This window comes from Phormidium sp. CCY1219 (assembly GCF_055795085.1).
The window spans coordinates 1-42,466 of the sequence record NZ_JAYFEQ010000270.1; the positions used below are offsets into that span (position 1 = coordinate 1).

Here is a 42,466-nt window from a genome sequence, read left to right on the forward strand (position 1 = left end):
GCGACGAACGCGATGATGTAGCAGACGGTGGCGGTGAGCAGAGTTGGAATCATCAGCACGCCGAACCAGCCGATGTAAAGGCGGTTTTCGGTGCTAGCGACCCACTCGCAGAACCGGTCCCACAGATTGGCGCTTTCGCGCTGCTGTAAAGTGGTCGTCATAGTTCTTATGATTGCTATTTGGTTTTCAAGGTTATGATGTTTCCTATATTAACGACATTGTTAAGGTTTGTAAAGGGTTTTCAGCCACAGGAATCTTAATCAGTCTGATAAGTAATAGTTATGAAAGCTGGGGGACGGGCTGCGAGTGCGGGGAAAAGTGGCTCTAAACAACGGCGGGGACGAGCAGAAAGCCCGTCCCCACCGTGGAAGCGATTGCCCTCGGATAACACCGAGACATTATTTATTGTTGGCTTGGGCGTCGCGCACGGCGGCGATGAAAAACAACACAGCGCCAGGAATACTCAGAGCCAGAATAATGGTATCGATCGTGGTACCGAGATCCGGATTTCCAGAAGCGAGTTCAAAAATCGAACCCACGGCTGCGATCGCGGCGATGCAAGAAGCGGCCAGAAAAAGTCCACTTTTCGGAGTAACTGCCATATTAATGCAAGAGGGGTGAAGTGATCGTCGAAACATTACCAACAGGGAGCGTGAAGTTTCCTACCCAATCAGAGCCAGAAGAACTTCACCCGAGAATATCGGCATCAAAGCTAAGCAAAGGGTTGAACCGCTTTAGAGGAGAATCCATGTTTGGCCAACTCCTGAGTCAGCATCAGTTGATTTTCCACGCGATCGACAAACAACACGCCGGTGAGGTGATCCATTTCATGTTGAATGCAACGGGACAACAGACCTTTGACATTTAACTTGCTCGGACGACCGCGATCGTCTTTATAAGAAACTTCGATCGCTTCTGGGCGTTTCACATCTAAATAAACCCCCGGAATGCTGAGACATCCTTCTTGATAGAGGGTATCGTCGCCCCTGAATTTTTTAATCGTCGGATTGATCAACACCACCGGCGGAGTGGCGGGGTTTTCCGGGTCGCAGTCTACCACGATGATTTGTTTTTGCACCGCCACTTGGGGTGCTGCCAAACCAATGCCATCAGCGCTGTACATGGTTTGCAGCATTTCCTTGACCAATTGGCGTACATTGTCATCCACGCGAGAGACCCGCTTTGCATTTTGACGCAAAGCGCGATCGCCGAGATAGCAAATCTCGCGCGGAGGCTGTTCTAACTTTGTCTTTTCGACGAGAATGGAAGAGGTCATAGGTATTTGGATTGCGGTTCCAGGCTACAGTTCAAAATAATTGCTATCTTTTTCGATCTTACTCGATCGCTCGATTGCCGTCAGCTCTCCCCATCGGCTCAGGGATGGGGATATCCGAAAACTCGGGGCGATCGCGAAAGCTAAATCAGCTTTCGCGATCGCCCCTACCGAGAAATCCCGGCAAACCTACGAGGCATTATTGATCAGTTGTATCGTAGCCGCCGGAATGGCTGTGGGATCCTCGTAACCCGTCCCCGGGAGGAGGTTAAACACGATAAATTCCGTCAGCGCCTCATTCGGCAACCCTGCCGCAATGCCATCATCCACCGGATTAATCGTAATCGGCACCGACTCTTGAGCCACCGGAATGGTGACGCTGCCTTGATTGGTGACCGGATCGAAGCCCGGGAGGCTGCTGGTGTCGTAGTCCTCCCCTGGCGTTGCGGCATTCGCCACCGTGGTATCGATCTCGTAATTAACCGTGATAGGGTTGGCACTTCCGCCAAAGCGAGAGATATTTAAAGCGCCCGTAATATCGTCACCCACTTCCGACGCCAGAGGATCGGCAACCCCGAATAAGAGCTGTGAGGTTTCGTCATCCAAAAAGGTGACAGTAGCTTGTTGGTTATTCTGCTCGGAAGCCAGAGCATACTCTCCCCCAGGGGCAGAAGCTAAACGAAACCGCGCAATTTCATTGGGTTCGCGCACCGCATCATCTTGCGGCGTCACGCTCAAGGTTTTGGTGGCCGTGCCATCGGCACCCACATCGCTGGGATTAAACGTGACGCTGGTACCGCTGACGGTGAAATCGTCACCTTGAGTGGCTGAACCGCCCAAATTCAAGTCTACGGTAATGGGTGCCGTAATGCCCCCGGTGAGGGTAACTGTCAAGGTGGAAGTATTGGCAGGGTCATTTTCTGCCAGTCGGGCATTGCTCGCCGCGATCGAAACCGTAGGCACATCATCATCGACAATCGTCACCGTGGCCGAATTATCTGGTGCCGGACCGACGTTGTAATCCGTGGGATTGGTGGGGGGTTGCACGGTGAGTTCCACGGTTTCGGGTCCTTCTGCATCGGTATCATTAAGCGCCGCCGGAATTTCCACGGGAAGATTAACCGTCGTCTGACCGGCTGGAATGACGACACTGGTGCCGATATTGCTGTAGTCCGTGCCTTCTGTTGCCGTACCCCCGGCGGCAATATTGACCGTTATCCCTCCGGCAGGAGCTGCGAGGTCGCTGGACACCACAAATTGACCCGTATTGGTGGGGTCTCCTTCGTCGGCTTCATCGTCGGCGGCACTGACGGTAATCGTCGGCACATCATCATCCAAAATACTGACTGTGGCACTATTCGGCGTGCCCAGGGTTGCAGTGCCGGAGGGAGTGCCCAAGGATAACTGAATGTTTTCCGTGCCTTCGATCGCGGTATCGTCAACCCCCGTAATGGTGTAGGTCTTGGGTGAGACATCGCGATCGGCGAAGACAATCTGAGCGGGTAAATCGTCGGTGTAGTCGGTATTGCGGGTGGCGTTGGGAGTGCCGGCTCCGATATTTAACGGAACCGTGACCTGTCCGGAACTGCCGCCGACTCGTTGCACTTCTACGGTGACGGTGCCGCCGTTTTCGTCGAGGCTGTATTGGGCTTGGTTAAACTGAATTATCCCGGCGTTATCGATATCGACGATGTTCAGGGTGGCGCTAGTGGTGCCCCCGAGAGTGGCTCCGTTGGTGGGATTGGAAAGCGTCAACTCCACGGTTTCGGTGGGGTTGGCGTCAACGACACCATCATCGATGACGGTTAGGGGCACGCTCGCCGAATTTTGCCCATCGGGGATGTTGACCGTGAGGGGGAAATTGGTATTTTCAAAGTCATCCCCTGCCGTAGCGGTTCCCCCAGTAATGCTGACGGTGACGCTGACATCTCCTTGAGTACCATTGACGCGACTGATGGTAATCTGTGGGGTGCCGTTCTCGTTGACGGTGTAAGTGGCGGTACTAAATTGCAAGGTTCCCGGTTGTTGCGGTGGTTGCGGTGGTTGCGGTGGTTGCGGTGGTTGCGGTTGTTGCGGTGGCGTGGGGATTGGTCCGAGGGTGGGGGGTGGTAAGGGGGTGCCGTCTTCTGCCGGGGGTTCCGGGGCCGGTGGGGGTTCGGGGGGAAGGAAGTCTTCTCGGGTAATGTTGCTGACGTTGATATTCTGCAAGACGGTAATTGCGCCGGTTAAGGAGTCGAGAATGACGGTGTTATTGGCGTTTTCGCCGACGCCTTGCCGGATGATGAGTTGCTCGAAGGTGGTTCCTTGGGTAAATTCGAGGAAGTCTACGCCATCGGTAAAGTCGGTGACGAAGTTGGTGGCGGTTTGCAAAAAGTCTCCGGTTCCGGGGGCGAGGGCAAAGCGATCGGATCCTTCTCCGCCGGTGAGGGTATTGAGACCTAAATCGCCGAAGAGGAAGTCATCGCCTAAATCGCCGAAGAGGATGTCGTTGCCTTGACCGCCTCGGACGGTATCGTTGTTTTGTCCGCCATATACGGTGTCGTCGCCTTGGTTGCCGTTGGTGAAGTCGTTGCCTTGGTTGGCAAAAATCAAATCGTTGCCTTCGCCGCCGTTTACGCGATCGTCGCCTATGTCGCCGTAGAGGAGGTCGTTGCCGAGGTCGCCGAAGATGTCGTCGCTGTCTTTACCGCCGTAGATCGTATCGATTCCCTGACCACCAAATATCAGGTCAACGCCAGTGTTGCCGAAGAGCAGGTCGTTGCCTTGATTGCCGAAGATTTGGTCGTTGCCTTGTGCGCCGAATGCGGTGTCGTCTCCTTCGCCTGCGATCAGGACGTCACTACCGCCGAGGTTGAGTCCGATGAGAAAGGGGTCGGCGGTGGGGTCGCTTGGGTTTTCTCCGCGCAGGAGGTCGTTGCCTATCCCTCCATCGATGCGATCGCTGCCTTGGTTGCCATCGAGTAAATCGTTGCCGGCTTCGCCGAATATCTCGTCGTTGCCATCTCCACCCGATGCCGCATCGTCTCCTTCGCCGCCAAATATCCGATCGTCTCCAGTGTCGCCGGCAAGCAGGTCGTTGCCTGTGCCGCCGATCGCTACATCGTTGCCTTCAGCGCCATTAATGGTGTCGCTGCCGGCTTCGCCATCGAGGCGATCGCTGCCTTGGTTGCCGTCGATGTCGTCGTTTCCCCCTCCGCCTAAGATAACATCGTTGCCGAACCCTTCCAGAAGCGGCGTGCCATCGTTGCTAAAGTCGCCACACAGGCGATCGTTTCCTTCTCCTCCGTCTAGGGTGTCGTCTCCTGCACCGCCATAAACTGTATCGTCATCGTCGTTCCCACTCAGGCGATCGTTGTCGGTGTTTCCCAGTAAGGAGTCGTTCCCACTGTTCCCCTGGATGGTATCTTCACTGAGGGCACCAATTATGGTATCGTCTCCGCTTTCTCCTTGAATGATTTCCTGGAGCGATAAATCTAAAAAAATGCCTGGCTCTTGTTGGCTTCTCGCCCCTAGGAGGGTCTCTTCCTCTATCTGCTCTCTGAGATTTTGCCCGCTATTGAAATTGACAAATAAATTAGATCCGCTATTCCCTGCCATGTTTGGAACTCCTAACTTTACAAAACCGTAAATTCAACTTGGGAAGTTTATGTGAGGCTCTCAGCGCGTGCGGATCGATTTAAGAGAGGGTAGATGCCGCTTTTGCGTTTTGTAACCGATGGTCAGCGGCGATCGCTCGCTACCATTGAGATGCACTCGTTCTATCTTGCTTACAGATGAAAACAATCCCTCGGACTGTTTCCCTTGCCTAACATTTGGAACCTCTATCTATTCCAGCTAAACTGTAAACGCTCTTGAACATCAGATTGTCACCCTTGTGTCAACTACACTGAATCTTTATCTGAGTTGGCGATCGACGAAAATCGAATAATTTTGCCGCTCGTTCAACACTCCGGACAACCTTGGGGCATAATTCAAAATGGCCAAATTACTCCCTAACTTCCATTAACCCACTGACCCAACAAAATCTATCCCTACAGCTTGATAACCGTAGCGATGAGCGGGAAGGAAGTTGTTTCCCCAGAGCCGACACTCTAAGGTTCATCAGAGTATCTTGAGGTTGATTATACCCAACTCAGGGAAAAATCTTATCAGGCTGGTTGGGGTTTTCGGCAAATTAGGGCGATCCGAGGGGGCGCTCGCCAGGAAAAAGCATGTCTGCGTCTTTCCACCTGCTTCTCTAAATTTTATCTGTCGCCGGAACCGTTCATCAAAATCATCCTTTTTGAAATTTCTGCAAAAAATAGAGTATTCTGGCCAATTCAGGGGATAAAATCCAAACAATATTATAGATTTTTTGATGATTAAAATATTTTTACCGAAAACAACAAATAGCCAATATTTCGATTTCGTAGATTTACGATTTCCCCGAATAAAGTACCCTGTTTGGATAACAATTGACAGAGAGGATGACCTGACACTGTTTGAAGGCGGATACAGAAGCCTCTATCATCCTATTTTTTTAATGGGATTTGGGAGATAGGTTGCTAGAAAAACAGCTAATTTTTCCCGCTTAACAGGTGGGAAAGTTCTGGCGGCGTCACTTGGAGAAAAGTGGTGAAGTTGGCCGACGAGAAACGGCAATAAAATTGGGTGGACGCTTGTCCACCCAATGGTTTGTGGCAAGGAACAGGAAGTCCGGAGCCAGTACCGTCTAGGGATGAAAATTAAATGCGCGATCGCTTACCGTTGCCAGTGTGCATCTAGCAATGCTTGGGCGCGAGGTTTGAAAATCAGATAGAACAACGCCTCTAGATAACGCAACAAATCCTCGCGATTTTCCTTAGAAGTGTAATTCCAGAAACCGTAGATTTTCGAGAGGGAAAGCAAGCGCGAGGTGTGAATCTTCCAGGTGTAGGTACTGTAAACGCGCTCGATCGCGCGCTGGGAAATTTCCTCCCAATAATGCGGACTTTGGTCGCACTTGGAAACGAAATCCAGGATTTTCTCGGCAGTTTCTTCCACGTTCGTCGGGTTAATGTAAAACCCATTTTTCTTGTCTTGAATGATTTCCAACGGTCCACCAAACTGAGTAGCAAAGGTGGGCAAACCGGAAATCATGGCTTCCAAAATGGTCAAACCGAAGGCTTCAAACAGTGCCGGTTGGACGAAAACGCCGTGGCGATCGGCGATGACGCGGTAGATTTCGCCGGAGTCGGATTTCGGGAGACGCACCCCCAACCAGCGAATTTTCCCGTACAGATCGTAGTGCTCGATGATGTTGTACAGTTTTTGCATTTCGCTGAGTTCTTCGGAATCAGTGGATTCCTCCGCGCGTAATTTACCCGCCACCAAAATCAGGTTGCAGTGTTCTTGCAGCGCTTCGCTTTGACCGAAGCACTCTGCCAAACCGGTGAGGTTCTTGATCCGGTCGAGGCGGGCCATCGAGAAAATGGGGCGCTTGCTCGGATCCTCAAGTTTGCCGAACACTTGGGTGGGGTCTTCCAGGGTAAACAGCAATTCCTCGAGCCGTTCGCGATCGCTGAGGATGCGATCGTCGGTCCGGGTATAGGGGAAGTACACCGCTTCGTTCACTCCCGGGGGCACCACGTTGAACTTAGGTGAGAAGAGTTCGATGCCCTTGACCACATGATACAGATCGGGCATGGTGAAGCAATCGTATGATTCGTACTGTCCGACGCTATCGGGGGTTCCCACAATTTCTTGATAGGTACTACTGATGACGAAGTTTGCCGCATTCATGGCAATCAAATCAGCCGTAAATTGCAGGGAAAAGTGATATTGATTCTCTAAGTCTTGCCAGTACAAGTTACTGAAGAGGTACTTAGATTTTTCCAGGGCATGGGCAATATTGCATTGGGTGACTTTCAGGCGACGTGCCAGGAGGAATGCCACTAAGTTCCCATCAGAGTAGTTCCCGACGACGAGATCGGGTTTGCCTTCAAATTCTGCGAGGAGTTCTTTTTCTGCGTCTAGGGCGTAGGTTTCCAAATAAGGCCAGATTTCAAATCGCGAAATCCAGTTTTGGGTCATGTTGGGATTGAATTCGCGGAAGGGAATGCGCAGAATCCAGCCGTTTTCGGTGCCGCGTATTTTTTCCAGGCGTTGGTTGCAGCGGGTGCCTTCGGCGTTGGGAATCAAACGGGATAAAACGATGGTTTTCGGATAAACGCCCAACACGTCTAATCCGGCGAGTTTGAATTCTTCTTCGAGTTGCTTCTCTAAACTGCGCGCTTGATCGAGGACGTAGACCACTTGCCCCCCGGTGTCGGGACGCCCTAGCACTCCTTCTTGTCCAAACCAACCGTGAACGGAAACGAGAACCACGCGAAAGATCATCGGGATGCGCGAGACGAACGATTCGAGCACGGCATCGTCTGGGGAGTCAATCAGTTCGTCGAGAATTTCGAGGGTTTCGCCCACTCGACCGGCGGTGTTGCCCCAACCGGGTTCAAATCCGAGGTCTTGCAACTGAAAGCGAAAATCGACGTAGGGTTTGTCCTCGGGCAAATCGCCGACAAAGGCGATCGCATCTTTAATTTTATCGGACAATTCCCGCCGATTTTTAATCCGATGGTTAATCAGCAGTTGCTGCCCATTATATTGATGGAGGTTCAAAAATTCATAGAGCAGTTCGAGCCACTTGCGCCCATCTTGGAACAGTTTGCTGGAAAGATAGCGGTTGAGAAACTGAACGCCTTTGCCGATGTTTTTGGGGTCGCGAATGGTGGGAGAATAGTCGTAAAATGGCGCGAAGTCCAGTTCGAGGACATCTCCTTCTGTGGGTCGGTAGCGGTTAACGATCCGATCGCGCACGTCGAGCAAATCTTGAATGCTCATCGGTTCGACGGTTAAATCGTCCCAGATCCGAAACACTTGCTGCGAGGCAATCTTGGATCGCACGATCGCGCAGATGCTTTCGTCTTCCAGGATAATCTCCTGGGTGTAGTCAATCAGTTTGCCAAGATACGATGACTTATAAAAATATCCCGCCTTTTCATGTTGGCTACAGTAATCGGCAAACGCGCGTACAATATCATTTCGCAGAAAATACCGCTGGTCTGAGCCGCGTAATTCGCTGATAAACTGGCGCAGATCGATTTTTTCATCGCATTTTAGGACGGACTTAATCAGGTCGGACATTCCAACTCCTTTGCTGCACAACAAGACGATAAGAGTTCACACAAATTAAAGGGCAATCTGTGCATAGATTGCCTCTTCCTCTGGGGGAAGATTGCACGCGATCGCTACCCACTTCGTTTACAAACCTTGATAAAATTGTCCGTATTTCTGCCCAAACTAGCGGATAAACGGCTCAATTAGTCTCAGATTTCCCGTTACTCCTTCGGTTAGCTCCCTGGCACTACTCTTCCAACCCGATCGGTTAATATTTCGTTCGAACCACTGGCTCAGGGCAAATCAATTTGCTCCACTAGATATCGACCGGGATTGCCGGATTGGCATTCACGCCTGCTTCTTCTCACCGGGCGTGCTTTCGGTTGCCCCGGGTCTCGCGGACGCAAAATTCCTCCTGTTCAACTACTCTACCAATTAATTGGGTGGATTACATCTTTTTCCCTGCCAATCGAGCATATTTTTTCTCTTGGATCCCTCGATTGTTTCTCCGTTGCGCGAAAATGGGGTACCGAAAGCTGATGCCGACGCCGAAGCGATCGCGGATCGCTCAAACCCCCACCATGATGCAGCGGTTGTCAGTCTGTATTGTCCGCATCTGTGGCATTTCGCCGCCCCTCAATCCCGACGATCCTCCCTCGCCTCCTGTGGGTTTCCTTCCTCGCCGCCTTCGGCGTAGGTGTCGGCGCGCTCATCAGGCAGTGTGTTTTCGAAGGGCGCAAGTGTTCCACCGATTCCCCTTCCCGGGAATTCCTTGGGTTTTCCCTGCCTTTCCCTCGGCGGTTTTGATGACGAGGCATGTTTTGCCTGGGGTCTGCTCGAAAATATCCGCACTAGCAAAGGTCGATCCGAAATCGCAAGGGGTTGCAAAGGCGATCGCCCTCCATCGGCAATCTCAATCCAGGGTAGTGGCTTTTCCGGGCTTTGTCTTCCCACAGAGGGATAAATTTCGGCAGCTTTTACCCCCCGCACCTAACCCGATGTCTGGAAACGATCGCACAACCCATTCCTTAGTTTTCCAAATCCCGGCGTCTTTCTTTGGGCCTATTTCTTCAGAGATAATCTCCCCACCGTTCCAATATCTTTCTTCAGATTGATGTCTGTTCTGTAACCAATTCCTTAAAATTAAAAGCAAGCAAAACAATTCAGGAACTTAAATAGGTTTATGAAACTCACCAATAAATTTTCCAAGGTTATTAGTGCTGGAGTTCTCGGCGCTAGTTTGGCGTTCTTGCCTTTCAACCTGCCGGCATCGGCTCAGGTAGATGATGTTTATGAAACCCCGCGAGAAGAAGTTGCCGAACTAGAATATGAAGACAACGATAACTGGGGTGCTTGGGGGTTACTCGGATTATTCGGTTTGCTCGGTTTAGCGGGTCTCGGCGGTAAAAAACGCCATGAGGAACATACCGTTTATGCCGATCCAGCTCGAGAGCGAGAAGGAGTTGGCACGCGCTCCACTTATCGCTAATTCCTCTAGGGTGAGCATTGCTCACCCTACCTGGGGGTCGGGGCATTTGAGAATGGCGAAAGAATGTCACCTCGGTTGTCGGTTATGAATCCGACTCGCGATCGCGCATTAAGCGATGAAATTGCTCCGAGTGACGCAGGCTATCAAAGCCGGCATCAGCTAAGGCGCGATGGCGATATTCTTCGGCATTTATACGCAAGGCTTGGCGCAAATTGTCCATCACCCGATCGCCTTGTCCGAGTGCGGCATAACAGCAGGCGATCGCATACCACGCTTCTGCAGATTGCGGATTAATAGAGATAGAGCGCTCATAACAGGCAATCGCTTCTTCATACCGTCCTAAATTCTGGAGCAAGTCGCCGCGATCGCACCAGATCCACTCATCATTCGGTGCCAATTCTAAGGCTTTTTCCCAGGAGGCGATCGCTTCTTCAGTTTGTCCCAAACAAGCCATTGCGTGACCGCGATAAATCCAAGAATCCGGAGAATTGGGCTGAAGCTTCAACGCCTTATTAAAACTGGCGATCGCCCGCTCGTATTCCCCAATTGTCTCTAACAAAAACCCCCGATTAAACAATGCAATCGGGTCATTTTCTTCTAATTCTAATGCTTTTTCCCAACTGGCCAATGCCTCTTGATAGCGCTCTAAATCGAACAGGGCATTCCCGCGATTCGTCCAGGCTTCGTGATTGTCGGGATTAATTTCTAACGCTTTATCGTAAGAGGCGATCGCTTCGGAGGCGCGATTCAAGGAAGCCAGAGAAATCCCGCGATTAAACCAAGCAAACTCATTATTTGGCGAGAGTTCCAAGGCGCGATCGTAACTTGCCACCGAAGCTTCGTATTGCCTTGATTTTCCCAAAGCATTGCCTCGCGCCACCCAGAGCATACTCAAATTCGGTTGGCTTTTTATCGCCTCATCGTAGCAGACGATCGCCTCTTCATAACGCCCCAAATCAAACAATAAATTGCCGCGATCGTGCCACGCGGCAAAATAATCTGGTTTTAACTCTAGGGCGCGATCGAAGCTGGCCATTGCTTCATCATACGCGCCTCGTGCCACGAGCATGACGCCTTGGTTCGTCAAGGCGATATACTCCTCGGGTTCGTCTTCCACGGGTGGATAATTGGGATGAGTCATGGGGGGACTTGCCGCGATCGCAGTGTTGACGTTATCTTAACAAGCGGATGCAAGGAGACTCCTGATGGTTGGATATCCCCCTCCCGGTGGGGCATTCCCCAAAAGCAGCAGGGGAGTGGTGCGGCTTTGGGGAGACAATCGGGCAAATTTTCACCCCAGGGGCGATCGCTCAATCATAAAATAAAATTCAATTAATCCTTACATCAACGACCGAAATCGCTCGTCGGCGCGCAACCCTTCAAACTCCGGATTTTGTGCCACGATCGCCCGGTATTCATCCGGATGAATATAAATCGCTTCTTGCAAACAGGCGATCGCCCCCTCAGTTTCCCCCTGTCGGGCATAACAGCGCCCTTGTTCGTACCAAATTTCCGGATCTTGGTGGTGAATTGTCAGGGCTTTCTGAAAACTCCTCATCGCTTCATCATACCGCTGCAACTGAGTCAAAGCTATGCCCAGGGAACACCACACCCAACTGGTTAAGCGTTCGTATTCCTCTCCCCAGTGTTGCCAATCCGGCGTACACTCCAAGGCGCGATCGTAGCTGGCGATCGCTTCATCATAACGCCCCAGGTGACGCAGGGCATTGCCCCGTTGATACCACACCCAATAACTCTCGGGCCTCAACAAACTGGCTTGTTCGTAACTCGCAGCGGCTTTGGCATGGGCATCGCAATCCTGCAGGGCGATCCCGCGATCGTACCAGACGAAATAATCCTCGGGGTCGAGTTCCAAGGATCGATCGTAACTGGCGATCGCCCCTAGGGAATCTCCCAGCAAATCGAGCACTTTTCCCCGGCGATACCAGGCCCGCGCCGCGTCGGGTTTCAATTCCACGGCGCGATCGTAGCAGATGGCAGCTTCTTCATACCGGGCGGCAAAGTTTAAGGCGTCGGCGCGACGATACCAGGCCCAGAAATCATCGGGTCGAATGGCGATCGCCGTTTCATAGCTTTGCGCCGCTTCCAAGTAGCGACTGGCATCCCCCAGGGTGTTGCCCCTTTCGTACCAGGCCCAGTAATCCTCGGGGCGAATCTCTAAGGCGCGATCGTAACTGGCGATCGCTTCGTCGTAACATTGCCTTTTGAGCAAACTGCCGCCCCTTTCGTACCAGGCCCAATAGTCTTTTGGCCTACTTTGCAAGGCTTTGTCATAACTGGCAACTGCTTCTTCATATCGCCCCAATTCATCCAAAACGTTGCCAATCTGATACCAGGTCCAATAATCTTGCGGTTGATACTCTAACGCTCTGTCATAGCTGGCAAGGGCGTCTTCGTAACGACGCATATCTCGCATGGCGCTGCCGAGTTGGTACCATTCCCAGTAGCTATCCGGTCGGCATTCTAGGGGTCTTTCGTAAATCGACATCACTTGATTCATAGCTTATCTGTGGTGGTTGGAAAATCGCTTCGCTCCCTCCTAAAAATTAGGATACTGCGAGAAAACCTCACTTGGATCGGTAAAATTACTTTGATTGTCATCAAAAGATGTGAAACAAAGGGCAGAAAAAACAGTAGAATGAGCGACCAACCCAACTTACAATCCAGAACCGAACGCGACTCGATGGGAGAACGGGAAATCCCCGCCGATGCGTACTATGGCATTCAAACCCTGCGGGCAATGGAAAATTTTCCCATCAGCGGGATTAAACCCCTGCCAACCTATGTGGATGCCTGTGTGCTGATTAAAAAAGCAACGGCGATCGCCAATGCGGAACTCGGCTGCATCCCGCAAGACATTGGGGATGCGATCGTTCGCGCGGCGGATGAAATCCTCGAGGGTTCCTTACGCGACCAATTTGTGGTGGATGTTTATCAAGCTGGGGCGGGCACCTCCCATCACATGAACGTGAATGAAGTCCTGGCGAATCGCGCCCTGGAACTACTCGGAGACAAAAAAGGCAATTACCAGCGCGTCAGTCCCAACGATGCGGTAAACTACGGTCAATCCACTAATGATGTGATTCCTACAGCCATTCGGATCGGCAGTTTGCTGGCACTGCAGCGTCACCTTTATCCGGCGATGGCTGATGCGATCGCGATTTGCGATCGTAAAGCTAGTGAATTCCACGATGTGGTTAAATCTGGCAGAACCCACATGCAAGATGCAGTGCCGGTGCGTCTGGGGGAATCTTTCCGCGCTTGGGCGCAAATCCTTACCGAACATGTCATCCGCGTGGAAGCGGCGGCGAAAGAACTGACGATTCTCGGCATCGGCGGGAGTGCTACGGGGACGGGGTTAAATACTCACCCTCAGTATCGCGATCGCGTGGTGAATGTCCTCTCGGGCTTGATTCGCATTCCGTTACGACCGGCTTTACATTTGATGGCGGCGATGCAAAGCATGGGTCCGTTTGTGAATATGTCCGGCGCATTACGCAATTTGGCCCAAGATTGCGTGAAAATTTCCCACGATTTGCGTTTGATGGACTCCGGTCCGAATACGGGCCTGAAGGAAATTCAGTTACCGCCGGTTCAACCTGGATCCTCGATTATGCCCGGAAAGTACAATCCGGTGATGGCGGAGATGACTTCGATGGTCTGTTTCCAGGTGATGGGCTATGATAGCGCGATCGCTTTGGCCGCACAAGCGGGTCAGTTGGAACTGAATGTGATGATGCCCCTGATTGCTTACAATCTCATCCACAGCATTGAAATCCTGGGCAATACCATTCAAGCCCTCAGCGATCGCTGTCTCCCGGATATTACCGCCAAGCGCGATCGCTGCGAAGCATACGCCGAAAGCAGTTTGGCTCTCGTCACCGCCCTCAACCCGCACATCGGCTATCTCGACGCCGCCGCCGTTGCGAAGGAATCTCTCGAAACCGGCAAGTCCCTGCGCCAAATCGTCCTCGATCGCGGTCTGATGAATGAAGAAGAACTCTCCCGGGTTCTCGATTTGCAGAAAATGAGCGCTCGTCCAGGCACGATTTGAAAATTGAAAATTGACAATTGAGAATTGAGAATTGAGAATTTATCTTTTCTTAATTCTTAATTCTTAATTCTTAATTCTGTGAGGCGTTAGAGTGAAGGGAGCGGGTTCCGTCATCTCGGAATCCCACCTATCGTCGATAATATTAGGAGTGCAATTATGGCCCGAGGTTCATTTGCCTCAATGCAGGCTCAAAGTTCTACCGAAGTGACCTTTTATTACGAAAGCGGTCACAGCGATTCGTTTAAAATTCCCTTGCCAGCACAGCAATTCCAGCAGCAACTTCCCGAAATGTTACAGCAACCTTGGTTAATCTTTCATTTGATAGATGAAACCGTGTCGGTATGTACCGCTAAAGTGGTAAAAGTGGAAATCAAGCCCCCGGTTCCCGGCTATCAAGGGAAAGGGGTGTTTGCCAATGTTGAGCGGGTGACAACCATGCAGCGCGGCGCTGCTGGACGATTACCGGTCAATGGTTAAGGGAGTTTCCCTCCGCAAAGATTCACGGAATCGTTATTCTCTCCTGTAGGGGTATGGCATACCGCCATGCCCCTACAATTGCAAGGTACAATAACAAACTACTACTGGATTGTAAACTGTTTGGATTGGAAACTTCACTGCTATGTCTACGGTTAGTTTAATTCGTGCCGATGCTTACGAACTGCGATCGCTGCGGCACTCTTTAGAAACGCTTCTCGAGCCATTAGGGGGCATTTCGGCTTTCGTCAAACCGGGCGATCGGGTGCTGCTCAAACCCAATTTGCTCACCGGTTCGCGTCCGACCAAAGAATGCGTTACCCGCCCGGAAATCGTCTACTGCATTGCTCAAATGGTGCAAGAAGTGGGCGGAAAGCCTTTTCTGGGAGATAGTCCGGCATTTGGTAGCGCTAAAGGCGTTGCTTTCGCTAATGGTTATCAAGAATTGGTGGAAGAATTGAATCTGCCCATTGTGGAATTTCACGGCAACCGTTATGAAACGGTGGGAGATAATTTTAATCATTTGTTGCTTTCAAAAGAGGCAATCGAAGCGGATGTTTTGATTAATTTACCGAAGGTAAAATCTCACGTTCAGTTAACTATGACCCTGGGGGTGAAAAATCTGTTTGGTTGCGTACCGGGAAAAATGAAAGCCTGGTGGCATATGGAAGCGGGGAAAGATGCAAATCGGTTTGGTGAAATGCTGGTGGAAACCGCGCGATCGCTGAACCCGAATTTGACGATTGTGGATGGCATTATCGGTCACGAAGGCAACGGACCGAGTGGCGGCGAACCCCGAAATTTGGGCATTTTGGCCGCTTCTGCTGATGTGTTTGCCTGCGATCGCGCCTTGTTAGAATTGCTCGGGGTAGAACCACATTTGGTGCCCACTGCTGCAGCTTCGATGCGCTTGGGTGTATGTCCGGAATTGTCAGAAATTACCTTTCCTCACGCCCGCCCAGTGGATTTAAAAGTGGCGGATTGGAAATTACCCGAGGCTTTGGTTCCCATTGATTTTGGCATGCCTCGGGTCCTGAAATCTACTTTCCGGCATTTGTACATTCGCTTTATTAAAGAACCGATGAAAGCTTATGCAAAACGGTAAGTAGCGATCGGGTGGGTTGGTTCGCCAACCCACACTGACTCACAGCACCCCTGGAAATGATTTTAACTCCCGGCTGAGAATACTGCCCATCGGTGGGGTAAGGCGGGGCACAAATCGGTTCGCCGGCGGTTTCGCGAACATCCAGTGGCAAGATGCGATTGAAAAATTGAGAATTATTTGCAATAATTAGAAAAAGTCCCACCTTTGTCTGAGAAAACGATTGGATTTAGCAAACGGAATGCATGACTTAACGCGGTTTGGACTGAGTGACACGATCGCCTGTAGTGCGACGTTACGGCGATTGGGCAAGGATAAAACCAATATGGAAGAAGTTGCCCATGCGATCGTGGATTATCTCTATCAAAATTTAGTAGATACCGCCACTGGGGAAAAATGCTGTACCTTAGTGCGCTTTTTCAAAACCCATCCCTATCAAAAATTACCAGAGGAATTGCGCCAGTTTGTTCGGGCAAAGTTGACGGGGGAACCTTGTACGCCAATGATGAAATGTTTGACCCTCCTGGCGACGGTGGGCGAAAGACCCGCATGGAACCACCGACAGCTTTCGCAAAATTATAAAGCCATTCCCCTGCCCAATCAAGCGATCGCCGCTAAATCTCCCATGTTTTCCCAGCTTATCGCTCAGTTTGGCTTGCAGTTTGATACTGTAATCGAACCGGATCCGGAATTATTCATGCAACTGGAACAGAAAAATTATAATGTGTTTTATGTGGGAGAAGCGGTGGGCAGTCCTTACATTCCGGCGCAACGGGATTTTGTGATTCCGTTTGGCATTAAATCCGTGTTGGGATTTGGCGGGTTATTGCCCTCTTCCTGTGACCTGTTTGCGATTATTCTCTTCTCCAAACACCACATTCCTCGCGAAACTGCCAATTTATTTAAACCCCTTGCCCTCAGTGCGAAATTATCCCTGCTGCCTTTTGTGGGAGAAACGATTTTTCATCCTCCCACTGTCAGCTCTGTACTGCCCACCTGACAATTTGCACTCCCATCAACTGTGCCAAGGATTTTGACAATCGTAGGAGACTCTGCGTGAAAAATAACAGCAAAAATCAAGAAATCGAACGGCTAAAATCCCAGGTGGCGACGTTGGAACAATTGCTGGAAGTGTTTGAAGATACGGCACTAGAACAGGCGCAGAAATTGGAACGAACCCTGGAGGATTTAAAGCGGACGCAAGCTCAGTTAATTCAGAGCGAAAAAATGTCCAGTTTGGGACAATTAGTGGCGGGGGTGGCTCACGAAATTAATAACCCCATCAGTTTTATTTCGGGAAATATTCTCTACGCTAGAGAATATATGGAAGACTTGCTTTATCTGCTGCAGTTATATCAGCAGCATTATCCCGAACCGGTAGGGGAGATTCAAGCGGTGTCGGAAGAGATGAATGTGGATTTTATCCAGAAAGATTTGCTGCATTTGCTCTCTTCCATGCAAGGGGGAAGCGATCGCATTCGGAAAATTGTCTTGTCTCTGCGAAATTTTTCGCGGTTGGATGAGGCGCAGATGAAAGCGGTGGATATTCACGAGGGATTGGAAAATACCCTGTTGATTTTGCGCGATCGCCTGGAAAAAGGGCAGATTAACATTATTAAAGAATTCGGGAATGTACCGCCAGTAGCGTGTTTTGCGGGGGAATTAAATCAGGTTTTTCTCTATATCCTGACCAATGCGATCGATGCCCTAGAAGAAATCCACCGCCAAGGGGAAAGTGCAAGGAAATATGCAGCAATTCGGATTCGCACGGAATTGCGCGATCGCCAGTGGGTGACGATCGCGATCGGCGATAATGGCGTGGGTATCCCGGAAGAGGTTCAGAAACGAATATTTGACCCTTTTTTTACCACCAAACCCGTGGGAAAAGGCACCGGCATGGGATTGGCGATCGCCTATCAAGTGGTGGTGGAAAAACATCACGGTCAATTACACTGCGTTTCTGCACCGGGTGAGGGGACGGAGTTTCGGATTTCGATTCCCATTCCACCGGATAATTCCGAGTGTGAATCCGGTTTGACTCCTTAAAGTGGGGCGGAAAAAACATCGAAATTGCCTCGAAATTTCGCCAATTATTCTGGTTTTCCAATCAGCATAAATCCGGCCCAATGTCGGGGTTCGGGATAAGCTTGCATGGTATCGAGCATTGCCATTCGCAGGGATTTTGCTTTGTCTCCGTTTTGTTGGTAGTGGTGATAAAATTGCCTCATAAATTTGACGTTAGAACCGGGATGAGGCAACCATAAAGACATCACTAAACTGGGTACGCCAGCAGCAATAAAGCCACGGGATAATGCCACGATTCCATCCCCCCAAATGTGACTGCGACTGATATCGCAACCGCTCAAAACCAACAGTTTCGCGTTTAATTTCAATTTGAGGATTTCGCCGAGGGTGAGTAAGCCATTATTTTTGCCACTGGGGGCCAAGGCGATCGCGCATTGCAAAACTTCTGTATCGTCGAGAAAGGTGTGAGTGGCAAGATGAATGATGTCGGCGGTGGGCAGTTTTTCGAGTACGGCGGCTTTGGTGGCGCGATCGCCGGTTAAAGGCACCGTCTGCAGCAATTCGCCAATCGCTTTAGCTTCGGTTTCGGTCCGGGGAAGCTGTAGCAGTTGCACCGGGGGTTCGCCAAATTCTAGGCAAATTTGCGGCATTTTCGGATTGGCAACAATTAAGGAGTCGCGAGTTGCTTTATGCCCGTTTTCGCCCTGTTGTTTCTGCGGTTTTTGCTGTTTACGCAGCTTGTTCGTCCACTCTAATACTTGAATCGCTGGGGCGATCGAGAGGGTGTGTTTTTCGATCAGATACTTTCCCTGGCAATCGATTAAGGCGGCAAAAGGAACTAAAAATAAAAAGTCTTGGGGAATAATAATGACGCGATGGTGTTGTTCTTTGGGCAATAAATCCGCGATCGGTTCGATGAGCAATTGATAGAGAAACTGCAGTTGCTCGCGATAGCTCATCGAATGCGCTTCACTTTCTCCGACATTAATTAACTCGCGCACGCTGCGAACAATGGCGGAAATGGAGGTGTTTTTTTTGTGCCACAAATGTTGCAAGTCTACCTGCTGAAACGTGACTTTTCCGGCGGGCGTTACTACCCAAACGTACAAATCTGTAGCATAGGCGTAGAGATAGTTAAACCCCAGCCGAAACCGCGACATCTGATAGAATTGATTGTAGTCGTACAGCAGGGAATAACTCACCAAGGTCGCATTTTCAGCTTTGGCAATTTGTTTGATTTCATAAATACTCGGCGGATCGACCCAGGGGGGTAAGTTCACTTCTGGCGCTAAATGGGTCGCCAATAGATGCTGAAACGCTTTAGCACGCCCCTGTTCTGCCACTTCCAATGCGGTTTCGGTTCGGTGCTGAATCACCAAAACTCGTTGAAAGCCTCGATAAATATCCGGTTGCCCCTCATGCAAGAAAACATTCATTCTTTTTGCCCCTAATTCAGTATCGCTCGGTTCCCCTGAAGTTGCCGCTACCCATGCATAATGGCGCAAGTTCAATCTAGAAGAATGGCGATCGCATCTATTCTACTGGATTTCTCTTCCACAATAGAGAGGAGTTTCACCCTTCCCTCGCCTGATTTTTTACCCCGTTTTTTTTGGCGTACCCTCCTTGCCGCGATCGCGCCGATGACTCGAGTCAGTTTTGTCGCATCCCCCGAAAAGCTAGCGGTTTTTACATTTTATAACTTTTTCATTATATCAGATTTGCCGCTGCTTTTCGGGCAATTGACGCAACTTTACAAAGCGGATTCACAATCGCGACCTCCTTGGTTTTCATTGCTTGTCAAACCTCAAATTCCTTCCTCTGCTGGCTGTTTCTTAACTCAATCCCACCGCCGCGCCCTATCCCTTTAAGGCACAACTTATCTCACGAAAAACCTGGCCGCCCACAAGTATAAAACCCTCGTCCAACCCCAACCGTCAGCCCCCAGCAACCCCCCAGGGAAAAAACACTCGTCCAGGAGGCGATTTTCTCCGAAAATCCTCTACAATAAAATCAATCCATTTTGTTGCATCTCAACCCCCCTTCCAACCATGACCTTCGTTACCGCCATCGGATTGCTCGCCGGAACCTTCACCACTATTGCCTTCGTGCCCCAAGTCCTGAAAACTTGGAAATCCAAATCCACCAAAGATGTCTCCTTAGGCACATTTTTGTTATTCTGTACTGGCGTATTTCTCTGGCTGGTTTATGGCCTTTTTAACCGCGATATCCCCATCATTGCAGCGAACTTAGTGACCTTTGTTTTAGCCGCAACCATTTTATGGTTTAAGGTGAAATACAAATGAGGGGGTATGTGTCATTTGTCATTTGTCGTTGGTCGTTTGTCCAGTGACCAATGACCAATTCTTCTGCTGTTTTATTGTAATTTTTCCCATGACTGATTCTATGTTTCGCGAAGAACGCTTGCTGTTTTCCCCCGCAATTCCCGATAGCGATGCGATTGGGTTGGTGTACGCTTTTCCCAATGAATATAGCGTGGGGATTACCAGTCTTGGCTATCAAATTGTTTGGGCAACCCTTGCTTCCCGGGGGGATTTGCAAGTCAGCCGTTTGTTTACCGACGTACAGGAACCCTTACCGATCGATTTAGAATTGTGGGGATTTTCTATATCATGGGAACTGGATTATGTCAATATTTTGGGACTGTTGGAATCGATGGATATTCCCGTGCGATCGCAAAATCGTCGGGCGGGGCATCCGTTAATTTTTGGCGGGGGGCCAGTGCTGACCGCAAATCCCGAACCCTTTGCCGACTTTTTCGATATTATTTTACTCGGCGATGGGGAAAATTTGCTCGATGAATTTATCGAGGCTTACAAACAAGTCCGCCACGCCACGCGAACCGAGAAACTCCGCCATCTGGCCCAGGTGCCGGGGGTGTATGTTCCCAGTTTATATCACGTTAGCTACCAAAGTGCGGATGGGGAAATCCAATCCATCGAACCGATTGATGCCGAAATTCCCGCCACGGTGGCGAAACAAACCTATCGCGGCAATACCCTATCTGCTTCCCCGGTGGTGACGGAAAACGCCGCTTGGCCGAATATTTTCATGGTAGAAGTGGTGCGAAGCTGTCCGGAAATGTGCCGTTTTTGTTTGGCCAGTTATCTTACGTTACCGTTTAGAACGGCGAGTATGGAAGCCTCGTTAATTCCGGCGATCGCCAAAGGATTAACGGTGACCAATCGCATCGGATTGCTGGGCGCTTCGGTGACGCAACATCCGGAATTTAGCGAGTTATTAGACTATTTGACGCAATCAAAATTTGATGATTTGCGCTTGAGCATTGCTTCAGTGCGAACCAATACCGTGACCGAACAACTGGCAAGAACTCTGGCAAATCGGGGGACGAAATCCCTCACCATCGCCGTGGAAAGCGGTTCGGAAAAAGTTCGCCAAATCGTTAACAAAAAATTGGCAACCGATGACATTATGCAAGCCGCCGTGAATGCCAAAGCGGGTGGATTATCCGGCTTAAAACTCTACGGGATGGCGGGAGTTCCCGGAGAAACCGCAGATGATTTACAAGCGACAGTGGAAATGATGCGATCGCTGAAAAAAGCCGCCCCCGGTTTGCGCCTCACCCTGGGATGCAGTACCTTCGTCCCCAAGGCCCACACCCCATTTCAGTGGTTTGGTGTCAACCCACAAGCGGACAAACGCCTGAAAAAACTCAAGAAAGAATTGGGGAAAAGCGGCATTGATTTTCGCCCGGAAAGTTATAACTGGTCCGTGATTCAAGCCCTGATTTCTCGGGGCGATCGCCGCTTGTCCCATCTGCTCGAATTAGTGCGTCATTATGGTGAAACCCTCGGCAGTTATCGCCGCGCTTTCAAGCAACTGCGCGGACAACTTCCCGACCTAGATTTCTATGTCTATAATAATTGGTCGCCAGAGCAAATTCTTCCCTGGCAACACATCCAAGGTCCCTTACCCGTTTCTACCCTTAAAAAACATCTCGCTGAGGCCACCAGTTATTTTAATTCCGCCGAGAAAATAAGTTAAAATACTACCTAAATTGCCCATCGGGACAAAAAACATTAAGGAATGTTAAAAACCAGATGCCATTCCAAATTTTCGGTGTTAGAACAGTGGGGTAGAACTCTCGATGGGTTTAACCCTTCTTGATTCCCATGACCCGAAACAAAAATTCCTGGAAAATCGCCCTCATGGGCGCTGGTGCCTCCTTATTGTTTGCTCCGGCTGTGGGTGCAGTTGTGGAGACAAACTCGGCGCGGCAACCCTCCCCTGAAACCCACCGCCAAATGCCCCTAGAACTGGCGCAACAACAGTATTGCCCCGATCGCGCCGGCGGAATGCCGATGGTAGACTTCTTCGAAACTGACAACTTTTGGATCTATATCTGTGAAGGCGATGGCCTCTATTATCATGGGGTCGAAAAAGGCCCAAATGGTGGCTATATCACCATCCCCGCTTATGTGGAAGAAGGCACCGGCTATGTGGCAGAAAATGGCATATACACCTACATTGTTAACGGGGCCAGCCTCAGCATTTATGAAGGGAATACCCTGCTGCAAGAAGATTGGGTGTATTAAGCACTAAGCGAATTCTGGTTATGCTGAAATAAAATAGCGGCGATCGCGCAATTTTACCGCTGCATCTACTTTGGCGATCGCCGCTTATTTTTGCAACCTTTATGCGGGGGATTGAAATCGCACCTCGCCAAACGAAGTCCGCCGACGCGGACTAATTTTTTTACAGCTATTATTTTATCGAATAAGTTATCATATCCCCCAGTAAATCTCATCTGCTCCATTCATGCAAAATACCGCCGAATATTGCTGCGCCTACTGCGGCGAACCCAATGTTACCTTTATTGACCTCAGCGCCGGAACTCAGCAATCCTATGTCGAAGATTGCCAAGTCTGCTGTCAGCCTAATCTGTTATTTATTTACCTAGACGAAGATACCCTAGACATCCAAATCCACAGCGAACCCGAAAGTTAATTTAAGTGGGTTTTCTCCATCCAGACGACAATTACTCAGAGCAAACCGATGCAAATTCTTCCGGTGCAATTCATTCACCAAACATGATTTAATCGATAAAGACCCGCAAACGAGATGAAAATCAATTTCGCCCATGCTGCACTTTAAATACACCAGTCTCATCGATGCCCCAGTGGAAGTGGTCTGGAACTTTCACGAAAGAGAGGATATTTTGCAATTGCTCACCCCACCCTGGCAACCGGTGCGCGCGATCCGTCGCGAAGGCGGGTTAGACGTGGGTGCCATTTCCGAATTTCAGATTTTTTTAGGACCGTTCCCGGTGAAATGGGTGGCGCGTCACACCGCCTGCGAAAAAAACCGCTTATTTATCGACGTACAAGACAGCGGACCGATGGAACAGTGGACGCATCGCCATGAATTTATCCCCGAAAATGGCAAAACCCGCCTGATCGATGCGATCGACTATGCCATTCCCGGGGGGTGGATGGTGGAAACCCTCATCGGGTGGTTTGTAGACGCACGCCTGCGAGATATGTTTCGCTATCGCCACGAAGTGACGCAACGAGAATGCGCCCGTTTGTAACGGTTAAAATTTATATTTTTGCCGCTTTATTTGCCTTTATCGGAATAGCGATCGCAAATTCCGTTCCTTGTCCCAAAGTGGAGAAACACTCTAAAGTACCGCCATGTTTCTCCACAATAATCTGATAGCTAATCGATAACCCCAGTCCGGTTCCTTTCCCCACCGCTTTGGTGGTAAAGAAGGGGTCAAACAAGCGATTTTTGACCGTTTCCGTCATTCCCGGTCCATTGTCTGCAATCCGAATTTCTACCGAATGCTCGTCGATGACTTCGGTTTTAATGAGAATTGTTTTTTGTCCTTGGTCATTGGTCATTTGTCCTTGGTCATTGGTCATTTGTCCTCGGTCGTTTGAACTTGTTAGTGATGAGGAATGACCAGTGACGAATGACTCTACTGCATCGATCGCATTTGCAATGATATTCATAAAGACCTGATTGAGTTGGCCGGCATAACATTCTACCGGGGGCAAATTACCGAAGTTTTTGATAATTTGAATGTCTCCCAGGCGGTGGTGTAAAATGAGTAAAGTATTGTCGATGCCTTCGTGAATATCCACGGGTTTCATCTGCGCTTCGTCGAGGCGGGAGAAATTTCGCAAGGACAACACGATTTGCCGAATTCGTTCCGACCCCATTTTCATGGAAGCGAGGACGCGGGGAAAATCTTCCAGGGTAAATTCTAAGTCCATGTCTTCGATTTCCGCTTGGATTTCCGGAACCGGATCGGGGTAATGCTGTTGATAAAGTTGGAAAATCGATAACAGTTCTTCTAAATAGTTGGTGGCATGAATTAAGTTCCCGTGAATGAAGGTAACGGGATTATTGATTTCATGGGCAACTCCCGCCACCATTTGTCCGAGACTGGACATTTTTTCCGTTTGGATCAGTTGTGCTTGAGTTTGCTGGAGTTGGTGTAGCGCTTCTTGGAGTTGCTGCGCTTGCGATCGCGCGCGATGGGCGGAGGCGCGAGATTCGGCGTAGAGTTCCGCTTGGTCGATCGCGATCGCCAGTCGTTCCGTCACCGACTGCATCAGCGCCACCTCACTTTCATTCCACTGTCGCACTTCGGTACAATTAACGCAACTGAGCGCCCCCACCTCTCCCGATCGCGTTTGCAGGGGAAAACACAGCAGGGATTTCAACCCGATTGTCGCCGCAATTTGCTGTAATTTCAGCTCTTCTAGCGCCTTCACATCATCGATGCGAACGCTTTGCAGTTGCAGGCATTGTTGTGACCACAGTTCGCTGCGATTGAGAATCTCTTCAAACCGGGTAATATCCGTATCTCCCGCTTCTTTTACCGACTCCCAAATCTGCACAGCGGCACCCCTTGACCCCGCTGCATTTCCCTGGGGACGATACCAGCTAAAGTAACACAGATCGATTTGCAACAACTCGCGAATTTCCGCCACCGCCGTTTCCAGAATCCGATCGAGATCCAAAGACTGGCGAATCTGTTCCGTGAGTTGGTTGAGGAGTGCTTCGCGCAGTGCTTTTTCTTGCAATCGTTCCTCCGATCGCCGCAACGCCGCCTCGGCAAGTTTGCGCTTGGTGATATCTTCCACCGTGCCTTCATAGTATAGCACATTTCCCTGGGCATCGCGCACGATGCGAGCATTTTCAGCTACCCAGATAATTCGGCCATCTTTGCGGTAGACTTGCGACTCAAATTCAGAAATCCGATCCGATCGCGCGATCGCCGTCATAAATTCCCCCCGACGATTGGGATCCACATACAGTTCTCGATCGATACTGGCGATCGCGGCGATGAGTTCCTCTGGGGACTCGTACCCGTATATCCGCGCCAGGGCGGGATTCGCGCCGATATACTTGCCCTCTGGGGTACTCTGAAAAATCCCCATAATTGCATTTTCAAAAATGCTGCGATATTTTGCTGACGCTTCCCGTAGCGCCGCTTCTGCTAACTCCCGGGAGGCAATTTCTCCTTGGAGGCGATCCACCACTTGTCGTAATTGCGCGGTTCGTTCCTCCACCCGCGATTCTAACGCTTCTTTCGCCTGTTTGAGCGCCTCTCGATCGCGCTGGCGATCGGTCACATCCTGCACCAAAGACGCCACCCCAATCGTGTTCCCTTCCGGATCGATTAATGGCGTATTATACCACTCGCAAATAATACTCTTTCCGGATTTTGTAAAATTCTCATTCGTACTGCGCTTCCCTCCCTTTTGCTTCAATAAATCTGTCCAAACGCGGTTTACATGCTCTCGGGCACTTTCTGGCACCAATAATCCTGCCGCATGACGTCCGAGCGCTTCGCTTTTGCTATAGCCAAAAATTTTTTCCGCCGCCGGATTCCAGGCGATCGCTTCAAAATTAAAATTCCATTCAATGACTCCCAACGGAGTTTGCTGCACGTGCAGCGCTAATTTTTGTTCCGATTTTCGCAGGGCTTCTTCAGCCGTTTTTCGTTCGGTAATATCGAGCAATATTCCATCCCAAATCATATCCCCATTGCCTTGTTTCTCCGGTTGCGACCACCCTTCAAACCATTTCACCTCCCCCGAAGGCAAAACAAATCGACCCTGCCAATGCCAAGGTTGTAGGGTTGACGCAGACACCGCCACCGATTCCTCGAAGGTATTATAATCATCGGGATGTATCATCTGGGTTAGAATTGCGGCATTGTGTTTGAGATCCTCCGGGTCGAGTTTAAAGAATTGACGACACCTCGGACTGATATAAGGAAAATAGGAAGTGCCATCGGGGCGCAACCCAAATTGATAAATCATTCCCGGCACATTCGCCGCCAATTTTTGCAACCGATCCTCGCTTTGCAGAAGTTTCGCCTCGGTTTGTTTCCGTCGGGTGATATCAAATTGAATGGAAATGTATTTGACAATGATTCCGCCAGGATTCACAATCGGCGTGATTGTCGTGTCCACCCAATACCGCGAGCCATCTTTGCGTTGGTTTTGAATTTCTCCGCGCCACAGCTGTCCTTGACGCAGGATTTCCCACATTTGATGGAAAAACTCCGGGGGGTGACATTCCGAACCCACCACTCGATGAGTTTGGCCCAAAAGTTCCTCCAAATCGTACCCGGAAATTTGCAAAAACTTGTCATTCACCGCCAGCAGTCGTCCTTCGCTGTCAGTTTCGCTGACAATCGCTGCGTTATCTAGGGCTTGCTTCCAATGGGTTAATGTTTCTTGACATTGCTGCAAATCTAGCGGACAGTTCATCATCGGATCCCCCTTTCCGTGTAATTAGCTTTAGTTCCACGATCGCGCGGTTGTACTTCTTACAGCATAGTCTTCCATGTTTGTCCCGGCGAAACCGTGAACTCCCTGATTTCTGTCACCCAACGCAGACAAAAGGCGACGAAAGCCGCGATCGGCGCGACTCAAGTGGATTTTCTATCCCGAATCTCTCAGAACCATCCCCGGACTTCTTTTACATCTAATTTTCATAGCTTTTTATGAGTCTAACTCTTCGAGGGATTAAATGCAGATAATTATTCATCCATTTGCCCCTCGTTCCCAGCATGAGCTGTTCCCCTCTGCCTTGGATATTCAAATCATTTCATTTTGCCCGATTTTATTGCTTGTTTTCAATATTTTGCACAGGTTTATAGAGAAATTTTAATTGGTTAAAATAAAACGGGGTGGGCAATGCCCACCCTACAGTTTAACGGTAAAATTTTGCATAAATCAGCCGCATCCCGAAGGAGCGACGAGAAGCAAATAAATTTTTTATTCTGCAGCACGTTCGCTCATCGAGTCTTCGCGCAGTTCTTCGTGCTGTCGCTTTTGAGCAATTGATTCTCTGGCTTTTTCTTCAGTCCCATTCGCCGGGGGATTTTCTACTTCTTGCGCGGCACGATGGGACATGGATTCTTGTCGCAAATCTGTTTGTTGTCGTTCTTCTGTGTTTAATTTGCGGGCATCTTGCTGGGTAGTCATGGAAAGTTGCTCCGATTGCTGCATTCGTTCTATCTCGAGATTAGCCGATCGCGATTTGCCCAGACATCTAGCAAAAGTTAGAGTTTTGGCTTTGTTGTTGTGACCTTCACTGGCGATCGCACTCAATGAGTTTGGGAATGGAGACGGGAGGGCGGCGATCGCGACGTTGGCTTAAAATGCGGTGGGGGCGGGGGAGGGTCTCCATTCCAGATTTCCGGGAAGGTCTCAGAAACGTAGCAAATCTTTACAAAATCGTTACAATTCTACCCATGCCGAGAGAGATTTTTAGTTTATGCTAGGAACAAAATAATTGGTGTCAATCCTTGGGGTGTACTACAAGCTGTTCGCAAAGCTTAAACCCAACAAATAGACGCACGCAGAAACTATGAGCAAATTGTTTTGGGTTGCCCTCAGAATGAGTGCAGCTCTTGTAGTCGCTACCTTGTGGGGGGAAACGGCTACCCTCGCGGTGCAGGGGAATCGGGATGCAACCGCTGTAGATGCTGTGGCTTCCCCCGGATCTGTCGCCTCCTCCATACAGCCTGCCGATTTTTTAACTCCAGAACTCACAGAGTCGCCCCAGTTCTATGCGGATTTAACTCGCGAAACCGAGGGATGGTTTTCCAGAACCGAAGGCGATCGCTCAGATCCCAAACCAACGGGAGAAGGGGTTTCCCAGTCCACAAGCGCAGAAGGAACCAATCCCTTAGCGGACATTACCTCGGTGTCTCAACTCTCCGACGTCCAGCCAACGGATTGGGCATTTCAAGCATTGCAGTCTTTGGTGGAGCGCTACGGGGCGATCGCCGGCTATCCCGATGGCACCTTCCGAGGCGATCGCGCCCTAACTCGCTATGAATTTGCCGTGGGGCTAAATGCGGCATTAGGGCGCATCGAGCAACTGCTGCAGCGCGATCGCGATCGGATTACCGCAGAAGACTGGCGGGCGATCGAGCGCTTGCAAACCGACTTTGCCACCGAACTGGCGCAAGTGCGACAGCGCCTCGATAATTTAGAAGCGCGCACTGCCTTGATTGCGGGCAATCAATTCTCCACCATCACCAAACTCAACGGCGTCGTCACCTTTAACCTAGCAACTGCAGGCACCCAAGGCGATGTGAGAGTTAACCGCATCGACCCCAACGACGTTTTCAGTGCCGCCGCCCGGGGCGCAAATGGGGAGCCGATCGTCACCAAAGTGAAAGACGACCCCCAAACCACCTTTTCCCAAGTCACCCTCTTGTTTCTCACCACATCCTTTACCGGTGAAGACAGTCTGATCGCCACCTTGGCGGCGGGAAATGGCAACTCCCCCGCCAACAACTATACCTCAGCCGGCTTGTTTAACACCTTTGGCGTTTCCACCTTAGACTTTACCCCCAGCGCCAACCCGAACGAGCTGGTTATCGTGGAAGCCTTTTATAGCTTTCCCGTGACCTCCTCCGTACAACTCGCCGTCGGACCGCAGTTCTTTTGGTCGCGCTATTTCGATACTAACGCCTTTACCTCCTCCATCGGCAAGGGAGCCAGTGGTTTCAACACCTTTGGCAGCCCCCTGGTAAATGACTTGACACGAGGTTCCGGTGCGGTTCTCACTTGGGGGATGAGCGAACAGTTCGATCTGCGCCTGGGTTACGTGGGCGGACTGGATTCCGCCAATCCCACCGTGGGATTATTTGATGGCAACCGTGCCTTTACCGCGCAGTTAACCTATTCTCCCACGCCCAATCTCAATGTGCGATTGCTCTACGATCGCTCCGCGATCGCCCCAGTGGACGGCCAAATTAAAACCCGCCCCCTGCTTGGCGTCGCCGATGATGGCTTCGGTGGTTCCTTGGAAGATGCCACCGCCGATGCCTTTGGCATTAACTTCGATTGGCTCATCGCCCCCAAATTCGGGGTATTCGGACGCTATACCTACGCTACCACTCACTTAACCCCGGAAACCGACAGCATTTCCGGCGGGGATGTCACCGCACAATCCCTGCAACTGGGAGTGGCATTTCCCGACTTGGGAAAACAAGGTGCCTTGGCAACTCTCACCTATGTCGTTCCCTTTGACCTGTTGGACGGTGAGGAATTCCTGGTGTCTGGCGGGGGTGATGGCGGTACCCAATACGAGTTTGAAGCCGCCTATTATTTCCCGCTGAGCGATCGCATTGCCATTATTCCCTCCCTTTACGCGATCGGCAATCCTAACAACTTCGACGCCAACCCCACCATCTACACCGGCACCGTAAACACCCAATTTACCTTCTAGGTCCGATTCGGCCAACCACCAGCATGGGGGCGGTTTTTTTAGCAGCTCAATTGGTGCCAACTGCTAACAGCAAACCCGCCCCCGCCTTATCCCTTTTCTCAGAATTAACGCCATTTGAGTTTCCCACCCGGCACCGGATTACCCGCCAGCGCCTCCGGTTCAATTTTCGGAGGATGGGAATCCAATTCCGCTCTAATTTTATCGCCTCAAACTTGCCGATTTTTAAGCTTTTGTGGTATGCTGTACGTATATACTGAAATCTTTAGCAAAACGAGGGTTGCAAACCACGCCAACCTGTGGCGTTGGTAGGGGGCGGGGCAATCCTGAAAAAATTCAGTAATTGCAAGATTAAGCCGATGGAGTCGGTACAATAATCGCCAACAGCAGGGAGGAAAGGCAAACATGAAACTGACAACTTTAGGAATCACTGCATTGTTAACCGCCACACTGGGATTGAGTACAGCCGCGATCGCCGAAAATCCCACCCCGGTTCAACAGTTGCTCGAAACCCGAGAAGGCCCCGGCTTTAATTTAACCAATACCGACCTCAGCGGTAGGGACTTGGCAAATGCCGATCTGCGGGGAGCCAACTTCAGCGGTGCCAACCTCAGCGGTGCTAACCTCAGCGGTGCCAACCTCCAGGGAGCTAACTTAAGTGGAGCCACTCTCAGCGGTGCCGATTTGAGCGGTGCGGATCTCTCCGTGGCTAACTTAGTGGATGCTAAGGTGAATGAGGCCATTTTCAAAGATGCAAATTTGACGGCGGCTAACCTCGGCGGCGCTCAATTGGTGAATGCCAATTTGCGCGATGCCAATTTGTTTCGCGCCAATCTCAACGCCGCTAACCTCAGAGGTGCGAATTTATTAGGTGCGAATTTTAATGCAGCCAATCTGTTTGGCGCGAATTTGCTGGGGGTTAGAGGGGGGAACTTCACTAATGCGATCGGCTATTCGCGTTAAATTCAAGACAGCGGATTAAATTTTCACCAATGAAATTTAGTTGCGATTTAAACCCTTGGCGATTTGCTAAGGGTTTTTTAAATAAAATGTTACCCTGGGGATGAGAAAGCGAAAGTTGGAGGAATGTAATTGGGGTAGGTTTTTCCGCTGTAGCGAAAAATGTATGGCTATCGCAAAGTGACAGAAAAGAGGCGATCGCGATGTTAGCATTCGCCTTCCCTCGGGAAAGCTAAACAACAAGTTAACCGATGGGGGGGAACATCAATGAAATTCAGCACAGTAGTGGCTTTAGTTTTACCGATCGCGATCGGGTTTGGGAGTCCAGCCACAGCCGAAAATTCGGCAGACCTGCGACGGTTACTCGAAACCAAACAATGTCAGGGGTGCGATCTCCGGGGTGCTAACCTACAAGGTGCTGACTTAAGTGAAGCCAATTTACAAAGTGCCGATTTAAGTGAGGCCATCTTGACCGGGGCGAACCTGTTTCGGGCAAACTTGTCCGATACCAAGCTGGTGAATGCCCATCTGCGCGATGCCAATCTGTTCGAGGCCAATCTATGGAAAGCAAACTTAAGTAATGTGAGGCTAGACAATGCCAACTTGAGCTTTAGCGAGTTGTGCGAAGCTGACTTGACCGGGGCAAATCTCACTGGAGCCAATCTGGGCATGGCAGACTTGCGGGAGGCCAACTTCAGCCAGAGTAACTTAAGCATGGCAAATCTGGCCGGTGCGAATCTCAACGGGGTGCAGTTGGATGAGGCAAATCTGGCCGGTGCGAATCTGAATGGAGCGATCGTGGATGACGGGAGTGCGATCGAGGCAACGGTGATGGAATGGACCGATCCGGCGCGATCGCTGTTGAGATAAAGTCGCGATCGCGCGCGGGCGATTGAAATCGCCCCTGTGCCAGCCGTAGCATAGCCCGGTCGCGCCAGCGCTATAGTCCCCATGACAAAGACTAATTCTTCTTGATTGCTAGTCCTCCAGAGGCGATATAAACAGTTCGGGCAAGCGTAGCCCCCGGCTACGCTTGCCCGCTCAAATCTGCCGGATAGTTACAGTTATATAACATCTGCCGTTCCGCATCTCCCAGGGGAATGCGATAGTGAGACACTCCATCCAGCCAACTTTGGAACGATCGCCCCCCTGCCGCAATAAACCCTTCTAACTGGGGCAAGACCGCAGGGCGATAGAAGCCACACAGGGGTTCCCAACCCGCCTGAGAACGAGCCACCGCAACCCCACAATCCGGGGGATGGGTTGGCAACTCCTGCAGCCAACCCCCTAAAATCTCCCCATCCAAACGCGGTAAATCGCATCCCAACAGCCAAATCCAGTCAATCTCGGTATTCTGACAATCCTGCAACACCTGTTGCAATGCCACTAACGGACCTGCCCCCGGTTGTCGATCGCTCAACCACTCACAGGTAGAGGGCAAAATGTCTGCATAGCGATCGGGCCTAGGCGTCATCACCATCACCTCATCCACCAGACTCGCTGCCACATCATATACCCGTCGTAACAGGGGAACCCCATCCCACAGGAGTAACGATTTATCTTCCCCCATGCGGAGACTTTGACCCCCGGCGAGAATCGCCGCTTTCACGTTAACTGAGTTCATCTTGCAATTCCCGTACTTTCTCCATCAGTTGCCCCTGCAGGAGCATCTCTTCCCCAAGCTTCAACCCTGCCTCCAAACTGGAGCATACCCCACAGCGCCACAGATAAAAGCCCAGATTCCAAATAGCGGCAGGAGTGAGAGGGGTATTTTCCCCCGCTAACGTGCCGCGCAAATCTTCCAGATATGCCGCAACCGATTCCAACGCGACATCTTTGCCACCGAGATCGTACTCCCGGGGGTGAAGGTGTAACCGCTGCCAACTGGGGGATTTACAGCTTGCACCGGGTTTTCCCAATTGTCCGATAATGGCGGGGCGAGTGCGGGGCAAGTCGCAACTCCCTTCTAATCCTTTCACGGTGGTAAAACAGGTTTGCTGCCGCAAACTGAGAGCCGTTTGAAAGAGTCCCTCTGTGGGGGGATGGACGAAACCACAGACCAGATGGGTGTCGCCGGCGTAGGGATTCCACATCAGTTCCATCGTGGCAACCGGGGGACGTTTGCCCAGTTGATCGCGATAGGGAACTAAGGATTCGGCGGCACCGAACCAGTGGGGTTGGTAGTAGAAGCTTAACCCGTGGCGGGCTAAGGTTTCCGCGAGCCGATCGCGCGATAAGACAGTCCAATCTAGCCCTAAACCTCGCCAAACCTCGATGAAGGGCATGCCATATTTCGTCGGCATTCGGTCGCTGCCATGACAGAGGGTGGGAACCCCCTGCACTGCTAACCCGAGGGCAGAGATTGCCGTGACGGGAGCTGTGCGCGATCGCCCATCGTAGGGACAGCCTAACACCGTAACCGGGCGATCGATGGCGGGGAGTTTCTGCGCAAAGCGATCGCAAGCATCCAAAAATCCCGCCAACTCTTCTCCTTGAGGGCGTTGAATGCGATGGGCAATCAAAAAAGCTCCGATCTGCGCGGGGGTTGCTTCTCCACTCAGCATCATCGCCATTGCCGAAGCGGCTTCCTCCCGGCTAAGATTCTTTCCGGTATGAGATCCGCTGCCGACTTTTTGAATAAAGGGGCGAAAGTTGTAGCTCATCGTTATGCCATTGAAAGGGCGATTGTTCGAACCACCTGTGGCTCTGATTCTGGTCTGCTAACTGCTGGGAACTGACTCAACCCCAATGCGGTTTCCAACCCCTGCACCGGGCGGCTGACAGTGGACTGCGTTACCTGACACAAACGGGCCGCTTTCTGAAAACTTCCCATCTGCGCAACGGTTAAAAATGCCTGCAATTGCTCTAATCGCATTCGGCTCTTGGGTCTTTATGTGAACCTTTTTACTCTACAGAAGAAACAACCGCCGAAAAAGTAAGCATTGATACGGCACCACACTCCAGCCGGGGAGAAAGGGCGCAGGGGTATGGACTCACAATAGCCCGAACTCTTGCACGGCGGGATAGAAATTCCGGTTTTCGTGACTGGGGCGACTGAGTTTGAGAAGGGCGAAGCGCTGCAAGGGAGTCAGGGTGGCCCATTGCCGATCGCCGATCGCGATATCGAGCGATCGCGCCTTCTCCCGGACCGTATCCGGAACCGTCTCCCTCAGCCAGGGAGGATTGGAATCCACGGCTAAATCTTTCGGCGTCTCCCCGCTGCGATCGCGCACCAGGCGACGCAACAGATCGCGATAGTGGGCAATTTGCGCTGCAGTTTCGCAGGGGGTCTCCACCAGCATCTCTCGTTGCGCCGTTTCCAACTCATGCCAGTGGTGCAGTTTCAACTTCACGCCACAGGTATCGAGTTTGTAGCGCACCTGCATCGGGATGCAGCGCAACGACTCCACAAAATCGGCTTCAAACTGAAAAAATTTTAGGTCGGTTTGCATGAGTGCTCCGTTAATTCTGTCAATTTTATTACATTTTTTTGCGAAACAGGGAATTTAAGGGCGATCGCCCCTAAAATAAAAGGCACCACAGGTTACTTGCCTACCATTCGCCGTTCACCATGCCCTTATTTCTATGAATGCCGATCGCGATCGATTTAGCCGCCACCGTGATGAGACCAAGCAACCGCCGATTCGGGAGAACATCCATGAAATTATCGTTAGTGTCCTCATCGCCTCATTACTCGTAGGATCCATTCCCATCTTTCAATTAAAAGCCCTGTCCAACTATCCCCAGCGCCACTGGGAGATTCCCAGCGAAGCCACCCTCTGGACTCCCACCCGGAATCCGAGTCCTAAACCGAACATTCGATAGGGGGTGGGGGGGCAATGCCCACCCTACAACTAATCCTGCCCCGGCGGTATTTCAATCCCCCGCTTGGATGAGTTCGTGCAGGGAAATCGGCGGGGGTGCCGAGGAATCCTCAGCAGCGATTTGCAGACCTGACAACTCCACGGTAAGGGGCATTAACCGCACCGCACAGGCTTTTAACTCCGGTTGCAGAGAATCGGGACAGACTTCTGGGTGAGTGAGAGCATTGGCTTCGGCATTGTCTGCCCAGAGGAAGCCCCAGTGCATGGGAACAAACAGCGTTCCTGGGGAAATGGCTTTCGTCACCCGGGCTTTGAACTTTCCTTGTCCCCGACGGGAGAGCAACCGCACCCACATTCCATCTACAATGTCTAATTTTTTGGCATCCCGGGGATGAACCTCAACAAAGGGGTGGGGATGTTTTTTGGTGATTTTAGAAATATGGCCGGTGCGCGTTTGGGTATGCCAATGTTCGTAGACCCGCCCGGTTGTGAGAACAAAGGGATAGTCCGGGTTCGGGGGTTCTGCTAAGCCTCGGGCATGGGCGTGACCGAACCGCGCCCGTCCATCTGGAGTAGGGAAGCGGAAATCTTCATAGAGTCGCTTGCTGTAGCGGGTTTCGGGGTCAAATTCGACCCCTGCCGGTTGGGGCCACTGGATGGGTTCTCGTTGCAGGAGGTCGTAAGTGACCCCACTCATATCACACACTCGGCCTTTTGTCAAGGAGACAAACTCCTGGTGGACTTGGTGAGAATCGCGGAAGGGAAATTGTCGCTCGAATCCCAGTCGTCGTCCGACTTCGGCGAAGATTTCCCAATCCGGGCGGGCCTCACCGGGGGCATCGCGGAACTTGGGACAGAGCGTCACCATGCGTTCCGAGTTGGTCATGGTGCCGGTTTTTTCTCCCCATTGGGCTGCCGGGAGCAAGACATGGGCATATTCGGCGGTTTCCGTAGGGTAGTAGGCATCTTGATACAGGGTAAAGGGCGATCGCCGCAATGCCGCCTTGGTACGTTCGATATCCGGCATACTCACCGCCGGATTGGTTGCCGCCACCCAGAGGAACTGCACCCTATCTGCTTCGAGTCCTAACATCATATCCCACGCCGCCAACCCCGGGGTAGAGTCGATTTGCCCTTCCGGAAGTCCCCAGTGACGTTCTACTGCGGCGCGATGTTCGGGATTGGCGACCACCCGATATCCGGGGAGTAAATGTGCCAGACCCCCGGCTTCCCGACCCCCCATCGCGTTGGGTTGGCCGGTGAGAGAAAACGGACCTGCGCCGGGTTTGCCGATCGCCCCGGTCATTAGATGCAGATTAATCAGCGATCGCACCTTCGCCGTCCCCTCAGAAGACTGATTCAGCCCCATCGACCACATCGACAGCACCCGCTCATTTTCCGCCCAATAGCGCGCCGCCTGTTCCAACTCCTCCAGAGAAATCCCACACTGACGGGCCACCAGTTCCGGGGGATACTTGTCCAGCACTTGGGTATATTTGGCAAAGCCGCGAGTACAATCCTCGATAAACAAAGAATCGATCGCTTGCCAGCGCAATAGCAAGTGCCCAATGCCATGCAGTAACTCGATATCGGTGCCCGGACGAATGGCGAGATGCAAATCCGCCGCTTTGGCGGTGGGAGTTGCTCGCGGATCGACCACCACTAATTTTACCTGGCGGTTTTTCTTGCGATACTCCCGCAGTCGGTTAAAGGCGATCGGGTGACATTCCGCCGCGTTGGTGCCAATCAGGAAGGCGCACTGGGTTTTCTCCAAATCGTCATAACAACAGGGAGGCCCATCGGATCCGAAACTTTGGATATACCCTGCCACCGCTGAAGACATACAGAGGCGGGAGTTAGCATCAAAATTATTCGTGCCCAGACAGCCTTTCATTAGTTTTTGGGCTACATAGTAGTCCTCGGTTTGGAACTGTCCCGACCCATACATACAAATGGTATGGCTGCCATAGGCGGCGCGAACCGCCCGGATGCGGTTGACGATGCGATCGAGTGCCTCATCCCAACTGACGCGGCGGAAAGGCTCATCCAGGGAGTTCCGCATCAGGGGATATTTGAGGCGGTTTTTGTCCAAAGATTCGGCAACGGTTGCGCCTTTAATACAGACACGACCTCGACTCGAGGGATGTTGGCGATCGCCCCGAACTCGCCAAGTTGGGGTGCCCGCCTCATCGCGGTTCGTCGCTTTTCCAGGCAGTGCCGGCGGTTGCACTTCCAATCCGCAACCCACACCGCAATAGGGACAGAGGGTTTTTGTAGGGGCTGTGGTCATCGTCAGTCTCCAGTCAAAAAGTCAAATGTGAGAAAGTGGCACAAGGCGAATTCACTCAGAACCGATTTCATTCACCAAGGTGGGGATATGGGCCGTCTCCTCCATGTCTTCCCCCTCGTGGAAATCGGCAAAAGAGCCTTGGGGTTCTTTCAGGAAGAAAGCACAGAGGAACGCCACCACCATCGAGCAAAGTCCCAAGGTTTGGAAGAAAATCTGATTTCCCATCGCACCTTCGGGCAGCAGGCTGAATAGGGTGAGATACGCCACCGCACCTACATTGCCATACGCGCCCACATTGCCCGCAATCTGTCCGGTAACGCGACGTTTGACCAGGGGAACAATGGCATAGGTTGACCCTTCCCCAGCTTGCACGAAGAAAGAACAAGCCATCGTCAGCAGAATAGCCGCCGGCAGAAACCAAGTATCAGAGACTCGGCTCATAAACAAGTAGCCAATGCTCATGGTTCCCGTTAACACCGTCATCGTCCATTTCCGGCTGCCCAGAGAGTCGGAGATTAAGCCACCACCGGGACGAGACATCAGGTTCATAAAGGCATAACTGGCAGCAATCATCCCCGCCTGTGCTGGGTTTAAGCGAAAGGTGGTTTCAAAGAAAGCGGGTAACATGGACACCACCGCCAACTCAGAGCCAAAGTTAACCACATAGGTGAGTTCTAAAATGGCAACTTGATTGAATTTGTAGCGGTCTTCCGGGGGATAGCGTTTTTCGCCCCGCAGCAGTTTGGCGTTCGTTTGCCAGCAGCCGTAGGTTTGGAAGAGATACAGTCCCACCAAAGCAGTCCACACCAGGAATAATGCGGGGCGATCGAGGAATCCCACTTGATGTAAGCGCCATGCCAGCAGTCCCAGAATGCCCACCAGGGGAACGTTCATCAGCATCAAGAAGAAGAAATCTTTGCGGCTGGTAACTTCTAAACCACTGGCGCGATTCGGGCGGCGATATTCTTTGCCTGGAGGCGTATCTTCCACGTTAAAGAAGTAAATTATACCATAGACAGCCGCCGCTACCCCAGTCAGAGCAATGGCTAACCGCCAGTTGGCTGCGCCTCCGGCGAGGAACGATAAGCCTAGGGCAACGGAGGGCAGGGTAAAAGCTGCCGCCGCCGAACCAAAGTTGCCCCAACCGCCATAAATGCCTTCTGCTAAGCCAATTTCTTTGGGGGGGAACCACTCGGCTACCATGCGAATGCCAATCACAAACCCTGCCCCCACAATGCTGAGCATCAAACGACTCACAACCAGGGTGTTGAAGTCTTGGGCGATCGCAAACAAACCACAGGGAATAGCCGCATAGACTAATAGGATGGAGTAAGTTAAACGCGGTCCGAAGCGATCGAGTAACATGCCAATCAGAATCCGCGCGGGAACCGTAAGCGCCACGTTACAGATGCCCAGGGTGCGGATTTGCTCCACACTTAACCCCAGATCCTCGCGAATGATGGTGGCTAGAGGAGCAAAGTTAAACCAGACCACAAAGGAGAGGAAAAACGCGAACCAAGAGAGATGTAGAATGCGGTAACGACCGCGTAGAGAAAGAAGTTGGGTTAACATAGTTCGACAGACAGGATCTTGATTACGAATTAAAAGGCGATCGCGCAGGGGCAGACGGAGACAATCTCCGCCTCTCGAGTGCATATCGTCTCCGGAGGAATCCTCGCACAAAGGATGACTCCGCGTTGGGCTTCGAGTTTCCTCAGCCTCGGCGCAATTTCAATTGCCCGCTTCGCGTGAGGCATCCACGGGACGCGAGATTAGCAGGGTTTTTCCGTTGCCCCAAATTGTTCGATCAGCAGATCGCGCAGTACGGATTTGAGTTCGTCGCAGGGAATGGCTTTCATCACGCGATCGCCGAGTTTTGCATCTTTCCCCACTTTACCGCCCATATAGATATCCACGGCTTCCACAGTTTTGCCATCTTTGCGAGTTTTGGTTCCCATCAAGCCAATGTCGGCGACTTGAGGTTGACCGCAGGAGTTGGGACAGCCGGTCCAGTGGATGCGGACTTTTTGGCTCAATGCCAGTTCTTCGGTGAGTTCTTGGGCGAGTGCCAAGGCACGCTGTTTGGTTTCCACTAGGGCAAAGTTACAGAATTGCGCGCCGGTACAGGAGACGAGTTCCCGCACGAGGGGCGCTGGGGTGAGGGAAAATTCTCTCAAGAGGGGTTCTTGTTGGAAGGCATCGAGTTTGGCCGTTTCGATGTGAGAGATAATAAGGTTTTGTTCCACAGTGAGGCGAATTTCTCCGTTGCCGTAGACTTGTGCCAGTCGCGCCACTTCAAACATGCGATCGGCTCTCAGGCGACCCACGGGAACGTGAAGTCCGGCATAATGAAGTCCTTGTTGCTTTTGCGGATGGATGCCCACACAATCCCGTTTTTCCCAGGCTATTTCATCTTTCGGGGCGGCTTCCGCAAGGGGAAAGCCCACTTCGGCTTCCACGGCGGCGCGGAATTTTTCCAGTCCCCACTCATCGATCAGCCACATTAATCGCGATTTTTGCCGATTGGCACGAGAGCCATTATCTCGGAAGACGCGCAGAATCGCACAACTGAGGTCGCTGAGTTGCTGGGGTTTCACCCAGGCATTCAAGGGGATGGCGGCGTCGCAGCGTTTGGCGGAGAAGAAACCACCCACGAGCACGTTGAAGCCAAATTCGCCGTTTTTGAAGGCGGGCACGTAGGCGAGGTCGTTGATTTCTGCGTGAACCGAGTTATCTCGACCACCGGCAACGGCAATGTTGAATTTTCGCGGGAGGTTCGTAAATTCGGGATTGCCTTCTCCCTGGTTGGTGATGGCATCCTGAATGGCTTGGCACAAAGGGAGGGTGTCGATAAATTCCCCTGCGTCAATGCCCGCCACCGGGGAACCGGTGATGTTGCGAACGTTGTCCATCCCGGATTGAATGCTGGTTAAGCCGGCTTGGTGGAGTTGTTTGAAGATTTCGGGGAAGTCTTCAAAACGAATGCCGCGCAGTTGCAGGTTTTGCCTGGTGGTGATGTCGGCGCTGCCTTCGTCTCCATAGCGTTGCACGATGCTGGCTAATACTCGCATTTGTTCGGCGCTGAGGATGCCGTTGGCAATCCGCATCCGCAACATGAATTTACCGGGGGTGACGGGTCGGAAAAAAATTCCGAGCCATTTCAGTCGGTGAATTAGGTCGTTTTCATCTAGGGCTTGCCAACCGATTTTGGCAAACTGTTCGAGTTCGTTTTTAACGGCTAAACCGTCTTTCTCGAATTTGTATTTCTCGAATTTGTTGAGTTTTACGGGAGGAGATACAGATTGAATCATGGAATGGGTTTTTTAGACTACTGAGGTTTTTTTGGAGCCAGAAGGACGAAAAATGGTGGTTTGCCTAGGGATACGCTGTTGGTTCTGTTTTTTTGGTAATCATAGGGGTTTGATTGTTTTTGCTAGTTGAAGTCGGAGAAGGGGAGAGAGTACAGAGATGGATGGGTCTGGAAAATGGAGTTTTTTGGTCGAGTTGTCTTCACGTTAAAAGAAGGGAAATTGAAGTTTGGTAATATTCACTACCAAAACTTTTGTTTTTTTTGAATTTTGCATGAGTCTGATGCAATTCCTACATCACATCGGCTGAAATGGGGGCTGAGTGCCTTGGCATCTATGAGGATGGTGGGTCAAGCTAGGGTCAGACGAGTTGCTCGTCTGTTTGGCTGATGTTTGGAATTCCGGATTGCCATGACTTTTGTTTCGTCGTCTTCACCTTCGCGCCGCAATGGATGCGGTCAAGTTGCGTCTGAGAATCGGTCTGAGATGCTAAGTGCGATGTTGGAGGTTTTGGAGTGGGGAGAGTTTGCCGATCGCTGGGAGGCGGCTAAACGGTTGCCGAGTTTTGGGCGATCGGCGTTGGAAGGTATTTTGGAGTTGTTGCGATCGCATCCCGATGATGCTGAGTTAGGTTGGTTTGCGGCTCAGGCGATCGCCCAGTTCGACGATTCGGCGGCGATCGCTACGTTGGTGAATTGGGTCACAACTGCGTCAGTGGATGAGGATGTGCGCGCAATGGCGGCGCGCGGGTTGGCGACTCTGGGGGAACCGGCGATCGCGCCTTTGAGTGAACTGTTACGGGAAAAACCCTGGCAGGTATTGGCGATTCGCACGTTGGCTCAGGTTCGTCACCCAGGGGCGATCGAACCGTTGTTTCCGCTGTGGGATGAGGGGAATCGGGAAGTGCGAGCGGAAATTTTGGCGGTGTTGGCAACTCGTCGCGATCGGCGAGCAATTCCGCTGATTTTGCAAGGGTTGAAGGATCTGGGGGCGCGGGTTCGCCGCGAAGCAACCATCGCCCTGGGGTTGTATGGCGATTTTGCCCCGGAGGTGGATGCGGTGGCGCTGTTGGAGGCGCAACTGCTCGATTTGGATCTGAGTGTGGCGCAACAAGCGGCGATCGCCCTGTCTCGGATTGGCACACCGACAGGGATTTCGGTGCTGGCGCGAATGCTGCGATCGGCCCATACCCCCCCGCCGCTTCAGTTCGATTTGATTCGCGCTTTGGGTTGGATCGAACATCCGGAGGCAATTGAGGGGTTGCTCTCGGCGCTCTCTGTTCCCCATGAGGGCCTCTGTGCGGAGACAATCCGGATTCTCTGCCAAATCCGCGATCCGCTCCTGACACCTCAGGTGGTGCAGGGTTTGGTCAATTGGTGGTATGCCAATCCCCCCCAGCGGGAAAGTCCTCACATCCGTCAGGCGATCGCCCTGGGATTGGGGAATTTCAACCAGCGGGAAAGTCAGGCGATCGTGCGATCGCTCCTGGAGGATCCCGATGAAGCGGTCCGCTGGCACGCTCGCGCTGGCACGAAACAAAGTTAGGCGATCGCATTCCTGAAAAGGGGCGGGGATTTGAAGGAATAAGGAATGTTTTCATCGGCTAACTGTTGCAGCTCTAAATTAAACTGCGATCGGCTTTCAGCAGTCCCCGACTCCTCATCTCAGCAATGAGCAAATCTTGCAGCGCTCCGCCTGCGACCATATCGCCCATCGCCTCTACACCTCCACCCTTTCCCATGAGATTGAACTCTCTATCCACCTCTGTGCAAGGCGGATCAAAAGTATCTCTCAAACTATTTTGGAACAATGGTATAATCTGCTGTGCCCTACTCTCTCAAGCTGGAACCTCCGGATCCGCCGCAAAGCCTTCAACCTAACAGAAGATCCCTAGAATCCTTTCCCAAAAAATCGCCTTTCCCGTGGAAAATCCCCACCCTCCTCGATTCCGGGTAGCTTTAGCTGAATCGGTTCTGAGTTGTCCGATTCGGGGGGTTCTGGCGGTTGTGCTTTCTTCCGTCCCCGCTTTCCAGTGGATTTGGTAGTTTTCGCCTTGGATTTTTTGGCGGTTTTGGCTTTGGGTTGGTTGGCGCGTTCCTCGCGAATGCGATCGAGGAGTACCGAGGCGGGTTCGTCTTTGGGGTCTTGGGGGACTAGGGAAAACGCATCTAATCTACACTCTATTCTTCTCTTCTTCGTCAAACTCCCCTTCACCAAAATCGCGATCGACTAACGCTTTTAAATCGGATTTGCTCCAGGGAGAACCATCGGGTTGCCGGGTGGATTTTAGCAGCGCTTCAATTGCTCCAAGTTCCGAACCCGTCGGTGGTGCTCCCGATGCTAACTCCCGCAACCGCTGCGCCTCGAGGGTCGATTCCGAGGCTAATTTCTCCCATCCGTTCTCAGCTTTCAGCACTCCGCGAGTCATCATCTCGGCAACGAGCAAATCTTGCAGCGCAAGGGTCGCGAGTGTCTCGGCGATCGCTTCCGGGGTTCGACCCATTCCAATGCGATCGAGGTGTCTGCGGAACGGTTGCAAGGCTTGCAAAATCGTTTGGTTGAGCGTTTCCCACAAGCGCAGCCTGTCGGAAAATTTCAGGTAAGGCAAGCGCTCCACAATCTCCTCGAACCCCACTGCACAATTCGGAGCGCTCATCACGTTCCGCACCAGCTTCGTCAGGGGCAAGTCCCCCTCAATATAGGCATTGAGTTCATCTGCCGTCACGCCCAAAAAGTTAAGCAGCGCCTCTCGGTTGCGCTTATA

Annotated in this window: 35 protein-coding genes and 2 pseudogenes; 17 read left to right on the forward strand and 20 right to left on the reverse strand. The window is 51.5% G+C overall.

What is annotated here, in order from left to right:
• From AC0QH1_RS03480 to AC0QH1_RS03500, 5 genes and pseudogenes are all read right to left on the reverse strand, one after another.
• Positions 1 to 161 (reverse strand): annotated as a pseudogene (locus AC0QH1_RS03480) (photosystem II q(b) protein); the annotation flags it as partial.
• Between the two features lie 237 nt (positions 162 to 398).
• On the reverse strand, positions 399 to 602 hold the full coding sequence (locus AC0QH1_RS03485; protein WP_324629457.1) for a hypothetical protein: 204 nt from the start codon (positions 600 to 602) through the stop codon (positions 399 to 401).
• A gap of 110 nt (positions 603 to 712) precedes the next feature.
• On the reverse strand, positions 713 to 1,276 hold the full coding sequence (def, locus tag AC0QH1_RS03490) for a peptide deformylase (protein ID WP_324629458.1): 564 nt from the start codon (positions 1,274 to 1,276) through the stop codon (positions 713 to 715).
• Positions 1,277 to 1,462: 186 nt separating this feature from the next.
• Positions 1,463 to 4,870, reverse strand: a complete 3,408-nt coding sequence (locus tag AC0QH1_RS03495; protein ID WP_324629459.1) for a Calx-beta domain-containing protein — start codon at positions 4,868 to 4,870, stop codon at positions 1,463 to 1,465.
• 1,143 nt (positions 4,871 to 6,013) lie between these two features.
• On the reverse strand, positions 6,014 to 8,434 hold the full coding sequence (locus AC0QH1_RS03500) for a sucrose synthase (RefSeq protein ID WP_324629460.1): 2,421 nt from the start codon (positions 8,432 to 8,434) through the stop codon (positions 6,014 to 6,016).
• A 460-nt stretch (positions 8,435 to 8,894) separates the two neighbouring features.
• Between AC0QH1_RS03500 and AC0QH1_RS03505 the strand changes: the two genes are divergently transcribed.
• A complete protein-coding gene (locus AC0QH1_RS03505; protein ID WP_324629461.1) occupies positions 8,895 to 9,104 on the forward strand; it encodes a hypothetical protein in 210 nt (69 codons plus the stop codon).
• Between the two features lie 486 nt (positions 9,105 to 9,590).
• Positions 9,591 to 9,896 carry a WGxxGxxG family protein gene (locus tag AC0QH1_RS03510; RefSeq protein WP_324629462.1) on the forward strand — a complete coding sequence of 102 codons (306 nt, stop codon included), beginning with the start codon at positions 9,591 to 9,593 and terminating at the stop codon, positions 9,894 to 9,896.
• An 82-nt stretch (positions 9,897 to 9,978) separates the two neighbouring features.
• On the opposite strand, the gene AC0QH1_RS03515 is transcribed toward AC0QH1_RS03510, so the two are convergent.
• Together AC0QH1_RS03515 and AC0QH1_RS03520 are read right to left on the reverse strand one after the other, a co-directional pair.
• Entirely contained in the window at positions 9,979 to 11,037 is a 1,059-nt protein-coding gene (locus AC0QH1_RS03515) for a tetratricopeptide repeat protein (protein ID WP_324629463.1), read from the reverse strand.
• Positions 11,038 to 11,235: 198 nt separating this feature from the next.
• Entirely contained in the window at positions 11,236 to 12,417 is a 1,182-nt protein-coding gene (locus AC0QH1_RS03520) for a tetratricopeptide repeat protein (RefSeq protein WP_324629464.1), read from the reverse strand.
• A 138-nt stretch (positions 12,418 to 12,555) separates the two neighbouring features.
• Between AC0QH1_RS03520 and AC0QH1_RS03525 the strand changes: the two genes are divergently transcribed.
• The 5 genes from AC0QH1_RS03525 to AC0QH1_RS03545 all read left to right on the forward strand — a co-directional run bounded on the left by AC0QH1_RS03525 (position 12,556) and on the right by AC0QH1_RS03545 (position 17,593).
• Positions 12,556 to 13,971, forward strand: coding sequence for an aspartate ammonia-lyase (locus tag AC0QH1_RS03525; RefSeq protein ID WP_324629465.1), 1,416 nt, complete (start codon positions 12,556 to 12,558; stop codon positions 13,969 to 13,971).
• Between the two features lie 156 nt (positions 13,972 to 14,127).
• On the forward strand, positions 14,128 to 14,448 hold the full coding sequence (locus tag AC0QH1_RS03530; protein ID WP_324629466.1) for a hypothetical protein: 321 nt from the start codon (positions 14,128 to 14,130) through the stop codon (positions 14,446 to 14,448).
• A 142-nt stretch (positions 14,449 to 14,590) separates the two neighbouring features.
• Positions 14,591 to 15,550 (forward strand): Npun_F2552 family protein, encoded by a 960-nt coding sequence (locus tag AC0QH1_RS03535; protein ID WP_324629467.1) that lies wholly within the window; start codon positions 14,591 to 14,593, stop codon positions 15,548 to 15,550.
• A 238-nt stretch (positions 15,551 to 15,788) separates the two neighbouring features.
• The gene (locus AC0QH1_RS03540; RefSeq protein ID WP_324629468.1) at positions 15,789 to 16,547 is read left to right on the forward strand and encodes a hypothetical protein; all 759 of its coding nucleotides are present in this window, start codon (positions 15,789 to 15,791) and stop codon (positions 16,545 to 16,547) included.
• Positions 16,548 to 16,603: 56 nt separating this feature from the next.
• Positions 16,604 to 17,593: a sensor histidine kinase gene (locus AC0QH1_RS03545; RefSeq protein ID WP_324629470.1), complete on the forward strand. Its 990-nt coding sequence runs from the start codon at positions 16,604 to 16,606 to the stop codon at positions 17,591 to 17,593.
• A gap of 44 nt (positions 17,594 to 17,637) precedes the next feature.
• Here the strand turns inward: AC0QH1_RS03545 and AC0QH1_RS03550 are convergent, their stop codons facing one another.
• Positions 17,638 to 19,008, reverse strand: coding sequence for a CHAT domain-containing protein (locus AC0QH1_RS03550; RefSeq protein ID WP_324629471.1), 1,371 nt, complete (start codon positions 19,006 to 19,008; stop codon positions 17,638 to 17,640).
• 612 nt (positions 19,009 to 19,620) lie between these two features.
• On the opposite strand from AC0QH1_RS03550, the gene AC0QH1_RS03555 reads away from it, so the two are divergent.
• From AC0QH1_RS03555 to AC0QH1_RS03575, 5 genes are all read left to right on the forward strand, one after another.
• Positions 19,621 to 19,875 (forward strand): SemiSWEET transporter, encoded by a 255-nt coding sequence (locus tag AC0QH1_RS03555; RefSeq protein WP_324629472.1) that lies wholly within the window; start codon positions 19,621 to 19,623, stop codon positions 19,873 to 19,875.
• An 88-nt stretch (positions 19,876 to 19,963) separates the two neighbouring features.
• Positions 19,964 to 21,595, forward strand: a complete 1,632-nt coding sequence (locus AC0QH1_RS03560; protein ID WP_324629473.1) for a B12-binding domain-containing radical SAM protein — start codon at positions 19,964 to 19,966, stop codon at positions 21,593 to 21,595.
• A 128-nt stretch (positions 21,596 to 21,723) separates the two neighbouring features.
• On the forward strand, positions 21,724 to 22,146 hold the full coding sequence (locus AC0QH1_RS03565; RefSeq protein WP_324629474.1) for a hypothetical protein: 423 nt from the start codon (positions 21,724 to 21,726) through the stop codon (positions 22,144 to 22,146).
• Positions 22,147 to 22,369: 223 nt separating this feature from the next.
• Entirely contained in the window at positions 22,370 to 22,558 is a 189-nt protein-coding gene (locus tag AC0QH1_RS03570; RefSeq protein WP_324629476.1) for a CPXCG motif-containing cysteine-rich protein, read from the forward strand.
• Positions 22,559 to 22,691: 133 nt separating this feature from the next.
• Positions 22,692 to 23,141: an SRPBCC family protein gene (locus AC0QH1_RS03575; protein WP_324629478.1), complete on the forward strand. Its 450-nt coding sequence runs from the start codon at positions 22,692 to 22,694 to the stop codon at positions 23,139 to 23,141.
• 10 nt (positions 23,142 to 23,151) lie between these two features.
• Here AC0QH1_RS03575 and AC0QH1_RS03580 read toward each other — a convergent pair whose 3' ends face one another.
• Together AC0QH1_RS03580 and AC0QH1_RS03585 are read right to left on the reverse strand one after the other, a co-directional pair.
• The gene (locus AC0QH1_RS03580; RefSeq protein WP_324629480.1) at positions 23,152 to 26,346 is read right to left on the reverse strand and encodes a PAS domain S-box protein; all 3,195 of its coding nucleotides are present in this window, start codon (positions 26,344 to 26,346) and stop codon (positions 23,152 to 23,154) included.
• A 507-nt stretch (positions 26,347 to 26,853) separates the two neighbouring features.
• Positions 26,854 to 27,189 carry a hypothetical protein gene (locus AC0QH1_RS03585; RefSeq protein WP_324629481.1) on the reverse strand — a complete coding sequence of 112 codons (336 nt, stop codon included), beginning with the start codon at positions 27,187 to 27,189 and terminating at the stop codon, positions 26,854 to 26,856.
• Between the two features lie 289 nt (positions 27,190 to 27,478).
• Between AC0QH1_RS03585 and AC0QH1_RS03590 the strand changes: the two genes are divergently transcribed.
• The 3 genes from AC0QH1_RS03590 to AC0QH1_RS03600 all read left to right on the forward strand — a co-directional run bounded on the left by AC0QH1_RS03590 (position 27,479) and on the right by AC0QH1_RS03600 (position 31,150).
• A complete protein-coding gene (locus AC0QH1_RS03590; protein ID WP_324629483.1) occupies positions 27,479 to 29,323 on the forward strand; it encodes an iron uptake porin in 1,845 nt (614 codons plus the stop codon).
• Positions 29,324 to 29,725: 402 nt separating this feature from the next.
• A complete protein-coding gene (locus AC0QH1_RS03595) occupies positions 29,726 to 30,283 on the forward strand; it encodes a pentapeptide repeat-containing protein (RefSeq protein WP_324629485.1) in 558 nt (185 codons plus the stop codon).
• Between the two features lie 264 nt (positions 30,284 to 30,547).
• Positions 30,548 to 31,150, forward strand: a complete 603-nt coding sequence (locus AC0QH1_RS03600; protein ID WP_324629486.1) for a pentapeptide repeat-containing protein — start codon at positions 30,548 to 30,550, stop codon at positions 31,148 to 31,150.
• A gap of 157 nt (positions 31,151 to 31,307) precedes the next feature.
• Here the strand turns inward: AC0QH1_RS03600 and AC0QH1_RS03605 are convergent, their stop codons facing one another.
• The 4 genes and pseudogenes from AC0QH1_RS03605 to AC0QH1_RS03620 form a co-directional block, all read right to left on the reverse strand.
• Entirely contained in the window at positions 31,308 to 31,904 is a 597-nt protein-coding gene (locus AC0QH1_RS03605; RefSeq protein ID WP_324629487.1) for a molybdenum cofactor guanylyltransferase, read from the reverse strand.
• Positions 31,891 to 32,943 (reverse strand): anthranilate phosphoribosyltransferase family protein, encoded by a 1,053-nt coding sequence (locus AC0QH1_RS03610; RefSeq protein ID WP_324629488.1) that lies wholly within the window; start codon positions 32,941 to 32,943, stop codon positions 31,891 to 31,893. Before AC0QH1_RS03610 ends, AC0QH1_RS03605 begins: the two co-directional genes overlap by 14 nt.
• Positions 32,944 to 33,011: 68 nt before the next feature.
• Positions 33,012 to 33,155: pseudogene (locus AC0QH1_RS03615) on the reverse strand (LysR family transcriptional regulator); the annotation flags it as partial.
• Positions 33,156 to 33,273: 118 nt separating this feature from the next.
• A complete protein-coding gene (locus AC0QH1_RS03620) occupies positions 33,274 to 33,732 on the reverse strand; it encodes a nitrate reductase associated protein (RefSeq protein WP_324629489.1) in 459 nt (152 codons plus the stop codon).
• Positions 33,733 to 33,865: 133 nt separating this feature from the next.
• Between AC0QH1_RS03620 and AC0QH1_RS03625 the strand changes: the two genes are divergently transcribed.
• Complete coding sequence (locus AC0QH1_RS03625) at positions 33,866 to 34,105, forward strand: hypothetical protein (RefSeq protein ID WP_324629491.1); 240 nt, start codon at positions 33,866 to 33,868, stop codon at positions 34,103 to 34,105.
• A gap of 51 nt (positions 34,106 to 34,156) precedes the next feature.
• Here the strand turns inward: AC0QH1_RS03625 and AC0QH1_RS03630 are convergent, their stop codons facing one another.
• The 3 genes from AC0QH1_RS03630 to AC0QH1_RS03640 all read right to left on the reverse strand — a co-directional run bounded on the left by AC0QH1_RS03630 (position 34,157) and on the right by AC0QH1_RS03640 (position 39,705).
• On the reverse strand, positions 34,157 to 36,394 hold the full coding sequence (locus tag AC0QH1_RS03630; protein WP_324629492.1) for a molybdopterin oxidoreductase family protein: 2,238 nt from the start codon (positions 36,392 to 36,394) through the stop codon (positions 34,157 to 34,159).
• Positions 36,395 to 36,445: 51 nt separating this feature from the next.
• On the reverse strand, positions 36,446 to 37,966 hold the full coding sequence (locus tag AC0QH1_RS03635) for an MFS transporter (RefSeq protein WP_324629493.1): 1,521 nt from the start codon (positions 37,964 to 37,966) through the stop codon (positions 36,446 to 36,448).
• A 200-nt stretch (positions 37,967 to 38,166) separates the two neighbouring features.
• Complete coding sequence (locus AC0QH1_RS03640) at positions 38,167 to 39,705, reverse strand: ferredoxin--nitrite reductase (RefSeq protein WP_324629494.1); 1,539 nt, start codon at positions 39,703 to 39,705, stop codon at positions 38,167 to 38,169.
• Between the two features lie 483 nt (positions 39,706 to 40,188).
• On the opposite strand from AC0QH1_RS03640, the gene AC0QH1_RS03645 reads away from it, so the two are divergent.
• A complete protein-coding gene (locus AC0QH1_RS03645; protein ID WP_324629495.1) occupies positions 40,189 to 41,247 on the forward strand; it encodes a HEAT repeat domain-containing protein in 1,059 nt (352 codons plus the stop codon).
• A gap of 73 nt (positions 41,248 to 41,320) precedes the next feature.
• On the opposite strand, the gene AC0QH1_RS03650 is transcribed toward AC0QH1_RS03645, so the two are convergent.
• The 3 genes from AC0QH1_RS03650 to AC0QH1_RS03660 all read right to left on the reverse strand — a co-directional run.
• Positions 41,321 to 41,443, reverse strand: coding sequence for a hypothetical protein (locus AC0QH1_RS03650; protein ID WP_324629496.1), 123 nt, complete (start codon positions 41,441 to 41,443; stop codon positions 41,321 to 41,323).
• A gap of 149 nt (positions 41,444 to 41,592) precedes the next feature.
• A complete protein-coding gene (locus AC0QH1_RS03655) occupies positions 41,593 to 41,904 on the reverse strand; it encodes a hypothetical protein (protein WP_324629497.1) in 312 nt (103 codons plus the stop codon).
• Positions 41,876 to 42,466, reverse strand: a 591-nt coding sequence (locus AC0QH1_RS03660) for a hypothetical protein (protein ID WP_324629498.1), incomplete at its 5' end; no start/stop codon positions are given. The genes AC0QH1_RS03660 and AC0QH1_RS03655, both read right to left, overlap by 29 nt.

Bases quoted from the DNA above. Each gene is read 5' to 3' on its own strand.
- AC0QH1_RS03485 (WP_324629457.1), bottom strand. From the start codon at position 602: ATGGCAGTTACTCCGAAAAGTGGACTTTTTCTGGCCGCTTCTTGCATC.
- def (WP_324629458.1), bottom strand. From the start codon at position 1,276: ATGACCTCTTCCATTCTCGTCGAAAAGACAAAGTTAGAACAGCCTCCG.
- AC0QH1_RS03495 (WP_324629459.1), bottom strand. From the start codon at position 4,870: ATGGCAGGGAATAGCGGATCTAATTTATTTGTCAATTTCAATAGCGGG.
- AC0QH1_RS03500 (WP_324629460.1), bottom strand. From the start codon at position 8,434: ATGTCCGACCTGATTAAGTCCGTCCTAAAATGCGATGAAAAAATCGAT.
- AC0QH1_RS03510 (WP_324629462.1), top strand. From the start codon at position 9,591: ATGAAACTCACCAATAAATTTTCCAAGGTTATTAGTGCTGGAGTTCTC.
- AC0QH1_RS03515 (WP_324629463.1), bottom strand. From the start codon at position 11,037: ATGACTCATCCCAATTATCCACCCGTGGAAGACGAACCCGAGGAGTAT.
- AC0QH1_RS03520 (WP_324629464.1), bottom strand. From the start codon at position 12,417: ATGAATCAAGTGATGTCGATTTACGAAAGACCCCTAGAATGCCGACCG.
- AC0QH1_RS03525 (WP_324629465.1), top strand. From the start codon at position 12,556: ATGAGCGACCAACCCAACTTACAATCCAGAACCGAACGCGACTCGATG.
- AC0QH1_RS03530 (WP_324629466.1), top strand. From the start codon at position 14,128: ATGGCCCGAGGTTCATTTGCCTCAATGCAGGCTCAAAGTTCTACCGAA.
- AC0QH1_RS03535 (WP_324629467.1), top strand. From the start codon at position 14,591: ATGTCTACGGTTAGTTTAATTCGTGCCGATGCTTACGAACTGCGATCG.
- AC0QH1_RS03540 (WP_324629468.1), top strand. From the start codon at position 15,789: ATGCATGACTTAACGCGGTTTGGACTGAGTGACACGATCGCCTGTAGT.
- AC0QH1_RS03550 (WP_324629471.1), bottom strand. From the start codon at position 19,008: ATGAATGTTTTCTTGCATGAGGGGCAACCGGATATTTATCGAGGCTTT.
- AC0QH1_RS03555 (WP_324629472.1), top strand. From the start codon at position 19,621: ATGACCTTCGTTACCGCCATCGGATTGCTCGCCGGAACCTTCACCACT.
- AC0QH1_RS03560 (WP_324629473.1), top strand. From the start codon at position 19,964: ATGACTGATTCTATGTTTCGCGAAGAACGCTTGCTGTTTTCCCCCGCA.
- AC0QH1_RS03565 (WP_324629474.1), top strand. From the start codon at position 21,724: ATGACCCGAAACAAAAATTCCTGGAAAATCGCCCTCATGGGCGCTGGT.
- AC0QH1_RS03570 (WP_324629476.1), top strand. From the start codon at position 22,370: ATGCAAAATACCGCCGAATATTGCTGCGCCTACTGCGGCGAACCCAAT.
- AC0QH1_RS03575 (WP_324629478.1), top strand. From the start codon at position 22,692: ATGCTGCACTTTAAATACACCAGTCTCATCGATGCCCCAGTGGAAGTG.
- AC0QH1_RS03580 (WP_324629480.1), bottom strand. From the start codon at position 26,346: ATGATGAACTGTCCGCTAGATTTGCAGCAATGTCAAGAAACATTAACC.
- AC0QH1_RS03590 (WP_324629483.1), top strand. From the start codon at position 27,479: ATGAGTGCAGCTCTTGTAGTCGCTACCTTGTGGGGGGAAACGGCTACC.
- AC0QH1_RS03595 (WP_324629485.1), top strand. From the start codon at position 29,726: ATGAAACTGACAACTTTAGGAATCACTGCATTGTTAACCGCCACACTG.
- AC0QH1_RS03600 (WP_324629486.1), top strand. From the start codon at position 30,548: ATGAAATTCAGCACAGTAGTGGCTTTAGTTTTACCGATCGCGATCGGG.
- AC0QH1_RS03605 (WP_324629487.1), bottom strand. From the start codon at position 31,904: ATGAACTCAGTTAACGTGAAAGCGGCGATTCTCGCCGGGGGTCAAAGT.
- AC0QH1_RS03610 (WP_324629488.1), bottom strand. From the start codon at position 32,943: ATGAGCTACAACTTTCGCCCCTTTATTCAAAAAGTCGGCAGCGGATCT.
- AC0QH1_RS03620 (WP_324629489.1), bottom strand. From the start codon at position 33,732: ATGCAAACCGACCTAAAATTTTTTCAGTTTGAAGCCGATTTTGTGGAG.
- AC0QH1_RS03625 (WP_324629491.1), top strand. From the start codon at position 33,866: ATGAATGCCGATCGCGATCGATTTAGCCGCCACCGTGATGAGACCAAG.
- AC0QH1_RS03630 (WP_324629492.1), bottom strand. From the start codon at position 36,394: ATGACCACAGCCCCTACAAAAACCCTCTGTCCCTATTGCGGTGTGGGT.
- AC0QH1_RS03635 (WP_324629493.1), bottom strand. From the start codon at position 37,966: ATGTTAACCCAACTTCTTTCTCTACGCGGTCGTTACCGCATTCTACAT.
- AC0QH1_RS03640 (WP_324629494.1), bottom strand. From the start codon at position 39,705: ATGATTCAATCTGTATCTCCTCCCGTAAAACTCAACAAATTCGAGAAA.
- AC0QH1_RS03645 (WP_324629495.1), top strand. From the start codon at position 40,189: ATGCTAAGTGCGATGTTGGAGGTTTTGGAGTGGGGAGAGTTTGCCGAT.
- AC0QH1_RS03650 (WP_324629496.1), bottom strand. From the start codon at position 41,443: ATGGGAAAGGGTGGAGGTGTAGAGGCGATGGGCGATATGGTCGCAGGC.